We start from the raw sequence: 46,828 nt of genomic DNA, 5'->3' as shown, positions 1-46,828 counted from the left end.
CAGACACAAACTGAGCCAGACACCAGATGATCCAGACCCAACCACCGCAACGCGGCAAAATCCAGACTGACACTGAGTCACAAACCCGCACCAAAACTGGGCTTTTGGTGCGGGTTTATGTCTGTTCGTGCGCTTTCTGACAGTTGTCAGAATCCGTTGACGCCCGTCAAACGCTGCTGTTAGTGTTCTGCATCACAACGTGAGGAGCACTGGGTTGGCGCATTCACTTCCGCGGACGGCGATCATCGGCGCAGGCATCAGCGGGCTCACCGCCGGGAAGATGCTCAAGGACTACCGGGTGCCGTACACGACGTTCGAGACATCGGACCGCGTCGGCGGCAACTGGGCCTTCCGGAATCCGAACGGACACAGCAGTGCCTATCGCTCCCTGCACATCGACACCAGCAAGCATCGGTTGTCGTTCAAGGACTTTCCGATACCCGAGCACTTCCCGTCGTTCCCGCATCACTCCGACATCAAGGCCTATCTCGACGCCTACGCGAACGCCTTCGGAATGCTCGACCACATCGAGTTCAACAACGGCGTGGTGCATGCGGCCCGTCGCGACGGCGGCGGATGGGAGATCGAGGACCAGGCCGGTGCCCGCCGCGAGTTCGACCTGCTCGTCGTCGCCAACGGTCACCACTGGGATCCGCGACTGCCGGAGTTCCCGGGAACATTCACCGGTGCGTCGATCCATTCCCACCACTACATCGACCCCACCGAGCCACTCGAGCTGACCGGCAAGCGAATCCTGGTGGTGGGTATCGGTAACAGTGCCGCCGACATCACCGTCGAGCTGTCGTCGAAATCGCTGCAGAACCGGGTGACGCTGTCCACCCGTTCGAGCGCGTGGATCGTGCCGAAATACATTGCCGGACAACCGGGTGACAAGTACTTCCGCACCAACCCCTACATTCCGTTGTCGTGGCAGCGCAAGCTGGTGCAGTTGATCGCGCCTGCCCTCGGCGCCGATCCGACGATGTACGGGTTGCCCGCGCCGAATCACAAACTGTTCGAGGCACACCCGACGCAATCGGTGGAATTGCCGCTGCGGCTCGGCTCCGGTGACGTCATCCCGAAACCCAATGTGTCCCGATTGGACGGTGACACCGTGCATTTCGAGGACGGCACCAGTGACGTCTTCGACGTGATCGTCTATGCCACCGGCTACAACATCACGTTCCCGTTCTTCGACCCGGGACTGATCAGTGCTCCGGACAATCACATCCGGCTTTATAAGCGGATGTTCAAGCCCGGCATGGACGATCTGGTGTTCATGGGTTTTGCGCAGGCCATCCCGACACTGTTCCCGTTCGTCGAGTGCCAGTCCCGGCTGCTGGCGGCCTATGCGGTCGGTCGATATGCACTGCCCTCGGCAGCGGAGATGGAGCGGGTGATCGACGCCGATCAGCAGCTGCACGCCGGACACTGCACCGACCGGCCTCGGCACACCCAGCAGGTGGACTACTTCTACTACGAACACGACATCCGCGCCCGTGAATTGCCCGCCGGTGCGAAGCGGGCTGCCGGCAGAGAGCGTGTGGGGGTGACGGCATGACCTACACCGAGCTCACGTTCTACTCGGCGGGTGAGCGGTGCAGTGCATGGCATTTCACCGCCGCGGGCGACGGCTTCACCGGCCCGTCCGGGCGGCCGGTCGTGGTGATGGCACACGGCTTCGGTGGCACCAAGGATTCGGGACTGCAACCCTTCGCCGAACGGTTCAGTGAAGCCGGCCTGGACGTGCTGGCGTTCGATTATCGGGGTTTCGGCGCCTCCGAAGGGCAACCGCGCCAAAGTGTTTCGGTCGAGCGGCAGATGGCGGATTACACCGCCGCGATCACCGCGGCCCAAGGCCTACCGGGTGTCGACCCTCGGCGGGTGGTGTTGTGGGGCTCGTCGTTCTCCGGCAGTCATGTGCTGCGGGTGGCTGCGCAATGTGCCGACGTGGCCGCCGTGATCGGGATGACGCCGTTGACCAGTGGGCTGGCCGCCAGCCGGGCGGCGGTGGCGCACCGCGACGTCGCATCAGCGCTGCGCTGGACGCTGGCGGGGGTGAAGAGCCGAGTGGCGGTGGCCCGTGGCGGGCGGCCGACATTGATGCCTCTGGCGGCCAAACCGGGGGAGGCCGGCGCACTGGCGCTCGAGGGTGCGTACGACAGCTACACCGCGATCGCCGGACCGACGTGGCGCAATGAGGTGGACTCGGCGATTGGCATGGAGCTGGTGCAGATCCGCACCGGCGCCGCGGCCAAGGCGCTGAAATGCCCGGTGCTGATTCAGATTGCCGATTTCGACCGGTTCGTGCCGGCCAATTCGGTGATGAAGACGGCGGTGCAGGCCCGCGCGCAGGTCCATCACTACCCGTGCGATCACTTCGACGTCTGGCCGGGACACGACTGGTTCGAGACCGCCGCCGACGACCAGGTGAAGTTCTTGACCCGCACGTTGGTCACGGCGTGACTTTCCCCCGCGAGCAGACACAAAACCGTAGCTTCTTACGCGAAAAAGTGCGGTTTTGTGTCTGCTCGCGGGGGAAAAGTTAGGGGCGGTACAGCGCGGCGACGTCGTCGGGCCGCACCTTGAGCGCCGCATTGCGCGGGAGTGCGTCGACAACCGTCACGGCCACCGGCACGTGATGGCTCGGGAGTGCTTCACGGACCAGGTCTTTCAACTCGTCCTCGGTCGGCGCCACAGCGCCTCGTCTCAGCTCAACTGCGGCGAACGGCACCTGACCCAGGCGGGCATCGGGGACACCCACCACGCAAGCGTCGAGCACGCTGGGGTGTGAGATCAGTACCCGCCGAACCGTTTCCGGAAGAATCTTGAACCCACCACGGTTGATCGCGCCGTCGCCCCGGCCGTGCAGGGTCACGAACCCGTCCTCGTCCATCGACGCCAGATCCGTGGTGCGCACCCAGTCCGGTCCGATGACCTCGACGCTGGCTTCCAGCAGTCCGGCGCTGCCGGTCGGCACCTCGGCCCCGGTGTCCGGGTCGACGATACGAACGCGCACGCCGGGTAGGGGAGGGCCCACGCTGTCGGGTTTGTCGGCGCCGTAGCGCCGATATAACTCCGGTGTCCAGCTGCACACCGAGCCGGCGAATTCTGTTGCCCCATAGGCCCACAGCAGTGGGATTCCGTAGCGGCTCTCGAATTCCGCGCGCAGTTCCGGTTCCAACGGGCCGGAGCCGCCGGACAACCCCTCCAGGGAGGCCAGGTCCTCGGGCGCGACGTCGGCCTGCAGCAACATTCGGATGATGGCCGGTTGCACTCCGGCCCGGGTGATCCGGTGTGTCTTGACGGCGCGTACCCACGCGTCGACGCTGAATTTCTCCAGCAGCACCATGCGTTTACCCGCGCATGGCGCGGCCAACAGTTGGCAGACGCCGATGCTGCCGAACGGCCAGTACACCAGGGCCGGCGGGGTGTCCGGCCCGACCGCTTCGGTGCCTGAGCCGATCGTCATGCTCAGCACGGTGTGGGCAAGAACCTTGGTGGCCACCGGGATTCGCTTGGGTGGGCCGGTGGTGCCGCTGGTCAGGATGTGCAGGCCGGCCTGCTCCAGCTTCGGATCGTGACGACGGCCCGGCTGCCGGGGTGCCGTGACCGCGACCGTAAGGGGATCGTCGGACAGCGAGAGGACGGCCGAGCCCACTGAGCGCACCGCGGTGTCGAGTTCCGGTGTCAAATCGTCGACCTCGGCCAGGATCGCCGGCAATTTCAGGCTTTCGACGTCCCGCGCGATCCCGGAGGCCGATTGATACGAGTAGATCATCACCACCGGCCGCCGGCCGGCGATAAACCCTAGGATGGCTGCGGCGTGTGGCACGTGGTTGCGTACCACGATGCCGACCGGCTCATCCGTCGTGACTCCGGCGGCAGTCAGGGCGCCGTCGATGCACTCGATGAAATCCGTGATGGCGTTGCCCGAGTACCACTTTCGGGCAAACTCGATGAACGGCCGATCGCCGTACCGCTTGAGTCCGGCTGCCAGCGCGTCGGCGAAGTCGGTACCGATGGGGCTGGACACGGCGGGTCTCAGAACTGGGTGGAGCCCAGGTCGACGGCCACCTTGCTGGCGGTGACGAACCGCGACTCGTCACTGGCCAGCCAGCAGGCGGCGTCGGCGATGTCCTCGGGTTCGGCGATCCAGTCCGGCAGGAACGGTGTGACCATCTGCATCAAACCGGGGTTGGTCTCATTGGCCCGGTTGAGTGCGGCCATCATGTCGCCGGTGCCCATCGGGGTGTTGACTGCGCCGGGATGCAGGCTGTTGACCCGGATTCGGTGCTTGCCCAATTCGGCAGCGAAGGCGCGGGCCAGGCCGGTGACACCGTGCTTGCTGGCGGTGTAGTGCACCATGAACGGCTGCATCTTGATCCCGGCCGCGGAGCTGATCAGGATGATCGAGCCGCCGCGGCCGCCGTCGATGATGTGCTTAGCCCCGGCGATCACGGTGTTCCAGGTGCCCGTCAGGTTGATGTCGATGACGTCGCGGAACGATTCGGGGGTGGTCTCGTTCCACGCCTCGGGCACGGTGATGCCGGCATTGGCGACGATGATGTCGAGCCGACCGAACTCGGCCACCCCCTTGTCGACCACGGCCCGCAGCGCGTCGAGATCGCGAGTGTCGGCGGTGGCAGCCAGGATTCGCTTACCGGTGGCCTCGACCAGGCGCACGGTTTCGGCCAGGTCTTCGGGGGTCGCCGAGTCGTAGGGCACGCTCGGCGGCAGCGGCGCGGCGATGTCGATCGCGATGATGTCGGCGCCCTCCTTGGCCATTCGGACGGCGTGTGCGCGTCCCTGGCCACGGGCAGCTCCGGTGATGAACGCGACCTTTCCGGCCAGCCGCTCGGTCATGAATTCTCCTTAAGGGGTCTGCGGATGGGTTCAGAGCTGACGTTGGGCGGCCTTGACCAGCCCGCCGCCGATGATGAGTCGCTGGATCTCGCTGGTGCCCTCATAGAGGCGCAGCAGGCGGACCTCGCGGTAGATGCGCTCGACCGGTACCTCACGCATGTAGCCGGTACCGCCGTGGATCTGGACCGCGAGATCGGCGACATTGCCGGCCATTTCGGTGCAGAACAGCTTGGCGGCTGACGGGGCGATGCGACGGTCTTCGCCGGACACCCACTTGGCGGCGGCATCGCGCACCAACGCACGTCCGGCCATTACTCCGGTCTGCTGATCGGCGATCATCGCCTGCACGAGTTGGAAACTGCCGATCGGTTGGCCGCCCTGGGTGGCCGCGGCAGCGTAGGCAACCGATTCGTCGAGGGCGCGTTGGGCGGATCCGACGGCGAGCGCGGCGATGTGGACCCGGCCCCGGGCCAGGGAGGTCATGGCGGCGCGGTAGCCGACGTCCTCGCTGCCGCCGACGAGCGCGGCGTCGGGCACCCGCACGTCGGTGAAGGTGACATCGGCGGTCCAGGCGCCTTCCTGGCCCATCTTGGCGTCCTTGACGCCGACCTCGACACCGGCTGCCTCGGCCGGCACCAGGAACACCGCGATACCCGCTCCGTTTTCGTCGGCGGGCCGGGTGCGGGCGAACACCACGAACAGGTTGGCGGTGGGGGCGTTGGTGATGAACCGCTTCTGGCCGTCGATCACCCAGTCATCACCGTCGCGAATAGCCTTGGTGCGCAAGCCTGCCGGGTTGGATCCCGCTCCGGGTTCGGTCAGCGCGAAGGAGGCCACGACGTCACCGGAGGCAATGCCCTCCAGCCATCGGGTCTTCTGTTCGTCGGTGCCGAAGCCGACGAGAACCTGCCCGGCGATGCCGTTGTTGGTGCCGAACATTGATCGCAAGGCCAGCGAGGTGTAGCCGAATTCCATTGCCAGCTCGACGTCTTGGGCCAGGTTGAGACCCAAGCCGCCCCACTGTTGGGGGATCGCATAGCCGAACAGCCCCATGTCCTTGGCTTGCTGGCGAAGGTCGTCGGGCACCTTGTCGGTGGCCAGGATCTCGTTCTCGCGCGGCACCACGGCGGTGCGGATGAAGCTGCGGGTCTGCGCCAAGATCTCGGCGAAATCCTCGTCGCTGACTTCGGCGGGGGCCGCGGTGGTGGTCACAGGGCAGGCTCCATTTCTTCGCGCGGAATCCGGCGGGGTGATGACTTGCAATATCGTATATGAAATATGATCCTAGGCTGACAGAGCCCCCGGGATCGAAAGTTAGGTGATCAGGTGTCGTTGCTGACCGGTCAGACTGCAGTGGTGACAGGCGGTGCCCAGGGTCTTGGCCTGGCCATTGCGCGGCGTTTCATCGACGAGGGCGCCCGGGTGGTGCTCGGCGACGTCAACCTCGAGGCCACCGAGGCTGCCGCCCAGGAACTCGGTGGCCCGGACGTCGCGACGGCGGTGCGCTGTGACGTCACGTCCTCCGCTGAGGTCGAGGCGCTCGTGCGGGCCGCCGTCGAGCGATTCGGCGGGCTGGACATCATGGTGAACAACGCGGGCATCACCCGTGACGCCACCCTGCGCAAGATGACCGAGGAGCAGTTCGACCAGGTCATCGCGGTGCACCTGAAGGGCACCTGGAACGGCACCAAATCGGCGGCAGCGATCATGCGGGAAAACAAGCGCGGCGCGATCGTCAACATGTCCTCGATCTCGGGCAAGGTCGGCCTGGTCGGCCAGACCAACTACTCGGCGGCCAAGGCCGGCATCGTCGGCATGACCAAGGCGTCGGCGAAGGAACTCGCGTATCTCGGGGTCAGGGTCAACGCCATCCAGCCGGGGCTGATCCGCTCGGCGATGACCGAGGCTATGCCGCAACGGATTTGGGACGAGAAGCTGGCCGAGATCCCGATGGGTCGTGCCGGTGAACCCGATGAAGTGGCCAAGGTGGCGCTGTTCTTGGCCAGTGACCTGTCGTCGTACATGACCGGGACCGTGCTCGAGGTGACCGGCGGTCGGCACGTATGAGCACTCCCGAGGCGGTCATCTGCGAACCGGTCCGCACCGCGATCGGCCGCTACGGCGGCATGTTCAAGTCGTTGAGCGCCGTCGACCTCGGCGTCGTCGCCCTCAAAGGCCTGTTGGAACGCACCGGGGTGGCACCGGATCAGGTGCAGGACGTGATTCTGGGCCACTGCTATCCCAACAGTGAGGCCCCGGCCATTGGCCGCGTGGTGGCACTCGACGCCGGCCTGCCGATCACAGTCCCCGGGATGCAGGTCGACCGGCGCTGCGGCTCCGGGCTGCAGGCCGTGATCCAGGCCTGTATGCAAGTCCGCAGCGGTGACAACGATCTGGTGATCGCCGGCGGCGCCGAAAGCATGAGCAACGTCGCGTTCTACTCCACCGACATGCGCTGGGGCGGTGCACGTTCCGGGGTGCAGATCCACGACGGCCTCGCCCGCGGTCGTACGACCGCCGGTGGACAGTTCTACCCGGTGCCCGGCGGCATGTTGGAGACCGCCGAGAATTTGCGTCGCGAGTACGGCATCACCCGCGCCGAGCAGGACGAGCTCGCGGTGCGGTCGCATCGCAGCGCGGTGGCCGCCCAGGAATCCGGCGTGCTGACCGAGGAGATCATCCCGGTGACCGTTCGCGACCGAAAAGGCGAGCAGCTCATCGACACCGATGAGCACCCCCGTGCCGACACCACGGTCGAGGTTCTGGCCAAGCTCAAACCCGTTCTGCTCAAACAGGATCCAGAGGCCACCGTGACGGCCGGGAACTCCAGCGGTCAGAACGACGCCGCGTCCATGTGCATCGTCACCACCCCGGAGAAGGCCGCCGAGCTCGGACTGAGGCCGCTCGTGCGGCTGGTGTCGTGGGGTTCGGCCGGGGTGGCGCCCAACGTCATGGGCATCGGACCGGTGCCGGCCACCGAGGCGGCTCTGGCCAAAGCCGGTCTGCAACTGAGCGACATCGATTTGATCGAACTCAACGAGGCCTTCGCCGCCCAGGCGCTCGCCGTGATGAAGGAGTGGAAGTTCGGCGACGCCGACTTCGAGCGCACCAACGTCCGGGGGTCCGGGATCTCGCTGGGGCATCCGGTGGGGGCGACGGGCGGCCGCATGCTGGCCACCCTGGCCCGGGAGCTCGATCGGCGTCAGGCCCGCTACGGGTTGGAGACCATGTGCATCGGCGGCGGCCAGGGGCTCGCCGCGGTTTTCGAGAGGGTGGCATCGTGACCAGACTTGCGCAGACGCTGGGACTCACCGAGTTCCAGACCGAGATCGTTGCGACGGTACGGCAATTCGTCGACAAAGAGGTGATCCCGACCGCGCAGGAGCTCGAGCACTCGGACACCTACCCGCAGGCCATCGTCGATCAGATGAAGGACATGGGCCTGTTCGGGTTGATGATTCCCGAGGAGTACGGCGGGCTCGGCGAATCGCTGCTCACCTACGCGTTGTGTGTCGAGGAGCTGGCGCGCGGTTGGATGAGCGTGTCGGGGGTGATCAACACCCACTTCATCGTCGCGTACATGATCCGGCAGCACGGGACCGACGCGCAGAAGCAGAACTTCCTGCCCCGCATGGCCACCGGCGAGACCCGCGGGGCGTTCTCGATGTCCGAGCCCGAGCTGGGTTCGGACGTGGCGGCCATTCGGACCCGGGCCGCCAAACAGCCCGACGGCGATTACCTCATCAGCGGTCAGAAGATGTGGCTGACCAACGGTGGCAGTTCCACCCTGGTGGCCGCGCTGGTGCGCACCGACGAGGGTGCCGACAAACCGCACCGCAACCTGACGGCGTTCCTGGTCGAAAAGCCCACTGGCTTCGGCGAAGTCGTTCCGGGACTGACCATTCCGGGCAAGCTCGACAAGCTCGGCTACAAGGGCATCGACACCACCGAGTTGATCTTCGATGGTTACCGCGCCAGCGCGGACGACGTTCTCGGTGGCGTGACCGGCCAGGGCTTCTTCCAGATGATGGACGGGGTCGAGGTCGGTCGCGTCAACGTCTCGGCCCGCGCCTGTGGCGTCGGGATCCGGGCCTTCGAGTTGGCGGTGCGCTATGCGCAGCAGCGGGAGACGTTCGGCAAGCCGATCGCCGAGCACCAGGCGGTGGCCTTCCAATTGGCCGAGATGGCAACCAAAGTCGAGGCCGCCCACCTGATGATGGTCAACGCCGCCCGCCTCAAGGACTCTGGTGAGCGCAACGATGTCGCCGCGGGGATGGCGAAGTACCTGGCCAGTGAGTTCTGCTCGGAGGTCACCCAGCAGAGCTTCCGGATCCACGGCGGGTATGGCTACTCCAAGGAATACGAGGTCGAGCGGCTGATGCGGGATGCCCCGTTCCTGCTGATCGGGGAGGGCACCAGCGAGATCCAGAAGAACATCATCAGCAAGCGGCTGCTCTCCGACTATCGGGTCTGAGCCGTGTCCATCCCCGATTTCGCTTCTCGGCCACAGTTGGCCGAGGACGTGGCGCGGCTGATCCGGAGACGGATCTTCGACGGCACCTATCCGGCAGGCAATTACATCCGGCTCGAGCAACTCGCGGCCGAGTTGGGAATCAGCGTGACGCCGGTGCGGGAAGCGTTGTTCGGCCTGCGCACCGAGGGACTGCTGACCCAGCAGCCCCGCCGCGGGTTCCTGGTGCTGCCGGTGACCCGCCGCGACATCGATGACGTAGCCGGTGTCCAGGCCCACATCGGTGGTCAGCTGGCGTCGCGGGCCGCGGCGCAGATCACCGACAGCCAGCTCGACGAACTCGACCGGATTCAGGGTGAGCTGGAAGATGCCTACGCGCACAATGATCATGAGGCGGCGGTCCGGCTCAACCACGCATTCCACCGCGGGGTCAATCGCGCGGCCGAGTCACCAAAACTGGCCCAACTGATGTCCCAGATCACCCGGTACGCACTGGAATCGGTGTACCCGACGGTCGAGGGTTGGCCCGAACAGTCCACCCACGACCATCGCCGGATCCTCGCCGCGCTGAGGGAGCGGGACGGGGATTCGGCCCGTGCGGCGATGGCCGAGCATCTGTGTGCGGCCTCCAAACCGCTCACTGATCATCTCGACCGGCTCGGCGTGCTGGAGTAGCGATTTATCCCGCGAGCAGACACAAACCCGTACATCTCGGTGCAAAAATGTACGGGTTTGCGTCTGCTCGCCGAAGGAAGGTGAGCCAGGATGGCAGGGGTTCTCGACGGGATCCGCGTGCTCGATTACGGCAGGTTCATCGCCGCACCGTGGTGCAGCGCGATCCTGGCCGATATGGGAGCCGACGTGTTGCGGGTGGAGAAACGTGAAGGCGGCGAGGATCGTTGGGTGCAGGCGGTCACCGAAGGCGGTGAGGGCGGCACGTTCCTGCAGTGCAACCGCAACAAGCGTTCCCTGACCCTGGACTCCACGACGGCCGAGGGCGCCGAGATCACCCGCCGGCTGGTGGCGAGCGCTGACATCGTGATCGCCAACATGCCGGCTGCTGGGATGCGTTCCAGCGGGCTGGATTACGAGACCCTCAAGGCGGTCAAGCCGGACATCATCCTGGCCAGCGCCACCGCCTACGGAGAAGGCGGACCCTACAGCGAGAAGATCGGCTTCGACGGGGCCGGGCAGGTGATGTCGGGAGCGGTGTACCGACAGGGCCTGCCGGACCAGCCGATCCGAACGGTGGTGCCGTATGCGGACTTCGGCACCGCGCTCACGTTGGCGATCGGGGTGATGATGGCGCTGTATCACCGCGACAAGACCGGCGAAGGCCAGCACGTCGAGGGCGCGCTCCTGCCCACCGCCCTGATGCTGTCGAATGCGTTCTTGATCGAGCGGGAACTGCTGCAGGTCGACAAGCCTCGGATGGGCAACAAGGGGGCGTCGGTCGCCCCGTGCGACCTCTACCGCACCGCCGACGACCAGTGGGTGCTGCTGCAGGTGGCCGGACAACCGATGTTCAAGCGGTGGTGCCGGCTGGTGGGGCGCGAAGAACTGTTCGACGACCCACGCTTCGCCAACGACGACATCCGCTGGGCCAACGGCGACATCCTCAACGACATCATGGCGCAGTGGTGTGCCGACAAGACCAAGGCTGACGTGTTGGCGTTGCTGGAAAAGGCGAAAATGCCTGCCGCACCGCTGCATTCCACGCAGGACGTCCTCGACGATCCGCATGTGCAGGCCATGGGCTACCTACAGCGCGTGCCGTTCCCCGGTGCATCACGGGACGTGCCGATCATCGAGACGCCGTTCCGGATGTCGGCGACCCCGGGGACGATCCGCCGACGAGCCCCGCTGTTGGGCGAGCACACCGACGAGGTGCTGTCCGAGATCGGTTATGACGCAGCGCAGATCGCCGAGCTGCGGGCGAACCAGATCGTGTGACTCAGAGATCCTCACCGATCGCGTGTAGCGCCGCGAGTTGCTCACAGAAGTGTTCGGCACTGCGCGCCTGCACCGAGCAGTTGGCGACCGTGGCCCCAACCTCACGCAGCCGCTCGAGTCGACGGCGGGTGCCGGACGGGTCGCCGAGCGGATCCAGCGACACGCCGGGGGAGAGGACGACGTCGAAATCGGCGGGTAGCTGGTGGCGGCTGAGGAACTCGGCGATGGTGTCCGGCGAGAGGGCGAAAGGCATCCAACCGGTGCCCCATTCGACTGCCCGCCGTAGCGAGCGCTTGGTGCGCCCGCCCACCCAGACCGACACATCCGTGCGGGGTGCATGCGGTTCGATGGCGAAGCCGTCGACCACCGGCTGCCCCCAGGCGGCGCGCAGGGTGGCAATGTCACGGTCGGCTGCCGTGCCCCGATCGGTCCATTGGGCACCGAGAAGCTCGAACTCCTCGGTGAGCGATCCGACGCCGACGCCGAGGATGACTCTGCCGCCGCTGAGCCGGTCGAGCGTGCCGTAGCTCTTGGCCAGCGCCACCGGATGGTGATAGGGCAGCACGACGACGGCGGTGGCCAACCGGATCTGGCGGGTGCGGGCAGCCAGGAACGACAAGGTGGCCAACGGATCCCAGTACACCGTTCCGCGCACCCCGGCAGCCGAGGCGGGGATTCCGGTGTGCTCGGCACAGGTGAGGTGGTGAAAACCCAGCCGGTCGGCCGCCTCGGCCACCAGTGCCAGCTCGTCGGCGCCGGCGGTTGCCTCCCAGGGCGAGAACTCACCAGGGTGCTGCATCACGATGGGGGTGGAAAGTCCGAGCTTCATGTCGCTGCCTCCTTCACCCGGATCTTCGCAAAGCTGACGGAGGCGACGACGGCCAGGTCGTTGTCGGGCACGGTGAAGATCTCGACCTGGATCACCATGGAGCGCTTGCCGCTGTGCACGAGGCGCGCCACGGCACGCGCGGCGCCGGCGGTGACCGGCCGCAGATAGCGCAGGTTGAGGTCGGAGGTCACCACGCTGTGACCGGGTGGCAACTGGCGCATGGCGAGCTTGCCTGCGGCGGTGTCCACGAGCGTGGCGAGCAGCCCGCCCTGCAGTCCACCGTTGGTGTTGACCACGTGCCGTGCCACCGGAAGCTCGACGACGGCCTCGTCGTCGGAGCCTGGGGCATCCCGATAGCCGATCAGCTCGAACAGTTCGAAGATGTCAGCGGTCATCGGTCGGCATCCGTGTAGCGGATCATGCCGCGAATGTTGCGTCCCTCCAACATGTCCCGGTAGGCGTCGTTGATCTGTTCCAGGCGGTACTCGCGGGTCACCATGTCGTCGAGGTTCAACTCACCGAGCTGGTAGAGCGTCAGCAGATTCGGGATGTCGAATTGCGGATTGCCGCCGCCGAACAGGCTGCCCTGCAGACTTTTCTGCAGCAGGGTCAAACCGGCCAGGTTGAGCGTGGTGTCGTCGTCGACGACGTTGCCCATCGCGGTGAGCACGCACGTACCGCCCTTGGCGGTGAGCTGCATCCACGATTCCACCTGGTCGCCCTCGGTGCGCCCGACGGTGACGATGACCTTGTGACACATTCGTCCGCCGGTGGCAGCGGCGACCCCGGCAAGGGCGGTGGGCATGTCCGGGAAGGCCTCGCGGGCACCGAATTTCAGTGCCTGCTCGCGCTTCCATTCCACCGGGTCGACGGCGAAGATACGGCGGGCACCGGCGATCGCGGCGCCCTGCAGGGCCGCGGTGCCGACACCGCCGATGCCGATGACGGCCACGTCTTCACCGGGCCGGACGTCGGCGCTGCGGACGGCCGAGCCGTATCCCGTGGTCACCCCGCAGCCCACGAGGCAGGCCACCTCGAACGGGATCGACGGGTCGATCTTCACCACGGAGGTTCGGTGCACCACCACGTAGGGAGAGAAGGTACCGAGCAGGGACATGGGGATCACGTTCTGCCCCTTGGTCTGGACCCGGAACGACCCATCGGAGACAGAGGCACCGGCCAACAGGCCCATGCCCAGGTCGCACAGATTGCGTAGGCCGACCTGGCAGGCCGGGCAGCTGCCGCACGAGGGGATGAACGACATCACCACATGATCGCCGACCTGCAGACCCTCGGTGTCCGGGCCGACCTCCACGATCACCCCGGCACCCTCATGCCCGCCCAGGATCGGGAAGTCGGCCATCGGGATGTCCCCGGTCATTAGATGATGATCAGAGTGGCACAAGCCCGCCGTTTCCAGTTGTACCTTCACCTCCCCGGACCGCGGGTCGCCGATCTCGATCTCCTCGATCGACCACGGCTCACCGAAATTCCACACCAGCGCGCCTTTGGTTTTCATTGCCGGACACCTTCTTTCAACATGGCCCGCAGGGCGGAGTTGTCGATCTTTCCGGTGGCGCCGCGCGGCACGGCGTCCTCGTCTTCGAGCAGCGTCCACAACGTGGGCACCTTGAACGAACTCACGGCCGCAGCGGCCGCGGCGCGCACTGACTCGACCGTCAGCCCGTCACCCACCACGACCGCACCGACCCGGTTAATTTGGCCGTCAGGGACATTGACCACATGAGCGGCACGCACGCCGGTAATGGACCGCAGCGCCCGCTGTACTTCACTGGGGTACACGCTGGCGCCCCGGACCTTGAACATGTCGTCGGACCGGCCGCGGTAAAACAGGAACCCATCCTCGTCGAGGTAGCCGAGGTCGCCGGTGGGATAGTAGCCGTCCGGGGTGAACACCTGCTCTCGCGTGCGCCGACAGATACCTCGCATCAGGTGCGGGCCCCGGATCTGGATCACCCCGGTTTCCCCGTGCGGCAGTGGTGTTCCGGTGTCGGTGTCGACGATGCGGACGTCCATACCGTCGAACGGCTTGCCGCAGCTGCCCCACGCCGTCTCCGGCATATCGGTGTCGGCCCGGAATCCACAGTAGGGGCCGAACGACTCGGTCATGCCCAACAACGATGCCCGCGCCCCGGGGCGCGACCGTAGGCCCGCCGGCAACAGCGCCTCGAGACTGCCGGGTTGCAACCTGCTCAAATCTGCGGAATGCGCGTGACGGGCCAGCGCCTCGGCCTGCTCGGGCCAACCGCGGAAAAGTGTGACGCGTTCGCGTTGCAGCAGGGCCAGAGTCGAGTCCGGCCGTGGGATCGGCTCGGTGACCAGGGTGGCCCCGGCCATCAGGGCGGTGAGGATGCCTGCGCCGAAACCCCCGACCCAGAAGAACGGCATGGGCAAATACAGCCGGGTGTCAGCTGTGACACACCGTGCGTGCAGCCCAGATCGCACGGCACCCAGGGCGTTTCGGTGCGAATGTACGGTGCCCTTCGGCGCTCCGCTGCTCCCGGAGGTGAACATGATCACCATCGGGTCGCTTTCGCGCACTCGGTCAGCCAGCGCATTGGCGGCGTCGCGTGGTCCGGTGAACGCCAGTGCCTGCGCGGTGGTCCACACGGCACGCAGCGCGGGCAACTGATCCGGCTGTACCGGGTAGCGCTGGCCCCGGAACTCCTCGACCGATACCAGGAACTGCACCGATGCCATGCGAAGTTGTGCGGCCAGTTCACCGGGGCGCAACAGGGTACTCAACGGCACCAGGATTGCGCCGATCCGCATCAGCGCCACGGCGATGCGGACCCAGTCCACCCCGTTGGGCATGATGAGGCCAACGCGCGACCCCTTGGTGACGCCGGCTGCGATGAACCCGGCAGCTAATGCTGCGGTGTCGGAGTCGAGTTCGGCATAGGCAAGCCGGGATGCGGGGTCGATCACCATGGGCTTGTCTGCCATCACCGTCGCGTTCGCGCGTACGACGGCGTCTACGGTCAGAGTCGGGTCAGCCATCGAACAGTCCGGCCAGGGCGGGATAATCGATTTTGCCGCTCGACAACACGGGTATCTCGTCGCGTGGTATCACCGCGAACCGGCGCGGCACCTTGTAGGCCGACAACCGGGTTCGCAGTGCCCGACGAACCTCGTCCTCGTCGAATCGCGACGCGTCGTCCAGCGCCACGACGGCGGCCACGCTCTGCCCTCGTTCGGGATCAGGCAGTCCGATCACATGTGCCGAATAGCCGAGCGCCGCCAACGCCTTCTCGACTTCGCCGGGTGTGACGTTGGCGCCGGCGGTCTTGATCATCGACCCGGCCCGGCCGAGAAAGTAGACATGGCCGTCGTCGTCGACGCGCACCAGATCCCCGGTGTGGAACCAGCCGTCGGCATCGAAGCAGTCCTCGCGGTGGCGCCCGTAGTAGCCCTGCATGAGATACGGTCCGCGCACACACAATTCACCCGACGGCAGCACCTTCGTCTCGAACCCGGGTGCCGGCCGGCCGTAACTGCCGCGCCGATGTTCGGGCTGATCGCCCTCGTCAGCGTCGATCAACACCACGCTGCCGGTCTCGGTCATGCCCAGCATGTTGTGCCGTAGCTCTGGATCGGCGGGCCGGGAGTCGGGCGTCATGATCGGATACAGATTGCCGCGGCGCGCTGAAAACGTCCGGTCCGGGTAGCTGGGGTGCCGGGTCAGCTCGGTGATGCCGGCCACGAAACCATTGGTGACGGTGGGCTTCTCGGCGTCCAGCAGATCGAGGGTGGCGCCGGCGTCCTCGGCGGTCGAGCAGATCAAGGTGGCACCGGCAGTCATGGTGGCCAGCAGCCCGAACGCGAATCCGCCGATCCAGAAGAACGGGGAATTGCAGAACAACCGGTCAGTGGCAGTGAGACCGCGGATCTCGTTGAGACTTCTTTGATGCGCCAGCAGGCCGCCGTGCGTGTGCACGACGCCTTTGGGTGCGCCCGTGGAGCCCGACGTGTAGATGATCGCCAACACGTCAGATTCGTCGACGTCATCCTCCAACCCGGCCAGGTCTGGCCCGTCGGCGTGCGGCAGGTCGAACAGCACGTGCCGCAGGCACGGGGCCTTGACCCCGTCCAGGCGCTGCACATAATCGTGGTTGCGATAACTCCGCGCCGACAACAGGATCGCAGTATCGCTGTCGAGCAGTTGATGAGTCAGCTCGGTGGCGGTAAGGAACGTCGAATACGGCACCACCACCGCCCCGATTCGCGAGGCGGCCAGCATCGCCACCACGAAATCAATCCCGTTCGGGTACAGCAGCCCGACGTGCGTACCTTTGCCCGCGCCGAGGCGGATCAGCCCGCGCGCCACCGAGGCCGAACGGCGTTCGGCCTCGGTGTAGCTGATCCGGTCACCGCCGCAGATCAACAGCGGATGCTCAGTGCATCCGCGCAGGAGTCCGGGAACGGTGTCAGGCACTGGCAGAGAAGTACTCCCGTATGGCACCGAGATCGGCCTTGCCCGACGGAGTGCGGGGGATGGTGTCGACGATGGCGATCTTTGTGGGGACCTCGTATCGGGCCAGCCGACCCTGCAGGTAATCGGTCAATTCGGCCGCCGGGGCCGGCCCGCGCAACTCGACCATGGCCACCGGGGTCTCACCCAGTCGGTCATCGGGCATACCGATCACCGCCGCGCCCAGGACGGCGGGATGGCTTTCCAAAGCGGTGCGGACATCATCGGGCATCACCTTGAACCCGCCGCGGATGATGGCCTGGTCGGCGCGACCGAGAATCCAAACGAACCCGTCGGCGTCGATGCGGGCCAGGTCGGTCGTGCGCAACCAGTCGGCATCGGCGTCGAACTGCGCCGGTTTGACCTCCAGCAAGCCCTTTTCGCCTGCCGGAAGAACGGCGCCATCGGAGTCGACGACGCGTAGCTCGGCACCGGGATTGGCTCGGCCGACGCTGCCGCGTTTGTCTTTCCAGTACTTCTGGTGGTCGGTCAGTGTCCAACTGGCCACTCCACCGCCGAACTCGGTGGCGGCATACGACGTGAGCACCGGGATGCCGAACTTCTCGGTGAACGCGTCGGCGTCGTCGGCCGACAGCGGGGCGGTGCCGGAGGTGACAGCGCGAATCCCCGCCAGATCGTCGCGGGTGAGATCGGAGTGCAGCACCATGCGCAGCGCGGCGGGCACCAGTGACACCGCCTTGGGGTGATGCTCCCGGACGGCATCGGCCCAGCGTCGCAGTTCGAACTTGGGCAGCAGCACGAACGGCCGCGCCTCGGCGATGCACAGCAACACCCGGAACACCCCACCGACATGCACCAGCGGTGAGTTGACGATCGCCACCCCGCGGCGCAATTCAGTGGGCGCCGCGGCATTCTCGGGATCACGGCCGATCACGCTGCGGGCCAGCATGTCGTAGGTGAGGTCGACGCGTTTGGGTGGCCCGGTGGTACCGCTGGTCAGCATCCACACCGCCACGCCGGGACGGCCCGCGTCGGCCGCTGGGCTCGGGGCCGGCGTGACCTCGGGCTCGGTGTCGAGATCGCGGATGGCCACCGTCGTCGTTGTGGGGGAGGGCGTGGCCAGGGTGGCGAGATCGTCTGCCAGGCCGATCAACACCGGCAGGGCCAGGGCTTCGACGTCGGCTCGGGTCCGCTCGTCACCACGCGAGGGATTGATCACGACCACGGTGCCACCGGCGGCCAACACGCCGAGAAGTGCTGCCACATGGGCGGGTTGGTTGCGCAGCATGATCCCCACCCGGGTGCCGGCCGATACCGCACCGATGCGCCGGGCCAGGCTGGCAAGTTGACCCCAGGTGACCCAGTCGCCGTCGTATTGGATCGCGCGGGCAGTCGGCTCCAAGTCGAGCACATAGGAGATGCGTTGCGAGAGCGGATGAGTCATCACCGGATCCAGGGCTTGTTCTTAGTCAGCGGGCGCTCGGCCAACTCGGACTTGGCGATCGGGTTGCCCAGCCGGGTGTAGATCAGCCCCTGGTCCATGGCGGCCCGGTACGGCTTGTCCAGGGATTCCCAGATGGCCTTGACTGTGCCCTGGGTGGCGGTCGGCGGTTTGGCGGCGATGCTCGCCGCGATCTCGTGCGCGCGATCCCAGAGCTCGTCGCGGGCCACCACCTCGGTGACCAGACCGATCCGCAGCGCAGTCTCCGCGCTGACGCGTTCGTCGTTACCCATCAACGCCATTCGCAACGTGTCGCCGAGTCCCACCCGACGCATCAGCCCGATGGGCTCGAGGGCCGAGACCAGTCCCGCGCTGACGTGCGAGTCGAAGAAGGTGGCCTCTTCCGAGCAGATCACGACGTCGGCCTCGTTGACGAAGTACAACGCACCGGCGGTGCACATGCCCTGTACCGCGCACACCACGGGCTTCCACATCTTCTGCCACTTCGGGCTGAGAAGCTCACCTGGATCCTCGTGGTTCCAGACGATCTCGGGTTGCCCGTAACTGGACTTGACGTCCAACCCGGCGCTGAACGCCCGGTCGCCGGCCGCCCGCAGTACGACGGCGTTGATGCCCTCGTCCTCCTTGATGGCATGCCAGGCATCGCGCATCTCGTGGCACATGGTGCGGTTGAACGAGTTCAACGACTCGGGCCGGTTGAGGGTCACCGTAGCAACGCGAGCGTCGTGGTCCCGATCGAGCAGGATCGTGTCCATGGCTTACCGCGCCTGCCAGTTGGGCTTGCGCTTCTCCACAAACGCCCGCGGGCCTTCCAGCGCGTCCTCGGTGCGCACCACGCGCTCGCGGAAGGTCTCGGCCAGAATCTCGCCCTCGTGTAGCGGCAGGTCCAGGGTCTTGTGAATGGCCAACCGGGTGCCCCGAACGGCCAGCGGCGCATTGAGACACACCGTGTCGGCGATCTCGTGGGCACGTTCCAGCAGCTTGCCGTGTTCCACGATCTCGGTGATCAGTCCGAGCTCGTAGGCCCGTTCGACGGTCATCCGCTCGTGCTTGCCCATCAACGCCATCCGTAGCGCCACCGAACGCGGCAGCGCGCGGGCGAGCCGCACCATCTCCCGGGCGGCCACCAGGCCGATGCTCACGTGCGGGTCGAAGAACGTGGCCTGGTCCGAGGCGATCACGATGTCGCCGGTGGTGACCCAATCCAGTCCGGCGCCACAGCAGATCCCGTTGATCGCCACGACGACCGGTTTGGCCATCGTGCGAAACGGCGGAGTGCCTTCCTGGGGTGCCTCCCACTGCTCGTAAGTGGACAGGTAGGGCCGCTCGTTGACGACCTTGCCGTCGCCGGGTATCTCTTTCACGTCGGCTCCGGTGCAGAACGCCCGGCCGGTGGCGGTGACGATCATCAACCAGACGTTGTCGTCGTTCTCGGCTTCGGCGTAGGCCGCCCGCAACTCGGTGATCATGTGTGGCGACAGCGCATTGAGCGCCTCGGGCCGGTTCAAGGTGATGGTGGCCTTGTGGCCGTCCACCTCGTATTTGATGGTGTCGTAGGTGACAGACGCAGTCATGTGTTCCCCTTATCGGCCTCGGAAGTCCGGGTCGCGGCGTTCCCGGAACGCGGCCAGGCCTTCTTTGAAATCGGTGGTACGGCAGGAGAGTTCCAAATTGGACAGTTCCTGGTTCATGGTCTGATTCAGGCTCGCGTGCTGACCGAAGGCGATGGCCTGTTTGGCCAGACCGATCGCCACAGTGGGGCCGGCGGCGAGCCGGGCCAGCAGCTCCTCTGTGGCGGTGTCGAGGTCAGGGGCGGGTACCGCGGAGTGGATCAAACCCCAGTCGGCGGCCTGTGCGCCGCTGACCTTCTCGCCCAACAGCAACATGCGCTTGGCGCGGGCAACTCCCGCCAGCCGCGGCAAAAGCCAGCTCGCCCCGGAGTCGGGGGTGAACCCGCGGCTCATGAACGGTTCCCAGAACGTCGCCCCGGTGTCGGCGATCGTGAAGTCGGCGGCCAGCGCCAGATTGCAGCCAAGGCCTACCGCCCAGCCCCGCACCGCGCAGGCCACCGGTAGCTGGATGGTGGCGACCAGTTCGATGATCCGGTGCGCGGTGTGCGGGATCCGACGGACCAGATCGCCGGTGCGGGGCCGTTCTCCACTGCTGTTGGTGGCAACCCAGTCCGCCCCGGTGCAGAAGTGCTCGCCGGAGCCGGTGATCGCGATCGCCCGCAACGAGTCATCGTAGGCGGCCGCCGACAGGGCGGCCACGAGAGTGTCGACCATGTTGTGGTTCAACGAGTTTCGTCGTGACGGCCGATTCAGGGTGATGCGAAGGACGGCACCGTCGCGCGACGTCGATATCGCCTCGTCGCTCATCAGAAACCCGCCTCCCAAAGCCATACAGTTGCCCATACAGTAGACGATGCGATTACTATCCTGTACAAGTTAGCAAGGAAAGACCGTCGGCGGAACAGTGGAGGGCAGGGTGCCGGCACATCGGATACGTCAACCTCGGGTGGCCGAGATCGTGGCATCCAAGCTGCGCGACGACATCCTGTCCGGCCGCCTGCGGGAGGGGGACGTCCTGCCCACCCAGGAGAGTCTGTTCGGTGAGTTCGGGGTCAGCCCACCTGCATTGCGCGAAGCCATCCATCTGTTGGAGACCGACGGGTTGATCTCGGTACGCCGTGGAAACGTCGGCGGCGCGGTGGTGCAGATGCCCTCGGCCGACCGCACCGCCCACACGATCGGCATGGTCCTGCAGACCCGGTCCGCCACGCCCGCCGACGTGAGCGAGGCTCTCCTGCATCTGGAGCCGATCTGCGCCGGGATGTGTGCTGCTCGGGAGGACCGTGCGACCGAAGTGGTTCCGTTTCTGCAGGCCGAGATCGACCTGCAGACCGCGCAATTCGACGATCTGTCGCACTACGTACCCAATGCCCGACGCTTTCACGAGGCGTTGGTGTCCCGTTGTGGCAACGAGCCGATGATCCTGCTGATCGGTTCGTTGGAGTTGATCTGGTCGGCGCACGAATCGTCGGTGTGGGGGGACGATGTCGATCAGGAGACGATGCGCGCCGCATTGCGCGATCACCAGCGGCTGCTGGACGCGATCGCCGAAGGAAACCCGGCCCGGGCGACCAAGCTCGCCGCCGACCACCTGACCGCCGCACGGCGCACCACGCTGGCCGCCGGTTACGACAAAACCATTGAAGCGAGGCTGATTTCGAATGACAGATGACCGCGTGCTCTTCGAGGTCGACGACGATCACCGGATCGCCACCATCACGCTGAACAACCCGAAGCAGCGCAACTCCTACGACGCCGCGATGCGCGACGAGCTGGCCCGCCACCTCGACGTCGCGGCGGACGACGATGACATCACCGTAGTGCTGCTGCGCGGCGCCGAGGGAGTGTTCAGTACCGGTGCGGACATGAACAATGCCTACGGCTGGTATGGCGACGGTAAGAAAGAAGAGCAGAAGAAGTCACGTCCCAGCCAGCGGCGGCGTCTCACCGTGGACCGCAAGTCCTTTGGCTTCTATCACAACTTCATGGGATTCCCGAAGGTCACCGTGGGGGAGATCAGCGGCTACGCGCTCGGCGGCGGATTCGAGATGGCGCTGATGACCGACATCTCCGTCATCGCCCGCGACACCAAGATCGGGATGCCGGCCGCGCGGTTCCTCGGCCCGGCGCTCGGAAGCCTGCACATGTTCTTCCACCGCCTCGGTCCGGTGCTGGCCCGGCGGCTTCTACTCACCGGCGACATCATCGAGGCCGGTGCCGTCGAACATCTGGGCATCTTCACCGACACCTGTGCCGCCGACCAGGTGACGGCGCGGGCGCAGTACTGGGCGACCAAGGCGGCCAAGATGCCCGCCGACGGGGTGGTGATCGCCAAGGAGGCCTTCCGACTGGTCGAACAGAGCCAGGCCTACCAGGGCGAAGAAGTGGCCAGCTACCTCTTCCACGCCTACGGCACCAATTTGCAGTTCTCACCCGGCGAGTTCAACTTCGTCAAGACCCGGGCCCAACACGGCACCAAGGAGGCGTTCCGGCTGCGTGACGAGCATTTCCACGTCCCGGAACCGCAGTGAACCGGACTCCTGGTACGTTTACACAAGCACTCGATATCGTAAAGGTGGAACCATGCCAACACCCGTCATCGTGGGCGCTGCCCGCACTGCGATCGGCCGCTCCTTCAAGGGGACGCTGGTCAACACGCCGCCCGAAGATCTGCTCGTCCCGGTCCTGGCTGAGGTTGTTCGCCGGGCCGGTATCGCCCCGGAGGCGATCGATGATCTGATCATCGCCGAATCGAACTACGGCGGCGGCGATCTTGCCCGCTACGCCGCTGACATCCTCGGCTGGCAGTCGGTACCGGGTCAGGCCGTCAACCGGCACTGCGCGGGCAGCTTGACCGCGATCGGCAATGCATCCGCGCAGATCGGTTCCGGCATGGAGCGCGTGTTGATTGCCGGTGGCGTGCAGTCGCTGTCCATGACGCCGCTGACCAACTGGCGGATCCCCGGGCCGGAGCTCAAGTTCGAGGAGCGCTGGATGACGCCCACGCACGTGGAGACGCCGGATGCCCCTATGCGCGACATGTCGATCACCGTCGGCTGGAACACCGCCCAGTCGGCCGGGCTGACCCGCGAGGACATGGACGCGTGGGCCGCCCGGTCACATCAGCGCGCGATTGCCGCGATCGACGCCGGCAAGTTTGTCGACGAGATCGTCCCACTCAAGATCACCCAGCCCGACGGCTCGGTCACCGAGTTCAATGTCGACGAGCATCCGCGTCGCGGCACCACCGTCGAGAAGCTCGCCGAACTCAAGGTCCTGCATCCGGAGATCGAAGGTTTCTCCATCACCGCGGGCAACAGCAGCGGCACCAATGATGCTGCCGCTGCTGTCGCCCTCGTCGATGCCGACTATGCCGCGGCCGAGAAGCTGGACGTCCTGGCCACGGTCAAGGCCTGGGCCGCGGTCGGGGTCGCGCCGCGCGACACCGGCCTGGGCGGCGTCAAGGTGATCGGCAAGGTCTTGGACCGGGCCGGGCTCAAGCCGTCGGATGTGGCGCTGTGGGAGATCAACGAGGCCTTCGCCTCGGTGCCGATCGCCGCGGTCCGCGAGTACGGGCTCGATGAGGAGTTGGTGAACTTCTCCGGCAGCGGCTGCAGCCTGGGACACCCGATCTCGGCATCGGGCGCCCGCATGGTCACCACGCTGGTCTACGAACTGAAGCGCCGCGGTGGCGGCATCGGTGTCGCCGCGATGTGCGCCGGCGGTGGCCAGGGCGGCGCAGTCGTCATCGAGGTTTAGCGCGTTTGGCGTGCGCCCGATGGGGAGGATCCGCTGTGGTCTCCCCATCGGGTTCCGCCTTGCCCGCTGCTTGATAGTCGTCCAACTCCGCGCGGACGGCTTCGTCGAACGCGCGGTCCAGGCTCGCGTGGGCGAGTCGTCGGGCCGCCCTGCGCATGGTGTCCACCAGGTCCGCGGCCCAGGCGAGTTCGGAATCATTGGTGGGTAGCCAGCCAGGCCCCCGCTGGCGGACCACTTCGGTATGCCCCCCGCGGGTCATCTCGCGCGCTGCGGCATCGAGCTTCTTGTCAACCGCCGCACTGGTTTTCAGAAGAATGTCGAGCGGCATTCCGCGGGCGACGAGTGAGGCGAAGTCATCGACGAGCCGCACATCGGTGACCGAGTAGACGTTCTCCTCGGCCGTCGGTGCGATCAGGCCCTGGTTGGTCAGTCGTCGCAGCATCGTCGGGTCCAGCTCACCGAGCCGCTCTTCGAGTTCATCGAGGGACATGGTGCGCGGCTCGGGGTGCGACCACGGCGCGGTGACCAACTCTTCGAGATCGGAAAGATCCAGGACGTCGACGAGGTTCTGACCGCGCTGCAAGCCGGTCAGGAACTTCGTGATGTGCTTGAGGGTGAAGCCCTCACCGAGCAATCGGGTGATGGCGCGCAGTTGCCGCAGATGGCGATCGGTGTAGATGGCCACCCTGCCCCGACGCTGGGGCCGGGGCAGGAGCCCGTTGTCCTGGTAGACGCGCACGTTCCGGGTTGTTGTCCCCGCCTCCCGAGCGAGGTCGTCAATCCGATACTCGGTCACCACGAAATCCTATCCGGTGGGCAGGGGATCGGCGCTGACCTGCGCCACGGCGCTCTCGTTGTCGCGGCCCGCCGCGGTCTCACTGTCCCGGCGTGCAGTGATCTTGTAATCGTGCAGGTTCACCGTCTTGAGCTGATTGACGTACTGCGTGGCGAACCCCGGGTACATGGTCGCGTTGAAACCGTCCTCGGTCAGGTACCAGCTCTGGCAACCGGAATTCCACGTCGTCGACTGCAGACGGCGTTGGATGTCCTCGTTGTAGCGGTCCTGGGCTTCCGGGCGGACATCCAGTGACTTCCAGTCGTACCGCAGAACAGTGGAGATCGCCTCGACGATGTAGTTGATCTGGGCTTCCATGTACACCAGGGCGGAACTGTGTCCGGGCCCAGAGTTCGGACCGAACGTGAAGTACAGATTGGGGTAACCCGATACTGCGACGCTGCGGTAGGCGTAGGCACCACGACTCCATTCGGCGGCCAGCTCCCGCCCGTCGATGCCGGTGATCGCGAATGGCGTGCCGGTCTTGCAGACATCGAAGCCGGTGGCGAACACGATGCAGTCGAATTGATGCTCGATGCCCTCGACGGTGCGAATCCCGTTGGGAGACAGGCGCGCAATCGGCCATGTCACGAGCTTGCAGTTGTCGGATTGCAGGGCGGGGTAGTACTCGCTGGTCATCAGCAGTCGCTTGCACCCGGCGGAGAAATCCGGGGTGAGCTGTCGCCGCAACCACGGATCCTTCACCTGCAGACGTAGATTGGCGATGCTGACCGCCTCGACGACGCGGGTGAACGGGCTGTCCCACACCACGCCGAGGGCGACCGACTCGTGCCCCCAGTACCAAGCGCTGCGCATGAGGCTCTGGGTGAGCGGAAGCGTTCGGTAGAGACGCTTGAGCCAGCTGCTGGTCGGGGTGTTGACCCTCGGCAGCACCCACCCTGGGGTGCGCTGGAAGACCTTGACCGATTTGGCCGTCTTCACCAGCTCCGGCACGATCTGCACTCCGCTGGCACCGGTCCCGATCACCGCGACCCGTTTGTCCGTGAAATCGTAGTCGTGGTCCCAACGGGCGCTGTGAATCTTGTGGCCCTCGTAGGTATCGATGCCCGGGATGTTCGGGAAACTGGCGTTGGCCAGGGGGCCGGAGGCGACGATGACGTTCCGGGCCCGCACCGGGTCCCGGCCGTCCAGCTCCACGGTCCACTCACCGGCAACCGCATCGTAGGAGACACCGACGACGGTGTGGCCGAACCGGATCTTCGGTGCCAGACCGGACGATTCGACCATGCCGTCGATGTACTCGAGGATCTCCGCACTGCCGGAATAGGTGTGCGACCAATCCGGGTTGGCCGCGAAACTGTACGAGTACAACCGGGACGGGATGTCGCAGGCTGCACCGGGATAGGTATTGTCGCGCCAGGTCCCGCCGACGCGGGTATCGCGCTCGAATATCACGAAGTCGTCGACGCCCTGGGCCGCCAGGCGGATGGCCGCGCCGATGCCGGCGAATCCGGCGCCGATGATGGCAACAGACGTGGAAGAAGAAGTCATCTCGTCGATTGGTCCCTTCAGGCGACGGGTTCGTAGGTCAGTTCCTGCGACCAGGTCGGGGTGTTCTGGACCAAAGACATCGGGATCACGCCGGTGATCTTGACCAGGGAATCGGCCAGCCAGTGATACTTGGAGGTCCGGTCGATCACCTTGCGGCTCTGCCACGAGATGATCCGGTACATCGGCAGGCGCCGGGCGAATTCGCTTCGCTCGCCGACACTTTGGAATCTACGCATCGCCTGGTACAGCCGGTCCTCGTTGACGCCCATCTCGACGATGTTGTCGCGCATCTTGTTCAGCAACGGGAAGTAGCTGAGCACACCGACCAGGAAGGTGGGCTTGATCCACCCGCCCACCAGCTCGATGAGCAGCTTGCGCATATCGGCATGGCCCAGTATGTCCATCACCTCGAAGTCGACGGCCAGGTGTCGGGACTCATCGGAGTTGATCCGCTTGAACACCTCCTGGGCCACCGGATCCTTGACCTCGTCGGTGATGAACTTGATGAGTGCCCCGTCCAGTGCCACCTCGAGCATGGGGATGACTGTGCCGAGGAACGTCAGCCCCATTCCGTCCGAATGTTTGTCGAGCCAGTTGATGACCAGTTGGACGTTGACGTTCGGCGGTGGGATCTCGTCGTTTTCGAGCATGCCCCATCTGCGCATCAAGGCCAGCTCGGCGTTGGCGTGCTTCTGCTCTTCGGCGTGGAAATGCTCGTAGATGCTCTTGAGGGTCGGATTCGGTGCTTTCTTCGCCAGGGCGGCAAAGCCCCGGGCGCCGACGTTCTCGATCCACATCAGGTCGGTCATGAACGGCTTGAGCTTGGCATGCAGCTCGGGCTCGATCAGCTCGGCTCCCGGTGCGTCCCAGTCGATGTCGACCAGGGCCCACTGCCGGTCCTTGATCATCTGCAGCATGTTGTCGAGATCCATCGCCATGGTGCGTCCCTTCTCGAAATAGCGGTTCAGTTGTGTCCGGAGGCGTCAGTCTTTGGGTAGAACGCGGCCGAGCAATCCGGCGCCGCGGACATAGAGACCGGGGAAGTGCCGCTTCAGGTGCCAGATGACGGTGGCGTCGATCTGGGGCACCACGTAGAGCCGGCCGGCGTCGTGGGCGTCGAGGGTGCGGGCGGCCACGTTGTCCGGCGACAGTCCGGTCCACCGGGCGAGTTGCTGGCTGAGATTCATGGAGCCGGGCGTGATGCGGCCGTCCTGAAAGACGTTGGTCTTCACGAACGTCGGGCACAGCACCGTGACCGCGACACCTGCACCGGCAAGCTCGGCGGCCAGTGTCTCCGACAGTGACATCACGCCCGCCTTGGAGACGTTGTACGGAGCCATCGACGGGGCGGCGGCGAATCCCGCGGCCGAGGCCACGTTGATGATCCCGCCGCGGCCGGCCTCGCGCAGGATGGGTGTGAACACCTCACACCCGTACACCACCCCCCACAGGTTGATTCCGAGCGCCCAGTCCCAGTCTTCGAATCCGATGGCGCCGACGGGCTTACCGCCGACACCGACGCCGGCGTTGTTGATCACCAGCGTCGGTGGGCCGCCGAAGACGCTGTTGGCTTGCTTGGCCAACTGCTCGATCGCGCTGCGATCCGATACGTCGCAGACCACCGCGTGGCCCTTCCCGGTGGGAAGTTCACCGATCAGCTCCACCGTCTCGTCCGCCCGGTCACCATCGATATCCGCGCAGACGACCTCGCCACCCCTCCGGGCGAGCTCGAGCGCGAACGATCGGCCGATGCCGCTACCTGCACCGGTCACCACCGACTTCGCGTTGGTGCAGCGCCGGTCACCGCGAAACGCGTTGAGCAGCATGTCGATTCCGAACATCAGGACACCTCCATGTGGGTATCGGGCTTCCTCAGGGCGGAGGAGATGAACCATGCTGCCCGGCGCAGCGCCAGTCCGGCTTCGGGTGCCAGTCGTGGCAAGGCCTGGAACACATGCACCATGCCAGGCCAGACTTCGAGGATGCTCGTCCCGCCAGCCTTTCTCACCTCGGCGTCGAGGTGGCGCGCGTCCGCGCTGAGCATTTCGAACTCGCCCACCTGGATCAGCATGGGCGGCAGGCGATCTGCTTTTCGGAAGGAAAGGCGCAGCCGCGGCTGATCGGGGTTCTGGGCTGTGGTGTAGAGACGGACCAGTTCCCGCGCGGCGATGGCGGACATGGCCGGATCGCGTCGCACCGTTTCCTGTTGCAGTGCGAGCTCCATGGTGAGGTCGATCAGTGGAGAGAACAGCACCACCGCGGCGGGCTGGAAACCGGGTTCGTCGGCATGCTCGAGCAGCAGGTCGCAGGTGAGGTGTCCACCGGCGGAGTCTGCCGCGATCACGACATCGGATGCGGCATATCCCTGATCGAGCAACCAGCGATAGCCGGACTCGACGTCTTCGGCGGCAGCGGGGAATCGGTGTTCGGGTGCCAATCGGTAGTCGACCGAGAAGAACGGCATGCCGGTGGCCTCGGACAGCTGTGCCACGAGCTTGCGGTGTGTCCGCGCCGAGCAGATCACGTACGCGCTGCCATGCACGTAATACCCAGCGCGTGTGCCGAACTCCACGCCGGGCCCGAGCACCCATTCGCCACGGACGCCGCGCTGGCGGACCGGGACAACCCTGGTGCCGTCGGGCATCGTTCCCAATGTCCCCATGATGGTGGCGATCAGCCCGCGGGAAAACCACACCCCGGAACGATTCATCGGGATGACGCCGGTGAGATTGCCCAACGTCCACCGAGTGATGGCCGCCGCGACCACGGCACGCCGGGAACGCTCGGTGGGCACCGCCGGTAGGTCGGGTGAGGCAACTGCAGTCACGCGGTTCACGTCACCACAGACTGTTACATTTGTCAATGTAACAATAGGCGATGACGCAACCGATCGAGTGAGTCTGGCGGAGCACGAAAACGCCCGGACGAGAGCAGGTCCGGGCGACGTGGGTTGGTGAAAGTGCCAGAAGCAGCCGGGATGCGGCTCCAGGTCAGAAGGCGCCTACTTGCGCTTACCTTTCGCGGCCTTGCCGGCGTTGGCGTCGATCCGGGCGGCCGCATGGTCGAGAATGCATTCCAGGCCGTACTCGAAGTTCTTCTCGTCGGCCGCCCCGATGCGGTGGCCCTCGCTGGTGACCTGCGCCAGCAGTGGGGTCACCTCGGGATCGATGACCATGCTCTCTTCGTAATAACCCGGCGCGTTGTCGTCGGCCCGATTCTTCTCGTAGAGCCGGTGCAGCACGACCGATCCGCGCACGTGCACCGACACCGCCGAATAGGTGTCGAAGGCGTCCTCGACCGACAGTCCGGCTTCCACCAGGCCCGAGATCGCGGTTTCCATTTCCTGGACGCCCAGGCGGGCGGCGCGGGGGCTCAGCGCGGACCGGATGAGAATGAGGTCACACAGAATCGGATTGGCGATGAAGGCTTTTCGCATCGTCCTGGCGTGGTTGGCCAGTGACTCGCGCCAATCCTTGGCCTCGACATAGGGGGTGGCCACGACGAACTCGCGCAGGGCGCGGTCGGTCATCGCGTTGAGCAGGTCGTCCTTCTTGCGGAAGTACCAGTAGATGCTCGTGACGCCGACGCCCAGATGTTTGCCCAGAAGCGGCATGCTGAGGTTGTCGATCGAGACCTGTTCGGCGAGTTCGAAGGCGCCCTTGATGATGTCGTCGGGATTGATGGACCCGCGTTCGCGCCGTTGGCGTTTCTCCGCGGTCGGTTGCTTTGCCACTGCGGGCACCTCCATCGAAGTCGATACTGTCCGAGCCGTCCCTGCGCCGCGGGTCAATCGCAGGTGAATTTACCGTCGGCTACCACTTGAACTGCGCCTATGCGCGCGTGTCGCGGGGGCTTGTCGCTGTCAACCTTACCGGTAGCCCTTCTGTGTGTGCCGTTCAGCGTGGGTGCCGCGGCGTCGCTCGGCTATCGCCGGCGAGCCGCCATCGCAGTACTGTAATCCCTATAGTAGGCTTTTCGGCGGTTATTGGGCTGCGAGTAAAAGGGGCATTGATGTCGGACGAAGTTCTCACAGAGCGTCGGGGTCGAACACTCATCATCACGATCAACCGTCCGGAAGCGCGTAACGCGTTCAACCTGGCGGTGGTTCAGGGTCTTGCCGACGCCATGGACGAGCTTGACGACACTGCTGAGCTGTCGGTGGCGGTGCTCACCGGTGCGGGCGGAAACTTCTGCGCCGGCATGGACCTCAAGGCGTTCGCTGCGGGGGAGCTGCCCTATGTACCCGGGCGCGGCGCTGGTTTCACCGAGCGTCCGCCACGCAAGCCGCTGATCGCCGCCGTCGAGGGATTCGCGCTCGCCGGTGGTACTGAACTCGTCCTCGCCACCGACCTCGTGGTGGCGTCCAAGGTCGCCAAGTTCGGCATCCCGGAGGTCAAGCGCGGTCTGGTGGCCGGTGGCGGTGGCCTGTTGCGACTGCACCAGCGCATCCCGTACCAGAAGGCGATGGAACTCGCACTCACCGGTGACAGCTTCACCGCCGAGGAGGCCGCCGCGTGGGGCTTCGTCAACAAGCTGACCGAACCCGGTGCCGCGCTCGACGGTGCGCTCGAGCTCGCCGATCGAATCACCGCCAACGGGCCGCTGGCAGTCGCGGTGACCAAAGAGATCATCGCGTCGTCCTCGGAATGGTCGTCCGACGAGATGTGGAAGAAGCAGGGCGAACTGCTCGGCCCGGTGTTCTCTTCGAACGACGCCAAGGAAGGCGCGATCGCGTTCGCCGAGAAGCGCGCCCCCAACTGGACCGGTTCCTGAGTCCGGCGGGCAGGGGCGGAGCGACCGGGGGAGATATTTAGGCCATGGATCTCGGATTCGCAGGTGCGGCCACCGTTGTCGTCGGCGGTGGCCGGGGCATGGGTTTCGCGACGGCGCAGTGCCTGGCCGAGGACGGCGCCCGGATCGCGATCGTCGGACGTTCGCGTGACGTACTCGATGCCGCGGCCACCGAACTCGCACGGATCGGGTCGCCGGAGGCCATCGCGATCGTCGCCGACACCTCGGACGGCTCACAGGTCGACCGGGCGTTCGCCGAGGTAGGGGAGCGCTGGGGTGAACTCAACGCGCTGATCAACACGGTTGGCCCCGGTGCCGCCGGCAACTTCGAGGAGTTGACCGACGATCAGTGGCAGGAGGCGTTCGACTCCGGTCTGATGGGGATGGTGCGCTGCGTGCGGGCGGCGCTTCCGTTGCTGCGCAACGCCGAATGGGCTCGCGTCGTCAACTTCTCGGCGCACTCCACCCAGCGGCAGAGCACGCGGCTGCCGGCCTACACCGCGGCCAAGGCCGCGCTGAACAGTGCGTCGAAGAACCTCTCGCTGTTGCTCGCCAAGGACGAGATCATGGTCAATGTGGTGTCCCCGGGCAGCATCTCGTCAGAGGCCCTGCGGGGCTGGGCCGATACCGTGGGCGTCGACGGCGACGATCCTTACGCGCTGATGGCTGCCATCGACGAGCACTTCGGTCATCCAGCTCACTTGCCACGCGCCGGCCTGCCCAGCGAAATCGGTCCTGTCGCAGCATTTCTCGCGTCCAAGAGAAATTCATACATGACCGGGGCGAACGTCAACGTCGATGGTGGTAGCGACTACATCTGAGGAGGGCTCATGGCGACGGCATCCGAGGCACGTGACTGGGCTCGTACTGCGCTACGTGGTATCGGCGACTCGCTGTACACGCCCTTCTGCGGCACTGACGGTGACGACATCGACTGGGCGGCCTACCGGTACCTGGTGCGCTACTGTGCCGGTGACCTCGGTCACCAGATGCTCTGGTGTACCAGCGGTTTGGCCGAGTTCTGGGCGCTGACCCTCGCCGAGCGCAAACAGCTGTTGGAAGTGGCCATCGACGAAGGGCGCCGGGCCAACCCCGCGGTCGTGGTTCAGGCCTGCACCGCGGCCACATCGGCCAAGGACTGTCTGGAGCTGACGCTGCACGCGCAACAGGCGGGCGCCGACATCGTCTACATCCAGACACCGATGATGGAGGCCCACGGTGGCGAGGGCGTCCTTCGATTCTTCCGCTACATCGCCGACCGCACCGACATCGCCCTGGGGATGTTCAACTCGCCGTCCTCGGGTTACGTGCTCACACCCGACGAGAGCGCCCGGATCGCCGAGGAGATCCCGGCGGTGTGCGCAACGAAGGAAGGTGCGTTCCGGCCGGCGGCCAGCCGCAGACTGCACGAACTGGCGCCGTATCTGGCGGTCTGGGAATGCGATACCACGGTGTACCGGGCCGGCTGGCTGCGCGACGGCATCGTCTGCCCGGCACAGCTGGGCACGGCCGGATATCTCTACGAGACCCCGCAGCGTCGTATCTTCACCGAGTACTGGGACCTGGTGTACGCCGACCGATTGATCGAAGCGATGGACTACGGCCGGGAATCCGGACTCGACCAGTTCGGTCTGGACATGGGCTCGTGGTTCACCTGTTACCCGGGCCGGGCCGACTACTTCACCCACTGGGCCGGGGCGTTCAAGCATGCAGCGTCCGTGCTGGGGTTGCCGATCGGTGACTATCCCCATTCCCGTCCACCGCAGGTGCTGTTGCCCGAGGTCGCCAAGACCCAGATCGAGACCGCTTATCGAAAGCTCGGTTTGATCGACGATTGAGTCGTCTTTGTGCAGGTCGACGCGCTTCCACGGGGCTTGCGGAATGCACTACCGATAGGTATACAGTATGTATGTCTGAACGGCTGGTGCGGTATCGGGAGGTGTTCGGCGGATGACGCTCGCCGACGATGTGGGAACCGAGGCGGTGCGGTATGAGGTCACCGACGCCGGGGTCGCGATCATCATGCTCAATCGCCCGGATCGGCTGAACTCCTGGGGTGCGGACATCTCGGCCGGCGTGTACGCGAGTTTCGACCGCGCCGAAGCGGATCCGGCGGTGCGGGCCATCGTGCTGACCGGTTCCGGACGGGGATTCTGCGCCGGTGCCTACATGGGCGCCATGGCCTCACTCGGCGAATCCATCAGTGAAGACACCGATGTCAGCAAGATCGTCGGCGAACGGCACCCGCACTTCCTCACCACGCTGAACAAGCCGGTGATCGCGGCGATCAACGGGGCGTGCGTGGGCATCGGTCTCACCCACGCCTTGATGTGCGACGTGCGCTTTGCCGCGGCCGGTGCCAAATTCGCCACCGCGTTCCCGCGTCGCGGGTTGATCGGCGAATACGGCATCACCTGGATATTGCCGCGACTGGCCGGCTGGGGTGCCGCGGCCGATCTGCTGCTGAGTGGCCGGACGTTTCTCGCCGAGGAAGCCGCGCAGCTCGGCTTGGTGAAAGAGGTTGTGGCGCCGGATGATCTATTGCCGCGAGCGCTGGAATACGCCGAGGATCTGGCCCGGAACTGCTCACCGGCATCGATGGCCGTGATCAAGCGCCAACTCTACGGCGACGCCCTCGACGACGTCGTCGACGTCAGCGATCGCGCCGAAAAGCTGATGCACGAGTCCATGGTGCGTCCCGACCTCATCGAGGGCATCACCGCATTCTTCGAAAAACGGCCCCCGAACTTCCCGCCCTTGAAAGAAGGTTGATGACATGACCGAAGCTCCCGAACGGCTTCCGTATCTGGCCGTCGACGTCGACAACCACTACTACGAACCGATCGACGCGTTCACCCGGCATCTGCCCAAGGAGTTCCGCAGCCGCGGCGTGCAGATGGTGCAGGACGGGAAGCGGACCCTGGCGGTGATGGGTGGCACGGTGAACCACTTCATCCCCAACCCCACCTTCGACCCGATCATCGAGCCGGGCTGCCTGGATCTGCTGTTCCGCGGCGAGATCCCCGAGGGCGTCGACCCGGCGTCACTGATGAAGGTCGACCGGCTTTCCGAACACCCCGAGTATCAGAACCGGGACGCCCGGCTCAAGGTGCTCGATCGCCAACGCCTCGAAACCGTGTTCATGCTCCCGACTTTCGCGTGCGGTGTGGAAGAGGGCCTCAAGCATGACATCGAGGCCACCATGGCCTCGGTGCACGCCTTCAACCTGTGGCTGGATGAGGACTGGGGTTTCGACCGGCCCGACGGTCGCTTCGTGTCGGCGCCGATTATCTCCCTGGCCGACCCGGACAAGGCGGTCGAGGAGGTCGAGTTCGTGATCGGCCGCGGCGCGAAGCTGGTGTGCGTGCGGCCGGCGCCGGTGCCCGGGGCGGTCAGGCCGCGCTCACTCGGTGACCCGCTGCACGATCCGGTGTGGGCCCGGCTGGCCGAGGCCGGAGTCGCCGTCGTCTTCCACCTGTCGGACTCCGGATACATGGCGGTCCCGGCATTGTGGGGCGGCACCGGCGTGTTCAAGGGATTCGGCAAGCGGGATCCACTGGACATGGTCATCATGGACGATCGCGCGATCCACGACACCATGGCCTCGATGATCGTGCACCAGGTGTTCACCCGGCACCCCAAGCTCAAGGTGGCCAGCATCGAGAACGGCTCGTACTTCGTGTACCGGCTGATCAAGCGCCTGAAGAAGGCGGCCAACAACGCGCCGTATCACTTCAAAGAGGATCCGGTCGAGCAGCTACGCAACAACGTCTGGATCGCGCCCTACTACGAGGACGACGTGAAGTTGCTGGCCGATACGATCGGGGTGGACAAGATCCTGTTCGGTTCGGACTGGCCGCACGGCGAGGGTCTGGCCGATCCGACCACGTTCACCGCCGACATTCCACAGTTCCCCGAGTTCAGTCTCGAGGACACCCGAAAGGTCATGCGCGACAACGCTCTCGAACTTCTCGGTGACGTGCACCGCGTCGCACCCGGGGTCGCACACCTGACGGTGCCGGCGTAGCCCGCGATGGCCGAATGGACCATCGGTGCCGTCGTCGACGCCATCGCCGAGGCGGTGCCCGACCGGGAGATGACGGTGTGTGGCGCGCGCCGCACCACGTTCGCGCAGGGGGCAGAGCGGACCCGCCGGTTGGCGAACTTTCTGGCCTCGGCCGGGCTGGGGGCGCACCGCGAGCGTCAGGACCTCAATCGCTGGGAATGCGGTCAGGACGTCGTCGCCCTCGTGATGCACAACGATCTGTACCCCGAGATGGTGATCGGTTGTCTCAAGGCGCGCACGGTGCCGGTGAACGTGAATTACTACTACACACCCGGCGAGGTGGCCGATCTGCTGGCCTACTTGAAACCACGGGCAGTGATCTACCACCGCTCCCTGGGCGCGAAATTCGCCGACGTGCTCGCGCACAGCACCGCCGAGCTGCTGATCTCTGTCGATGACGGCGACGGCGCCAAGCTGCCCGGAGCGCTGACACTGGAAGACGCTCTGGCGCAGGGGGACCCAGAGCGTGTCGGCCCGGCGTCGCCGGACGACCTGCTGATGGTGTGCACCGGCGGCACGACGGGCAGGCCCAAAGGCGTGATGTGGCGTCAGGGCGACATCTATGTCTCCTCGATGAACGGCGCCGACCATGAGCAGGTCGGCGAGATCCACGGCAAGGTGGTCCATGCCGGGCCGCCCTGGTTCGCGGTGTCGCCGTTGATGCACGCGGCCGGGATGTGGACCGCGTTCTCGGGTCTGCTGTCGGGCCAGACCGTGGTGCTGCATGACACCAAGCCGCGGTTCGACCCGCGCACGGTGCTCGAAACCGCGCAGCGGGAGAAGATCGGGCTGATGACGATGGTCGGCGACGCGTATGCCGCGCCGATCGTCGAGGAGTTGGGCCGACGGTCCTATGACCTGTCGTCGATGTTCGCGATCGGCACCGGGGGCGCGGCCACCAACCCGAAACATCAACGGGCCCTGCTCGAACACATTCCGCAGATCACCATCATCAACGGGTTCGGTTCCTCGGAGACCGGCAACATGGGCTTCGGCCACACCCAGCGCGAAACGCCGACCGCCGAGACGTTTCAGCTGCGGGCCGGCGGTTTGGTGCTGGCCGACGATTACTCCCGGTTCCTCGAACCCGGTGACAGCGCGGTCGGTTGGGTGGCCCGCAACGGTCGAATCCCGTTGGGCTACTTCAACGATGAAGCGGCGACCGGGAAAACCTTCCCCGAGGTGGCCGGTGAGCGCGTCGTGGTGTCCGGTGACCGTGCCTCGCTGGAGGCCGACGGCACCCTGCGCCTGTTGGGGCGGGATTCGTTGGTGGTCAACACCGGTGGGGAAAAGGTGTTCGTCGAGGAGATCGAAGAGGTCCTGCGGGCACACCCACAGGTGGCCGATGCACTGGCGGTGGGTCGACCGAGTGAGCGATGGGGCGAAGAAGTTGTCGCGGTGGTGGCGCTTCGCGGCGCGGTGGACGCCGACGGCCTCCGCGACCACTGCGCGACGCGGCTGGCCCGATTCAAACTGCCCAAGGCGGTGCTTTTTGTCGATGAGATCCGCAGGCTCGGCAACGGCAAGGCCGATTACCGGTGGGCCAAGGACGTCGCTTCCGGAGGAATGAAGGTATGACCCACAAGGTGATTGACTGTCTTGCCAATGTGCACTTCGGCGAGACCGAGAACCAGCCCACCTTCATGAAGAAGGTGCGCGACGACTACTTCAAGGGCCCGCAGTCGATGTATGACCCCATCGACCTGTCGGAACTGCTGGACGAGATGGACACCCACGGTGTGCAGCGGGCAATCCTGATGGACTCCCTGGTCAAGCCGTCGGTGACCGCGCGGAAGTTCGTCGAGGCCCACCCGGATCGCTTCGCGCTGGCGATGGGCGGGGTGAACCTGTTACGGCCGATTGCTTCCCTGCGCGAGCTCACCGCCGTCGTCGCCGACCTCCCCGTCGCGTATGCCGTTGTGGGGCCCAGCTTCTGGGGTGACGGTCAGTATCCGCCCAGCGATGCGGTGTACTACCCGCTCTACACCAAGTGCGCAGAGATCGAGCTGCCGTTGTGCGTCAACACCGGCCTGCCCGGCCCGCCGATACCGGGTGAGGTGCAGAATCCGATCCACCTGGACCGGGTGTGTGTCCGGTTCCCGGAGCTTAAGCTGTGCATGATCCACGGTGCGGATCCGTGGTGGGACATCGCGATTCGGATGCTCATCAAGTATCAGAACCTCCGGTTGATGACCTCGGCGTGGTCGCCCAAGCGGCTACCGGAGTCCCTGCTGCATTTCATGCGGACCCGGGGCAAGGGCAAAATCATCTTCGCGTCGGACTTTCCGGTGCTGCGCATGCAGCGTGTGGTGCCCGAGGCGCTGGCGCTGGATCTTCCCGAAGACGTGCTGGACAACTACCTGTACAACAATGCTGCCGAGTTTTTCTTCGGCGAGGCCCACGAGACGGAGAGCTGATGGACCGCTACGAACTACGCAGGCTGGATTACAGCCTGTCCGAGGATCACGTCGACCTGCAAACCGCGTACCGGCAGTTCTTCAAGACCCATTCCGACATCGAGGCCGTGCGGGCCTCCGAGCCGTCGGGCTTCGACAAGAGTCTGTGGGAACGCTTGTGCGCGATGGGCGCCACCACGATGGCTCTGCCCGAAACTGTTGGGGGAGACGGGGCGACGCTCGTCGACCTGACCCTGGTGGCCGAGGAACTCGGCCGTTCGCTGGCGCCGGTGCCGTGGATCGATCATGTGGTGGCCGCGCGGTTGCTGGCCCGACTCGGCGCATGCGAGTCCGAGGAGATCGTGCAGGGCACCCAGATCGTCGGGTTCGACCCGCAGCAGGTCGCCCCGACCGGCGCGCGGCTGATCCCCACCGGTTCGATCGCCGACCACATCGTCGTCCGCGACGGACAGGATGTGGTGAAGCTCGAGTTCTCCACGCGGCCGGCCCGCGTCGACAATATCGGCAAGCTGCCGATGGCCTGGGTGGACCCGGCCACCGCCGACTCGCGGGTCGTGCTGGCCAGTGGTGCCGATGCCATGGCGGAATACCAACGGGCGTTGGATGAATGGCGTCTGTTGACCGCCTCGGCCCTGGTCGGCCTGGTCGAGGAGACGATGACCATCGCCGCAGAATTCGCCAAGACGCGTTACACCCTTGGCGTGCCGATCGGGACGCTGCAAGGCATTTCGCATCCGTTGGCCAACATCGCGATCACCGTCCAGAGCGGCCGTGGGTTGGCGCGTCGGGCCGCCTGGTTCCTCGACAACGAGCCTGACGAGCGGCCCGAGCTGGCACCCTCGGCGTTCGTGTTCATGGCCGAGGAGGCCGCCAAGGCCGCCACCATGGCGGTGCACGTCCAGGGTGGGCTGGGGGTGTCCGCAGAGGCCGCGGCCACCGCCTATCTGGTGCGGGCCCGCGGCTGGGCGCTGGCCGGCGGGGATCCGGGTGCCACGGCGGTGCACATCGGCCAGATCGTCGCGGCTCGTGAAAGCAAGGTTTAGACATGGATTTCTCAACTGTTGAACTGTCCGCCGAAGACGAGGCGTTCCGCACCGAGGTGCGCGAGTTCCTGTCGAGCGTGGTGACCGAAGACGTCATCCGGCGGGATCGCGAGACCGGCGACAACTTCGACGAGGGTGTGCATCTGGCCCTGGGGGCGGCCGGCTATCTGGAACGAGAGTTCAAGGCCGAGGCCGACGGCGGATTCAACCGGGTGCAGCGGCGCATCTGGATCCTCGAGAAGCGGCGTGCCGAAGTTCCCTGGGTGACATGGGGAACCACCGTGATGATCGCCCGTTCGGTGGCCAAGTTCGCTTCCGATGAGATCCGTGACGACGTGCTGCGCGGGGTGTTCGACGGCACCGTCCGGATGTGCCTGGGCTATACCGAACCCGAGGGTGGTTCTGACGTCGCCACCTGCAAGACCCGCGCCGTGCGCGACGGTGACCAATGGATCATTAACGGGTCCAAGATGTTCACCACCGGTGCCCACAACTGCCAGTACGTCTTCCTGATCACCAACACCGATCCAGAGGCGCCGAAACACAAGAGCCTCACCATGTTCCTGGTGCCCTTGGACTCCGACGGCATCGAAATCCAGGGCATCCGCACCGTCGACGGTGATCGCACCAACATCGTCTATTACTCCGATGTGCGGGTCGATGACAAGTACCGGCTCGGTGACGTCAACGGCGGCTGGACCGTGGTGCGTGAGCCGTTGGACGCCGAGCACGGTGCGGTCGCCGCAGCCGACGACGGGCTCGACGATGTGGCGATCATGATGCATCAGGCCGGCTTCATGGCGGAAGCGGCCGACAATGTCGCCGCCCTGGTGGGCGGTAATGGCGCCATCGACGACGGCTCCGTGGCATATCGCTTGGGGCGCAGCGTGGCTCGGCTGGAGGCATCCCTGTCATCGCCCAGCATTTTCGGACGCGTGGCGATCGCACAGACCATGCGGGATATCTCCCCGGACCTGATGGATATCGCGGGTTCGATTGCCGCACTGCCGATCGGGGCCGACGGGGGAGCCGACGACCGCAGTGAGTACATCTACCGCTTCGCCCCACTGGTCGGTATCTACGGTGGCACGCTCGAGGTGTTCCGCAACATGATCGCCCAGCATGTCCTGGGCCTGGGTAAGCCGAACTATTCGGCCCCGAAGGCGAAGGCTTCCTAGCGCGAGCAGACGCAGGTGTACCCAAATCCCGCGCGTGTCGGGTACATCTGCGTCTGGTCGTCGACTATGCGGGCGCCTCGGCCACTTCCGCCGTTGCCCGTCGGCGGCGTCTAACCAGTCGGCGCCAGGCTGGGTTGAACGGGAGCCAATGGCGGCGGGACAGTCGACGGCGCTACCTGCACGTCGCCGCGGGGTACGAGGCCTGGTGGTATCCGTCCGGCACCGCTGGCTTCGGCCGGCGGCGCCTCACACTTCTGCTGGCCTTCGTTCCAGACCCCGCCGCTGTGCCGACAGCAACCTTTCGTATCGTCAATCTTTTCCTGCAGAGATTCATTCAGACCGTCATTGAGGATGTCCGTGCAGGAGTCGAAATCCTCGATGTCCCAGACGCCGGGTTCGGCTTGCGAAATACCGGTCGGCGCCATGATGCCGAACATCGTCGCAGCGGCGACAGCCGTTGCACCCGATGCAATGCGCTTCGCGAGAGTCCTTGTCGGGCTTGATCTTGTCGTCGTTGAGTTTGCCATCGCCGCACCCCCATTGGGCTGGGCGTCCGCGACCGTATCCGCCCCGGGCGCCTGCGAATCCCCTGTATTGAATACAAAGAGTGTGCGCTCCGGCCGGGGCAGGAACAACCTCGGCGATGACGGGACCTTGCCAGGGCAAGATTCCGGCAAAAAGGCGTTCCAGCCAGAACGCTATGAGTCACCCCAATGGCCGCTCAGCAGTTTCAGGCCCGGATGCTTCAGCCTTCGGCCATCGCCGGTGGTCTGACCGCGTCTGGATCGGGGTTGGCGATCGGCAGGCCCATGAAGCGCCGCGCGTTGTCGCCCATGAAGTCGTAGGTGCGGCGAATGTCCATGCCCTCGGCGTACTTCCAGAAACCCTTCGGTTCGGCCAGGCCTTCGGGGTGCGGATAGTCGGAGCCGAACAGCACCTTGTCCCAGCCGACGGTTTCCACCACGTCGGACACACAGCCCTCCCAGAACGGACTGACCCAGATGTTGCGCCGGAACACGTCGTGTGGGTGCTCGGGGAAGTTCTGCGGCATCTTCTTGTACAGATCGGCGAAGTCGTGGAACAGCGGGAAGATCCAGCTGCTGCCGTTCTCGACGCTGGCGATACGCAGCTTCGGGAACCGGGTCAGGGTGCCGTGGCAGATCAGGGCCGTCAACATGTCGGCGATCTCGCGGTGGCCCAGAACCATCCAGCGGAATGCGCTCTGCGCCATGAAGTTCTGCGTGTAGGGCGGCTCCCACTTGTTGACGTAGTCGTCGAGCGGGGGGTAGCTGGCGTGCAGCACGATGGGCAGCCCGGCGGCCTCCACGTCACGCCAGAACGGATCGAACTCCGGAAGGGCGGGGGAGCGCCAGCCGTGCAGGCCGTTGACCGGTCCGGGTTTGATCAGAGCGACCTTGGCGCCTTTGGACAGGATCCATTCCAGCTCCCGTTGTGCCGCATCCACTTCCGACAAGTTGATGATCGGAGTGGAAAACACCCGGTCGGCGTGATTGAAGCCCCAGTGTTCCAGGATCCATTCATTGAGCGCGTGTACGAGTGCCAGGGTCAGCTGCGGATCGTCGGCGCTGGAGTGCTCGACCAGGCTGCCCAGGGTGGGGTAGTTGAGGGCCTCGACCACACCTTGGCGATCGAGTTCTTTGACGCGGTCCTCGGGGTTGCGGGTGGCCGCGGGCGCGTCGATCGCCTTGCCCTGCATCTCTCGCAGCGTCAGGCCTTCGGTGTTTTCCCCGGCGAAGAACTTCTCGTGTGCGCCCGGCGCCGCGACCCGCTCGAAGGTCGGGTTGGGGATGAAGTCGGTGACCCGGTTGTTGATCACGATGCGGGTCTGACGGCCGATCTGGGCGTACTGCACTGCGCGTGAGTACTTTTCCGGGAGGAACTTCGTGAGTGCGTCACCGGTTTCGTACATGTGCTGGTCGGCATCGAATATCGGTGCGTCCCTGAACTGTTCGGTCATTGTGGGGTTCCCTTCTCCCGCGAGCAGACACAGATGTCCCATTTTTCTCGGCGTGTCGGGTACATCTGCGACTGCTCGGCAAATGCAAGTCAGAGGGTCAACACGGTGGCGCCCGCGGTGCCGGGTGCTCCGTAGAGCTGAGCGAACCCGACGCGGGGATTGCCGGGCACCTGCCGGTCGCCGGCCTCGCCACGCAGTTGGCGCACGAGCTCGTGAATCTGGCGTAGGCCCGAGGCGCCGATCGGCTCCCCGTTGGCGATCAGGCCGCCGTCGGTGTTGATCGGCAGGGACCCGCCGATCTCGGTGGCGCCGTCGGCCAACAGCCTCTCCTGATCGCCGTCGGCGCAGAAGCCGCACTCGGCCATGTGGATGATCTCCGCACCGGCGTCGGTGTCCTGCAGCTGCACCACGTCGACGTCTTCCGGTGCCACGCCGGCCTTTTCGAACGCGGCGCGGGCGGCGTACACCGTCGGCGCTACGTCCTCCTCGACCGGTGCGCACGTCGTGTTCACCTCATACGCGCCGTAGCGGCGGGTGCGCACCTCGACGGCCTTGAGGTACACCGGTTTGTCGGTGTATCGGTGCGCGATGTCGGCCCGGCACATCACCACCGCGGCCGCGCCTTCGTCCGGGGCACAGAACATGTACTGGGTCAGCGGGTAGTTGAGCATCGTCGAGTTGAGGATGTCGTCCTCGCTGATCGGCTTGCGCCGGAAGGCATTCGGATTGAGCGCGCCGTTGCGGAAGTTCTTGTTCGCCACCTTGGCCAGCGTGCGCTGCGAGATGTTGTGTTCGTGCAGGTAGCGGTTGGCCTTCATCCCGAAGAACTGCGTGGTGAGGTACTGGCCGTTCTCGGCATACCAGCTGGGCATGCCGACCAGCGCCGGGTCTTCGGTGAAGGCTCCGCGCGGATGCTTGTCCAGGCCTACGGCGATACCGATGTCGTAGTCGCCGAGCCGGATCCCGTCGGCGCAGGCCTTGGTGGCGCTGGCCGCGGTGGCGCATGCGTTGAAGACATTGGTGAACGGAATGCCGGTCAAACCGACCATCCCGACGATCGCATCAGGGTTGGCCACCGTCCAGCTGCCGCCGGCCGCGGCGCCGATGTCCTTCCACTCCACCCCGGCGTCGGCCACCGCGGCGAAGATCGCGTCGACGCCCATCTGCATCGCAGTCTTACCCTCGAACCGGCCGAACGGGTGAATGCCGACACCGATGATGGCTACCTCGTTGGTCACTGGTCGGAACCTTTCGGGGTGAAGGCGAAGGTGACAACCTCGTTGCCTTCTTCGTCGGTGGTGAACGGGATCATGGTGAGTTCGACGTCCATGCCGAACCGCAGTTTGGCCGGGTCACTCTCGGTGAGCCGGCCCTCGACGCGGATCACGTCACCCAACTGGACCAGACCGACGCCGAACGGGACGAAGTCTTTTCCGGCCGGCCCCTTGTACGGAGGCCCGGGTGGGAAGCCCTGGGTGGTCCAGGCGATGAGGGTGCCTTCGCGCGGCAGGTTAATCTCCTCAGTGTTGCCGCTGGAGCATTTCGGGCAGCGGGCCTGAACCGGGAAGGTGGTGGCACTGCAGTCGGAGCATCGGTTGCCGATCAGCCGGGGTTCGGCGTCGGGCCACGTCGAAATCTCAGGGGCCAGCGCTTTCTGCATCGTGAGCTCCTCATATCACCGAACTACGCACACCAACTGTAATTCTTACAGTAGCGTATCTGGTGTCGTGTTCCAGCCCCCGTTCCGAGGTGTCGATGTCACCACACGCCGTCGAGCACAAGCCGACGTTCTGCCGGATCTGCGAGCCGCTCTGCGGCATGATCGCGACGGTCGAGGAGGGGCGGCTGACCGCGCTTCGCCCCGATAAGGACCATCCGCTCTCGGCAGGCTTTGCCTGCCAGAAAGGCATCGCCTTCACCGAGGTGGTCAACGATCCGGATCGGGTCACCACCCCGCTGAGGCGCACCGATGACGGTTTCGAACCGGTGAGCTGGGATACGGCCCTCGACGACATCGCCGCCAGACTCACCGCGATCCACCGCAAGCACGGAGCCGCGGCGGTGGCGTGGTACATGGGCAACCCGGCCGCGTTCAGTTACTCCCACCTGTTCGCCGCGATGGCTTTCGCCAAGGGGATCGGTGGTGGCAGCCACTTCTTCAGTTCCTCGACCCAGGACACCAGTAGTCGGTTGCTGGCGAACCAATTTCTCTACGGTGCACCGTTTCCGGTGCCGATACCCGATCTGATGCGTACCGACCTGTTGGTCGTATTCGGTGCGAATCCGGTGGTGTCCCATGGCAGCTTCCTGACTGCACCCCGGATCAAAGACCGGATGCACGACATCGTCAAGCGGAACGGGCGGGTGGTGGTGGTCGATCCGCGCCGCAGCGAGACCGCGGCCCAGTTCGAATGGCTCGGCATCGTTCCCGATGCCGATGCCTACCTGCTCCTGTCGATCCTGCAGGTGCTGTTCGCCGAAGGGCTTGTCAATGCACGAGCCCGCAGCCAGGCCGACGGACTGGACTGGCTGTCCGAGCAGTGCGCGTCCTTCACCCCGGAACGCACCCTGGAACACACCGGCATCGACCCCGACAGGGTTCGCGCCTTGGCCCGCGATCTCGCCACCACCGAGCGGGCCGCGGTCTACGGCCGGCTCGGCACCTGTGTCGGGCGCAACGGCACGTTGACCACCTATCTGCTCGATGCGGTCAATCTCGTCGCCGGCAACCTGGACACCCCCGGCGGCAGCGTGTTCAGCACGTTGGGGATTCCCGGTCAGAAGTGGGGATCGATGGCCATGGGTGCCTCGTTGCGCCGCAGCTACCGAACCGCACGCACCCGGGTCGGTGGGTTCCCGTTGGTCATCGGCGCCGAACCCGCGGCCTTCATGGCCAAGGAGATCACGACGCCGGGAGAGGGCCAGGTCAAGGCGATGTTCATCGGCGCCGGCAACCCCGTGCTGTCGGTGCCCAACGGCCACGAGTTGGAAGAGGCGCTGGACGCGACGGAACTCTCGGTCGGCCTCGACCTTTACGTGAACGAGACCACCGCGCACTGCGACTACGTGCTGCCCGTGACGACGATGTACGAGCGTGACGATTTCGCCGTGACGTTCCAGATGTTCCAGGCCACCCCGTTTCGTCAGGCCACCGACCCGGTGGTGGCGCCGCGTGGTCAGGCCCGCACCGAATGGGACATCGTCATCGACCTGATCAGCAGGATGCGTGTGCGCACACCGGTTTTCGCTGCGATACAGCTGGCCGCCAAGCGGGCTGCACGGCGCGGCAAACGGCTCAGCCCGCGGCCGATGATCGACGCCATGATCCGGATGGCCGAGGGCGGTGACCGCTTCGGCTTGCGCCGCGGCGGCCTGACCTTCCGTCGCCTGGCCGAGCAGCATCCGCATGGTGTGGTGGTAGCACCGAACATCCGCACCGACGTGCTCGGTGAAGTCGTGGTGTATCCGAAGGGCCGGGTACGGCTCGCGCACGAGGAGATCACTGCCGAGATCGCCGCGATGTCGCGACGCGTTGCGCCCGAGGGCTTTCCACTGCGCATGATCGGCATGCGGGAGCCACGGTCGGAGAACTCGTGGTTGCATAACGCGCCGTTGCTCATGCGTGGCAACAGGATTCATCGAGCCCTCATGCACGCCGACGATGCCGCCGCACGGCACCTGTCCGACGGTGACGAGGTGCGAGTGCGCTCGCCCTACGGGCAGATCGAGCTTGCGCTGTCGCTCACCGAAGACATCGTGCGCGGCACCGTCGCCATCCCGCATGGGTGGGGTCACAACGGAAAAGGCGGCTGGCGGTTGGCCAATCAGGCCGGCGGTGCCAACGTCAACCAGTTGATGTCGAGTGATCCGACGGATGTCGAGGCGCTGGCCGGTATGTCGTGGCTGACCGGGGTTCCGGTGCAGGTGGAGAACTGCTGACCATCGTACTGTAAGTGTTACAGTTGTCGGCGTGAGCGAAGTCGTGGACCAGGCCGTCACCAGTGTGGAGATCGGTCGCCGCGCGGCCGGCCGCGCCGAGAAACGCATGTTGATCGACGGTGAGCTGGTGGCCTCGGCGTCCGGTGTCGAGTTCGACAACCGCAGTCCGGCCACCGGCCTGGTGCTCGGGACGACGGCTGCCGCGGGTGCGCCGGACATGGACGCCGCGATCGGGGCGGCCCGGCGTGCTTTCGACAACTCTGATTGGAGCACCAACCGCGGGTTACGTCAGCGGGTGCTGGGTCAGCTTCAGTCCGCGATCGAAGCCGAAAAGGACGATCTGCGTGAGGAATTGATCGCCGAGGTCGGCTGCCCGGTGATGACGACGGAAAACGCCCAACTCGACTGGCCGCTGGCCGACGCGCTGCGATACCCGGCCCGTTTGATCGACGAGTTCGAATGGGAGCGCACGCTCGACGGCGGCGGTCTGTTCGGTGAGCGCAACGCGCGCACTGTGGTCAAGGAAGCGGTCGGCGTGGTTGCCGCGATCACGCCCTCGAATTTCCCGATCGAGGTGATCCTCAACAAGCTCGGTCCCGCGTTGGCGGCCGGTAACACCGTGGTCCTCAAACCCGATCCGAACACCCCATGGAACGCGACCCGGCTGGGCCGGCTGATCGCCGAGCGCACCGACATGCCGCCCGGCGTCGTCAATGTGGTGCCCACGCCCGACAACGAGGTGGCCGGGCAGTTGGGCACCGATCCGCGGGTCGACATGGTGTCCTTCACCGGATCGACCGCAGTCGGCCGGCACCTGATGCGCGTCGGGGCCGACACCATGAAGCGCACCTTCCTGGAGCTCGGCGGCAAGTCGGCGATGATCGTTCTCGACGACGCCAAGCCCGGCCACATCATCCCCGGCGCGATCGGGGCCTGCGTGCACGCCGGCCAGGCCTGCGCGGCCAACACGCGGATGTTGGTGCACCGGAGCCTGTTTGACGAGGCGGTCGCGAACGTGACGATGGCTTTCGGCGCGGTCCCGGTGGGTGATCCGGCGCTGCCGACGACACTGGTCGGCCCGTTGATCAGCGCGGCGGCCAAACAACGTGTGCTCGATGCCATCGACGGTGCTCGCCGCGGCGGGGCGCAGATCACAGTGGGCGGCGGTGAGCCGTCCGGGTTGGCCGAGCATCTGCGTGGCGGGCACTTCGTCGCACCCACCGTGATCGTCGGGGCTGATCCGGGCTCATCGATCGCCCAGGACGAGGTGTTCGGCCCGGTGCTGGTGATGCTGCCCTTCGATGACGACGACGAGGCGGTGCGGATCGCCAACGACAGCGCGTTCGGTCTGGCCGGTGCGGTGGTCTCGGCCTCATCCGAGCGGGCTATGGGTATCGCACGGCGGATTAGGACCGGCGCAATTGGTGTTAATGGCGGCATGTACTACGGCGCCGACGCTCCGTTCGGCGGATACAAGAACAGCGGTGTCGGAAGGCAATGCGGCATCGAAGGCTTCGCCCAATACACCGAGACCAAGACGATCGGGTGGCGCCGGCCGCGGCAGTGAGCTCCCTTGCCGAGCAGGCAGTGCGTTCCCTTGCCGAGGAGACGCAAACCCGTACTTTCTGGGCTCTACTGACGTTTCCGTGGGTGTTTGACGGGCCGTCCTGGCAGTGAGGGGCGGTGGCCGCCGAGGGCGAGCATG

The 46,828-nt window shown here is 65.7% G+C and carries 43 protein-coding genes; 21 read left to right on the top strand and 22 right to left on the bottom strand.

All coding sequences use genetic code 11. The annotated features are described in order from the left end of the window. Positions 1–214: 214 nt before the first annotated feature. Positions 215–1,561 carry an NAD(P)/FAD-dependent oxidoreductase gene (locus A5699_RS19600; RefSeq protein ID WP_067772552.1) on the top strand — a complete coding sequence of 449 codons (1,347 nt, stop codon included), beginning with the start codon at positions 215–217 and terminating at the stop codon, positions 1,559–1,561. Further along, on the top strand, positions 1,558–2,466 hold the full coding sequence (locus tag A5699_RS19595) for an alpha/beta hydrolase (RefSeq protein ID WP_067772550.1): 909 nt from the start codon (positions 1,558–1,560) through the stop codon (positions 2,464–2,466). The genes A5699_RS19600 and A5699_RS19595 overlap by 4 nt, the downstream gene beginning before the upstream one ends. 79 nt (positions 2,467–2,545) lie before the next feature. Here the strand turns inward: A5699_RS19595 and A5699_RS19590 are convergent, their stop codons facing one another. Genes A5699_RS19590 through A5699_RS19580 form a run of 3 tightly spaced genes read right to left on the bottom strand, consistent with a single transcriptional unit; the run spans position 2,546 to position 6,078 of the window. Then, the gene (locus A5699_RS19590) at positions 2,546–4,036 is read right to left on the bottom strand and encodes a class I adenylate-forming enzyme family protein (protein WP_082957787.1); all 1,491 of its coding nucleotides are present in this window, start codon (positions 4,034–4,036) and stop codon (positions 2,546–2,548) included. Between the two features lie 8 nt (positions 4,037–4,044). After that, positions 4,045–4,866, bottom strand: coding sequence for a mycofactocin-coupled SDR family oxidoreductase (locus tag A5699_RS19585; protein WP_067772544.1), 822 nt, complete (start codon positions 4,864–4,866; stop codon positions 4,045–4,047). Positions 4,867–4,896: 30 nt separating this feature from the next. After that, the gene (locus A5699_RS19580; RefSeq protein ID WP_067772542.1) at positions 4,897–6,078 is read right to left on the bottom strand and encodes an acyl-CoA dehydrogenase family protein; all 1,182 of its coding nucleotides are present in this window, start codon (positions 6,076–6,078) and stop codon (positions 4,897–4,899) included. Between the two features lie 114 nt (positions 6,079–6,192). Between A5699_RS19580 and fabG the strand changes: the two genes are divergently transcribed. From fabG to A5699_RS19555, 5 genes are all read left to right on the top strand, one after another. After that, positions 6,193–6,933 (top strand): 3-oxoacyl-ACP reductase FabG, encoded by a 741-nt coding sequence (gene fabG, locus A5699_RS19575; RefSeq protein ID WP_067772540.1) that lies wholly within the window; start codon positions 6,193–6,195, stop codon positions 6,931–6,933. Beyond that, positions 6,930–8,150 carry an acetyl-CoA C-acetyltransferase gene (locus tag A5699_RS19570; protein ID WP_067772538.1) on the top strand — a complete coding sequence of 407 codons (1,221 nt, stop codon included), beginning with the start codon at positions 6,930–6,932 and terminating at the stop codon, positions 8,148–8,150. Before fabG ends, A5699_RS19570 begins: the two co-directional genes overlap by 4 nt. Continuing rightward, entirely contained in the window at positions 8,147–9,340 is a 1,194-nt protein-coding gene (locus A5699_RS19565) for an acyl-CoA dehydrogenase family protein (RefSeq protein WP_067772536.1), read from the top strand. The genes A5699_RS19570 and A5699_RS19565 overlap by 4 nt, the downstream gene beginning before the upstream one ends. Positions 9,341–9,343: 3 nt before the next feature. Beyond that, positions 9,344–10,012, top strand: a complete 669-nt coding sequence (locus A5699_RS19560) for a GntR family transcriptional regulator (protein ID WP_067772530.1) — start codon at positions 9,344–9,346, stop codon at positions 10,010–10,012. A 90-nt stretch (positions 10,013–10,102) separates the two neighbouring features. After that, positions 10,103–11,290: a CaiB/BaiF CoA-transferase family protein gene (locus A5699_RS19555; protein WP_067772527.1), complete on the top strand. Its 1,188-nt coding sequence runs from the start codon at positions 10,103–10,105 to the stop codon at positions 11,288–11,290. A 1-nt stretch (position 11,291) separates the two neighbouring features. Here the strand turns inward: A5699_RS19555 and A5699_RS19550 are convergent, their stop codons facing one another. The 9 genes from A5699_RS19550 to A5699_RS19510 are packed head-to-tail and all read right to left on the bottom strand — an operon-like array spanning position 11,292 to position 20,436. Continuing rightward, positions 11,292–12,119 carry a TIGR03619 family F420-dependent LLM class oxidoreductase gene (locus A5699_RS19550; protein ID WP_067772524.1) on the bottom strand — a complete coding sequence of 276 codons (828 nt, stop codon included), beginning with the start codon at positions 12,117–12,119 and terminating at the stop codon, positions 11,292–11,294. Beyond that, a complete protein-coding gene (locus tag A5699_RS19545) occupies positions 12,116–12,514 on the bottom strand; it encodes a PaaI family thioesterase (protein WP_067772520.1) in 399 nt (132 codons plus the stop codon). Before A5699_RS19545 ends, A5699_RS19550 begins: the two co-directional genes overlap by 4 nt. Then, a complete protein-coding gene (locus A5699_RS19540) occupies positions 12,511–13,638 on the bottom strand; it encodes an NDMA-dependent alcohol dehydrogenase (protein WP_067772518.1) in 1,128 nt (375 codons plus the stop codon). Before A5699_RS19540 ends, A5699_RS19545 begins: the two co-directional genes overlap by 4 nt. Further along, a complete protein-coding gene (locus A5699_RS19535; protein WP_067772515.1) occupies positions 13,635–15,140 on the bottom strand; it encodes a class I adenylate-forming enzyme family protein in 1,506 nt (501 codons plus the stop codon). Before A5699_RS19535 ends, A5699_RS19540 begins: the two co-directional genes overlap by 4 nt. Next, positions 15,133–16,581: a class I adenylate-forming enzyme family protein gene (locus A5699_RS19530; protein WP_369806731.1), complete on the bottom strand. Its 1,449-nt coding sequence runs from the start codon at positions 16,579–16,581 to the stop codon at positions 15,133–15,135. The genes A5699_RS19535 and A5699_RS19530 overlap by 8 nt, the downstream gene beginning before the upstream one ends. Further along, entirely contained in the window at positions 16,568–18,016 is a 1,449-nt protein-coding gene (locus tag A5699_RS19525) for a class I adenylate-forming enzyme family protein (protein ID WP_067772509.1), read from the bottom strand. The genes A5699_RS19530 and A5699_RS19525 overlap by 14 nt, the downstream gene beginning before the upstream one ends. Continuing rightward, positions 18,016–18,789 carry an enoyl-CoA hydratase/isomerase family protein gene (locus A5699_RS19520; RefSeq protein ID WP_067772506.1) on the bottom strand — a complete coding sequence of 258 codons (774 nt, stop codon included), beginning with the start codon at positions 18,787–18,789 and terminating at the stop codon, positions 18,016–18,018. Before A5699_RS19520 ends, A5699_RS19525 begins: the two co-directional genes overlap by 1 nt. 3 nt (positions 18,790–18,792) lie before the next feature. After that, entirely contained in the window at positions 18,793–19,608 is an 816-nt protein-coding gene (locus tag A5699_RS19515) for an enoyl-CoA hydratase/isomerase family protein (protein WP_067772504.1), read from the bottom strand. A gap of 9 nt (positions 19,609–19,617) precedes the next feature. Beyond that, a complete protein-coding gene (locus A5699_RS19510; RefSeq protein ID WP_067772501.1) occupies positions 19,618–20,436 on the bottom strand; it encodes an enoyl-CoA hydratase/isomerase family protein in 819 nt (272 codons plus the stop codon). Positions 20,437–20,521: 85 nt separating this feature from the next. On the opposite strand from A5699_RS19510, the gene A5699_RS19505 reads away from it, so the two are divergent. Genes A5699_RS19505 through A5699_RS19495 form a run of 3 tightly spaced genes read left to right on the top strand, consistent with a single transcriptional unit; the run spans position 20,522 to position 23,364 of the window. Continuing rightward, entirely contained in the window at positions 20,522–21,277 is a 756-nt protein-coding gene (locus tag A5699_RS19505) for a FadR/GntR family transcriptional regulator (RefSeq protein WP_067772498.1), read from the top strand. Continuing rightward, positions 21,267–22,136 carry an enoyl-CoA hydratase/isomerase family protein gene (locus A5699_RS19500; protein WP_067772495.1) on the top strand — a complete coding sequence of 290 codons (870 nt, stop codon included), beginning with the start codon at positions 21,267–21,269 and terminating at the stop codon, positions 22,134–22,136. The genes A5699_RS19505 and A5699_RS19500 overlap by 11 nt, the downstream gene beginning before the upstream one ends. A gap of 52 nt (positions 22,137–22,188) precedes the next feature. Beyond that, positions 22,189–23,364, top strand: a complete 1,176-nt coding sequence (locus tag A5699_RS19495) for a thiolase family protein (protein ID WP_067772492.1) — start codon at positions 22,189–22,191, stop codon at positions 23,362–23,364. On the opposite strand, the gene A5699_RS19490 is transcribed toward A5699_RS19495, so the two are convergent. The 6 genes from A5699_RS19490 to A5699_RS19465 all read right to left on the bottom strand — a co-directional run bounded on the left by A5699_RS19490 (position 23,351) and on the right by A5699_RS19465 (position 29,459). Next, the gene (locus A5699_RS19490) at positions 23,351–24,160 is read right to left on the bottom strand and encodes a MerR family transcriptional regulator (RefSeq protein ID WP_067772563.1); all 810 of its coding nucleotides are present in this window, start codon (positions 24,158–24,160) and stop codon (positions 23,351–23,353) included. The genes A5699_RS19495 and A5699_RS19490 overlap by 14 nt on opposite strands. Before the next feature lie 9 nt (positions 24,161–24,169). After that, a complete protein-coding gene (locus A5699_RS19485) occupies positions 24,170–25,711 on the bottom strand; it encodes an NAD(P)/FAD-dependent oxidoreductase (RefSeq protein ID WP_067772490.1) in 1,542 nt (513 codons plus the stop codon). 17 nt (positions 25,712–25,728) lie between these two features. Further along, positions 25,729–26,649, bottom strand: a complete 921-nt coding sequence (locus A5699_RS19480) for a reductase (RefSeq protein ID WP_067772487.1) — start codon at positions 26,647–26,649, stop codon at positions 25,729–25,731. A gap of 45 nt (positions 26,650–26,694) precedes the next feature. Further along, entirely contained in the window at positions 26,695–27,552 is an 858-nt protein-coding gene (locus tag A5699_RS19475; RefSeq protein ID WP_157561343.1) for an SDR family NAD(P)-dependent oxidoreductase, read from the bottom strand. Further along, positions 27,552–28,538 (bottom strand): alpha/beta hydrolase, encoded by a 987-nt coding sequence (locus A5699_RS19470; protein ID WP_067772560.1) that lies wholly within the window; start codon positions 28,536–28,538, stop codon positions 27,552–27,554. The genes A5699_RS19475 and A5699_RS19470 overlap by 1 nt, the downstream gene beginning before the upstream one ends. A gap of 174 nt (positions 28,539–28,712) precedes the next feature. Next, entirely contained in the window at positions 28,713–29,459 is a 747-nt protein-coding gene (locus A5699_RS19465) for a TetR/AcrR family transcriptional regulator (RefSeq protein ID WP_197508336.1), read from the bottom strand. 263 nt (positions 29,460–29,722) lie between these two features. Here A5699_RS19465 and A5699_RS19460 point away from each other — a divergent pair, with 263 nt between their 5' ends. The 9 genes from A5699_RS19460 to A5699_RS19420 all read left to right on the top strand — a co-directional run bounded on the left by A5699_RS19460 (position 29,723) and on the right by A5699_RS19420 (position 39,206). Continuing rightward, positions 29,723–30,484, top strand: coding sequence for a crotonase/enoyl-CoA hydratase family protein (locus tag A5699_RS19460; RefSeq protein WP_067772484.1), 762 nt, complete (start codon positions 29,723–29,725; stop codon positions 30,482–30,484). A 44-nt stretch (positions 30,485–30,528) separates the two neighbouring features. Beyond that, the gene (locus A5699_RS19455; protein WP_067772482.1) at positions 30,529–31,323 is read left to right on the top strand and encodes an SDR family NAD(P)-dependent oxidoreductase; all 795 of its coding nucleotides are present in this window, start codon (positions 30,529–30,531) and stop codon (positions 31,321–31,323) included. Positions 31,324–31,332: 9 nt separating this feature from the next. Beyond that, complete coding sequence (locus A5699_RS19450; protein ID WP_067772479.1) at positions 31,333–32,340, top strand: dihydrodipicolinate synthase family protein; 1,008 nt, start codon at positions 31,333–31,335, stop codon at positions 32,338–32,340. Between the two features lie 112 nt (positions 32,341–32,452). Beyond that, positions 32,453–33,274 carry an enoyl-CoA hydratase gene (locus tag A5699_RS19445; protein ID WP_067772476.1) on the top strand — a complete coding sequence of 274 codons (822 nt, stop codon included), beginning with the start codon at positions 32,453–32,455 and terminating at the stop codon, positions 33,272–33,274. A 4-nt stretch (positions 33,275–33,278) separates the two neighbouring features. Continuing rightward, the gene (locus A5699_RS19440) at positions 33,279–34,529 is read left to right on the top strand and encodes an amidohydrolase family protein (protein WP_067772473.1); all 1,251 of its coding nucleotides are present in this window, start codon (positions 33,279–33,281) and stop codon (positions 34,527–34,529) included. A gap of 6 nt (positions 34,530–34,535) precedes the next feature. After that, positions 34,536–36,146, top strand: coding sequence for an acyl-CoA synthetase (locus A5699_RS19435; protein ID WP_067772470.1), 1,611 nt, complete (start codon positions 34,536–34,538; stop codon positions 36,144–36,146). Continuing rightward, on the top strand, positions 36,143–36,985 hold the full coding sequence (locus A5699_RS19430) for an amidohydrolase family protein (RefSeq protein WP_067772467.1): 843 nt from the start codon (positions 36,143–36,145) through the stop codon (positions 36,983–36,985). Before A5699_RS19435 ends, A5699_RS19430 begins: the two co-directional genes overlap by 4 nt. Continuing rightward, positions 36,985–38,028, top strand: a complete 1,044-nt coding sequence (locus A5699_RS19425; protein ID WP_067772462.1) for an acyl-CoA dehydrogenase family protein — start codon at positions 36,985–36,987, stop codon at positions 38,026–38,028. The genes A5699_RS19430 and A5699_RS19425 overlap by 1 nt, the downstream gene beginning before the upstream one ends. Before the next feature lie 2 nt (positions 38,029–38,030). Then, positions 38,031–39,206, top strand: a complete 1,176-nt coding sequence (locus A5699_RS19420) for an acyl-CoA dehydrogenase family protein (RefSeq protein WP_067772459.1) — start codon at positions 38,031–38,033, stop codon at positions 39,204–39,206. Positions 39,207–39,316: 110 nt separating this feature from the next. Here A5699_RS19420 and A5699_RS19415 read toward each other — a convergent pair whose 3' ends face one another. The 4 genes from A5699_RS19415 to A5699_RS19400 all read right to left on the bottom strand — a co-directional run bounded on the left by A5699_RS19415 (position 39,317) and on the right by A5699_RS19400 (position 42,844). Then, positions 39,317–39,643, bottom strand: a complete 327-nt coding sequence (locus A5699_RS19415; RefSeq protein WP_067772457.1) for a hypothetical protein — start codon at positions 39,641–39,643, stop codon at positions 39,317–39,319. 308 nt (positions 39,644–39,951) lie between these two features. Beyond that, entirely contained in the window at positions 39,952–41,184 is a 1,233-nt protein-coding gene (locus A5699_RS19410) for an amidohydrolase family protein (protein WP_067772455.1), read from the bottom strand. Between the two features lie 89 nt (positions 41,185–41,273). After that, positions 41,274–42,422, bottom strand: coding sequence for a thiolase family protein (locus tag A5699_RS19405; RefSeq protein ID WP_067772452.1), 1,149 nt, complete (start codon positions 42,420–42,422; stop codon positions 41,274–41,276). Beyond that, positions 42,419–42,844, bottom strand: coding sequence for a Zn-ribbon domain-containing OB-fold protein (locus tag A5699_RS19400; RefSeq protein WP_067772449.1), 426 nt, complete (start codon positions 42,842–42,844; stop codon positions 42,419–42,421). The genes A5699_RS19405 and A5699_RS19400 overlap by 4 nt, the downstream gene beginning before the upstream one ends. A 95-nt stretch (positions 42,845–42,939) precedes the next feature. Here A5699_RS19400 and A5699_RS19395 point away from each other — a divergent pair, with 95 nt between their 5' ends. Together A5699_RS19395 and A5699_RS19390 are read left to right on the top strand one after the other, a co-directional pair. After that, positions 42,940–45,123, top strand: coding sequence for a molybdopterin-dependent oxidoreductase (locus tag A5699_RS19395; RefSeq protein ID WP_067772446.1), 2,184 nt, complete (start codon positions 42,940–42,942; stop codon positions 45,121–45,123). Between the two features lie 31 nt (positions 45,124–45,154). After that, complete coding sequence (locus A5699_RS19390; protein WP_067772442.1) at positions 45,155–46,690, top strand: aldehyde dehydrogenase family protein; 1,536 nt, start codon at positions 45,155–45,157, stop codon at positions 46,688–46,690. Positions 46,691–46,828 lie beyond the last annotated feature (138 nt).

It is taken from the genome of Mycobacterium sp. E802, assembly GCF_001666875.1.
Taxonomy (GTDB): domain Bacteria; phylum Actinomycetota; class Actinomycetes; order Mycobacteriales; family Mycobacteriaceae; genus Mycobacterium.
The sequence above is the reverse complement of the archived record's forward strand: the minus strand, read 5'-3'. Positions and strand labels throughout refer to the sequence as shown.

Bases quoted from the DNA above. Each gene is read 5' to 3' on its own strand.
- A5699_RS19465 (WP_197508336.1), bottom strand. From the start codon at position 29,459: ATGGAGGTGCCCGCAGTGGCAAAGCAACCGACCGCGGAGAAACGCCAA.
- A5699_RS19495 (WP_067772492.1), top strand. From the start codon at position 22,189: ATGCCAACACCCGTCATCGTGGGCGCTGCCCGCACTGCGATCGGCCGC.
- A5699_RS19510 (WP_067772501.1), bottom strand. From the start codon at position 20,436: ATGGCTTTGGGAGGCGGGTTTCTGATGAGCGACGAGGCGATATCGACG.
- A5699_RS19455 (WP_067772482.1), top strand. From the start codon at position 30,529: ATGGATCTCGGATTCGCAGGTGCGGCCACCGTTGTCGTCGGCGGTGGC.
- A5699_RS19545 (WP_067772520.1), bottom strand. From the start codon at position 12,514: ATGACCGCTGACATCTTCGAACTGTTCGAGCTGATCGGCTATCGGGAT.
- A5699_RS19480 (WP_067772487.1), bottom strand. From the start codon at position 26,649: ATGGCGATGGATCTCGACAACATGCTGCAGATGATCAAGGACCGGCAG.
- A5699_RS19410 (WP_067772455.1), bottom strand. From the start codon at position 41,184: ATGACCGAACAGTTCAGGGACGCACCGATATTCGATGCCGACCAGCAC.
- A5699_RS19395 (WP_067772446.1), top strand. From the start codon at position 42,940: ATGTCACCACACGCCGTCGAGCACAAGCCGACGTTCTGCCGGATCTGC.
- A5699_RS19475 (WP_157561343.1), bottom strand. From the start codon at position 27,552: ATGTTCGGAATCGACATGCTGCTCAACGCGTTTCGCGGTGACCGGCGC.
- A5699_RS19460 (WP_067772484.1), top strand. From the start codon at position 29,723: ATGTCGGACGAAGTTCTCACAGAGCGTCGGGGTCGAACACTCATCATC.
- A5699_RS19540 (WP_067772518.1), bottom strand. From the start codon at position 13,638: ATGAAAACCAAAGGCGCGCTGGTGTGGAATTTCGGTGAGCCGTGGTCG.
- A5699_RS19425 (WP_067772462.1), top strand. From the start codon at position 36,985: ATGGACCGCTACGAACTACGCAGGCTGGATTACAGCCTGTCCGAGGAT.
- A5699_RS19430 (WP_067772467.1), top strand. From the start codon at position 36,143: ATGACCCACAAGGTGATTGACTGTCTTGCCAATGTGCACTTCGGCGAG.
- A5699_RS19520 (WP_067772506.1), bottom strand. From the start codon at position 18,789: ATGGACACGATCCTGCTCGATCGGGACCACGACGCTCGCGTTGCTACG.
- A5699_RS19535 (WP_067772515.1), bottom strand. From the start codon at position 15,140: ATGGCTGACCCGACTCTGACCGTAGACGCCGTCGTACGCGCGAACGCG.
- A5699_RS19550 (WP_067772524.1), bottom strand. From the start codon at position 12,119: ATGAAGCTCGGACTTTCCACCCCCATCGTGATGCAGCACCCTGGTGAG.
- A5699_RS19445 (WP_067772476.1), top strand. From the start codon at position 32,453: ATGACGCTCGCCGACGATGTGGGAACCGAGGCGGTGCGGTATGAGGTC.
- A5699_RS19570 (WP_067772538.1), top strand. From the start codon at position 6,930: ATGAGCACTCCCGAGGCGGTCATCTGCGAACCGGTCCGCACCGCGATC.
- A5699_RS19415 (WP_067772457.1), bottom strand. From the start codon at position 39,643: ATGTTCGGCATCATGGCGCCGACCGGTATTTCGCAAGCCGAACCCGGC.
- A5699_RS19525 (WP_067772509.1), bottom strand. From the start codon at position 18,016: ATGACTCATCCGCTCTCGCAACGCATCTCCTATGTGCTCGACTTGGAG.
- A5699_RS19435 (WP_067772470.1), top strand. From the start codon at position 34,536: ATGGCCGAATGGACCATCGGTGCCGTCGTCGACGCCATCGCCGAGGCG.
- A5699_RS19595 (WP_067772550.1), top strand. From the start codon at position 1,558: ATGACCTACACCGAGCTCACGTTCTACTCGGCGGGTGAGCGGTGCAGT.
- A5699_RS19400 (WP_067772449.1), bottom strand. From the start codon at position 42,844: ATGCAGAAAGCGCTGGCCCCTGAGATTTCGACGTGGCCCGACGCCGAA.
- A5699_RS19450 (WP_067772479.1), top strand. From the start codon at position 31,333: ATGGCGACGGCATCCGAGGCACGTGACTGGGCTCGTACTGCGCTACGT.
- A5699_RS19585 (WP_067772544.1), bottom strand. From the start codon at position 4,866: ATGACCGAGCGGCTGGCCGGAAAGGTCGCGTTCATCACCGGAGCTGCC.
- A5699_RS19440 (WP_067772473.1), top strand. From the start codon at position 33,279: ATGACCGAAGCTCCCGAACGGCTTCCGTATCTGGCCGTCGACGTCGAC.
- A5699_RS19500 (WP_067772495.1), top strand. From the start codon at position 21,267: ATGACAGATGACCGCGTGCTCTTCGAGGTCGACGACGATCACCGGATC.
- A5699_RS19555 (WP_067772527.1), top strand. From the start codon at position 10,103: ATGGCAGGGGTTCTCGACGGGATCCGCGTGCTCGATTACGGCAGGTTC.
- A5699_RS19515 (WP_067772504.1), bottom strand. From the start codon at position 19,608: ATGACTGCGTCTGTCACCTACGACACCATCAAATACGAGGTGGACGGC.
- A5699_RS19485 (WP_067772490.1), bottom strand. From the start codon at position 25,711: ATGACTTCTTCTTCCACGTCTGTTGCCATCATCGGCGCCGGATTCGCC.
- A5699_RS19420 (WP_067772459.1), top strand. From the start codon at position 38,031: ATGGATTTCTCAACTGTTGAACTGTCCGCCGAAGACGAGGCGTTCCGC.